At 50.1% G+C, this 55850-nt stretch carries 51 protein-coding genes and 5 pseudogenes; 17 read left to right on the plus strand and 39 right to left on the minus strand.

Annotated features, from left to right (window positions below; translation table 11 throughout):
• Positions 1-98: 98 nt before the first annotated feature.
• The 4 genes and pseudogenes from ACESZP_RS16105 to cls form a co-directional block, all read right to left on the minus strand.
• A pseudogene (locus tag ACESZP_RS16105) lies at positions 99-906 on the minus strand (MFS transporter).
• Between the two features lie 47 nt (positions 907-953).
• Complete coding sequence (gene feoB, locus ACESZP_RS16110) at positions 954-3293, minus strand: ferrous iron transport protein B (protein ID WP_499709720.1); 2340 nt, start codon at positions 3291-3293, stop codon at positions 954-956.
• A gap of 178 nt (positions 3294-3471) precedes the next feature.
• Positions 3472-4539, minus strand: a complete 1068-nt coding sequence (tig, locus tag ACESZP_RS16115; RefSeq protein WP_499709722.1) for a trigger factor — start codon at positions 4537-4539, stop codon at positions 3472-3474.
• A gap of 140 nt (positions 4540-4679) precedes the next feature.
• Positions 4680-6161, minus strand: coding sequence for a cardiolipin synthase (gene cls, locus ACESZP_RS16120; RefSeq protein ID WP_499709724.1), 1482 nt, complete (start codon positions 6159-6161; stop codon positions 4680-4682).
• Between the two features lie 137 nt (positions 6162-6298).
• On the opposite strand from cls, the gene ACESZP_RS16125 reads away from it, so the two are divergent.
• Positions 6299-6742: a hypothetical protein gene (locus ACESZP_RS16125; protein ID WP_178038249.1), complete on the plus strand. Its 444-nt coding sequence runs from the start codon at positions 6299-6301 to the stop codon at positions 6740-6742.
• 47 nt (positions 6743-6789) lie between these two features.
• Here the strand turns inward: ACESZP_RS16125 and ACESZP_RS16130 are convergent, their stop codons facing one another.
• The 7 genes from ACESZP_RS16130 to ACESZP_RS16160 form a co-directional block, all read right to left on the minus strand.
• The gene (locus ACESZP_RS16130) at positions 6790-7245 is read right to left on the minus strand and encodes a DUF1934 family protein (protein ID WP_178038250.1); all 456 of its coding nucleotides are present in this window, start codon (positions 7243-7245) and stop codon (positions 6790-6792) included.
• Positions 7246-7264: 19 nt separating this feature from the next.
• Complete coding sequence (gene murI, locus ACESZP_RS16135) at positions 7265-8089, minus strand: glutamate racemase (protein WP_349163866.1); 825 nt, start codon at positions 8087-8089, stop codon at positions 7265-7267.
• Positions 8082-8390: a hypothetical protein gene (locus ACESZP_RS16140; protein WP_178038252.1), complete on the minus strand. Its 309-nt coding sequence runs from the start codon at positions 8388-8390 to the stop codon at positions 8082-8084. Before ACESZP_RS16140 ends, murI begins: the two co-directional genes overlap by 8 nt.
• A gap of 61 nt (positions 8391-8451) precedes the next feature.
• A complete protein-coding gene (locus ACESZP_RS16145) occupies positions 8452-9147 on the minus strand; it encodes an FCD domain-containing protein (protein ID WP_178038253.1) in 696 nt (231 codons plus the stop codon).
• Complete coding sequence (gene ispE, locus ACESZP_RS16150; protein WP_349163869.1) at positions 9147-10040, minus strand: 4-(cytidine 5'-diphospho)-2-C-methyl-D-erythritol kinase; 894 nt, start codon at positions 10038-10040, stop codon at positions 9147-9149. Before ispE ends, ACESZP_RS16145 begins: the two co-directional genes overlap by 1 nt.
• Before the next feature lie 240 nt (positions 10041-10280).
• On the minus strand, positions 10281-11840 hold the full coding sequence (locus ACESZP_RS16155; RefSeq protein WP_499709725.1) for a DUF3794 and LysM peptidoglycan-binding domain-containing protein: 1560 nt from the start codon (positions 11838-11840) through the stop codon (positions 10281-10283).
• 46 nt (positions 11841-11886) lie between these two features.
• The gene (locus ACESZP_RS16160; protein WP_349163871.1) at positions 11887-12300 is read right to left on the minus strand and encodes a protease complex subunit PrcB family protein; all 414 of its coding nucleotides are present in this window, start codon (positions 12298-12300) and stop codon (positions 11887-11889) included.
• 187 nt (positions 12301-12487) lie between these two features.
• Here ACESZP_RS16160 and malQ point away from each other — a divergent pair, with 187 nt between their 5' ends.
• From malQ to ACESZP_RS16180, 4 genes are read left to right on the plus strand one after another with little or no spacing between them, the layout of a single operon-like run.
• Positions 12488-14011 carry a 4-alpha-glucanotransferase gene (gene malQ / locus ACESZP_RS16165; protein WP_499709726.1) on the plus strand — a complete coding sequence of 508 codons (1524 nt, stop codon included), beginning with the start codon at positions 12488-12490 and terminating at the stop codon, positions 14009-14011.
• Positions 14012-14020: 9 nt separating this feature from the next.
• On the plus strand, positions 14021-14752 hold the full coding sequence (locus tag ACESZP_RS16170; protein WP_499709728.1) for a lysophospholipid acyltransferase family protein: 732 nt from the start codon (positions 14021-14023) through the stop codon (positions 14750-14752).
• A 13-nt stretch (positions 14753-14765) separates the two neighbouring features.
• Positions 14766-15815, plus strand: a complete 1050-nt coding sequence (locus ACESZP_RS16175; RefSeq protein WP_178038258.1) for a D-alanine--D-alanine ligase — start codon at positions 14766-14768, stop codon at positions 15813-15815.
• Between the two features lie 3 nt (positions 15816-15818).
• The gene (locus ACESZP_RS16180; protein ID WP_499709763.1) at positions 15819-17198 is read left to right on the plus strand and encodes a UDP-N-acetylmuramoyl-tripeptide--D-alanyl-D-alanine ligase; all 1380 of its coding nucleotides are present in this window, start codon (positions 15819-15821) and stop codon (positions 17196-17198) included.
• A gap of 279 nt (positions 17199-17477) precedes the next feature.
• On the opposite strand, the gene ACESZP_RS16185 is transcribed toward ACESZP_RS16180, so the two are convergent.
• Complete coding sequence (locus tag ACESZP_RS16185) at positions 17478-18479, minus strand: asparaginase (protein WP_499709729.1); 1002 nt, start codon at positions 18477-18479, stop codon at positions 17478-17480.
• A gap of 211 nt (positions 18480-18690) precedes the next feature.
• Between ACESZP_RS16185 and ACESZP_RS16190 the strand changes: the two genes are divergently transcribed.
• Positions 18691-19332 (plus strand): GntR family transcriptional regulator, encoded by a 642-nt coding sequence (locus ACESZP_RS16190; RefSeq protein WP_178038260.1) that lies wholly within the window; start codon positions 18691-18693, stop codon positions 19330-19332.
• 112 nt (positions 19333-19444) lie between these two features.
• Here the strand turns inward: ACESZP_RS16190 and rsiV are convergent, their stop codons facing one another.
• The 4 genes from rsiV to ACESZP_RS16210 all read right to left on the minus strand — a co-directional run bounded on the left by rsiV (position 19445) and on the right by ACESZP_RS16210 (position 23569).
• Positions 19445-20395, minus strand: coding sequence for an anti-sigma-V factor RsiV (rsiV, locus tag ACESZP_RS16195; RefSeq protein ID WP_178038261.1), 951 nt, complete (start codon positions 20393-20395; stop codon positions 19445-19447).
• The gene (locus ACESZP_RS16200; protein WP_499709730.1) at positions 20385-20852 is read right to left on the minus strand and encodes a sigma-70 family RNA polymerase sigma factor; all 468 of its coding nucleotides are present in this window, start codon (positions 20850-20852) and stop codon (positions 20385-20387) included. Before ACESZP_RS16200 ends, rsiV begins: the two co-directional genes overlap by 11 nt.
• 202 nt (positions 20853-21054) lie before the next feature.
• Positions 21055-21984, minus strand: coding sequence for a hypothetical protein (locus tag ACESZP_RS16205; protein WP_499709731.1), 930 nt, complete (start codon positions 21982-21984; stop codon positions 21055-21057).
• On the minus strand, positions 21977-23569 hold the full coding sequence (locus ACESZP_RS16210) for a TFIIB-type zinc ribbon-containing protein (RefSeq protein ID WP_499709733.1): 1593 nt from the start codon (positions 23567-23569) through the stop codon (positions 21977-21979). The genes ACESZP_RS16205 and ACESZP_RS16210 overlap by 8 nt, the downstream gene beginning before the upstream one ends.
• Before the next feature lie 168 nt (positions 23570-23737).
• Here ACESZP_RS16210 and ACESZP_RS16215 point away from each other — a divergent pair, with 168 nt between their 5' ends.
• On the plus strand, positions 23738-25093 hold the full coding sequence (locus ACESZP_RS16215; protein WP_499709735.1) for an alanine/glycine:cation symporter family protein: 1356 nt from the start codon (positions 23738-23740) through the stop codon (positions 25091-25093).
• 514 nt (positions 25094-25607) lie between these two features.
• Entirely contained in the window at positions 25608-26519 is a 912-nt protein-coding gene (locus tag ACESZP_RS16220; RefSeq protein WP_499709737.1) for a LysR family transcriptional regulator, read from the plus strand.
• On the opposite strand, the gene ACESZP_RS16225 is transcribed toward ACESZP_RS16220, so the two are convergent.
• The 4 genes and pseudogenes from ACESZP_RS16225 to ACESZP_RS16240 form a co-directional block, all read right to left on the minus strand.
• Complete coding sequence (locus ACESZP_RS16225) at positions 26464-27843, minus strand: MATE family efflux transporter (protein ID WP_440322128.1); 1380 nt, start codon at positions 27841-27843, stop codon at positions 26464-26466. The two genes, ACESZP_RS16220 and ACESZP_RS16225, sit on opposite strands and share 56 nt — an antisense overlap.
• Before the next feature lie 49 nt (positions 27844-27892).
• Positions 27893-29707 (minus strand): PEP/pyruvate-binding domain-containing protein, encoded by a 1815-nt coding sequence (locus ACESZP_RS16230; protein WP_499709739.1) that lies wholly within the window; start codon positions 29705-29707, stop codon positions 27893-27895.
• Between the two features lie 67 nt (positions 29708-29774).
• Positions 29775-31037, minus strand: a complete 1263-nt coding sequence (locus tag ACESZP_RS16235) for a Glu/Leu/Phe/Val family dehydrogenase (protein ID WP_349165411.1) — start codon at positions 31035-31037, stop codon at positions 29775-29777.
• Positions 31038-31052: 15 nt separating this feature from the next.
• Positions 31053-31459: pseudogene (locus ACESZP_RS16240) on the minus strand (aminotransferase); the annotation flags it as partial.
• A gap of 230 nt (positions 31460-31689) precedes the next feature.
• Here ACESZP_RS16240 and ACESZP_RS16245 point away from each other — a divergent pair.
• Positions 31690-32631: a LysR family transcriptional regulator gene (locus ACESZP_RS16245; protein ID WP_499709740.1), complete on the plus strand. Its 942-nt coding sequence runs from the start codon at positions 31690-31692 to the stop codon at positions 32629-32631.
• Between the two features lie 4 nt (positions 32632-32635).
• Here the strand turns inward: ACESZP_RS16245 and ACESZP_RS16250 are convergent, their stop codons facing one another.
• Entirely contained in the window at positions 32636-33349 is a 714-nt protein-coding gene (locus tag ACESZP_RS16250) for a DUF554 domain-containing protein (protein WP_499709742.1), read from the minus strand.
• Between the two features lie 114 nt (positions 33350-33463).
• Complete coding sequence (locus ACESZP_RS16255; protein ID WP_499709744.1) at positions 33464-34165, minus strand: HAD family hydrolase; 702 nt, start codon at positions 34163-34165, stop codon at positions 33464-33466.
• Positions 34166-34426: 261 nt separating this feature from the next.
• Between ACESZP_RS16255 and ACESZP_RS16260 the strand changes: the two genes are divergently transcribed.
• Positions 34427-34801 carry a hypothetical protein gene (locus ACESZP_RS16260; RefSeq protein ID WP_499709746.1) on the plus strand — a complete coding sequence of 125 codons (375 nt, stop codon included), beginning with the start codon at positions 34427-34429 and terminating at the stop codon, positions 34799-34801.
• A 99-nt stretch (positions 34802-34900) separates the two neighbouring features.
• Here the strand turns inward: ACESZP_RS16260 and ACESZP_RS16265 are convergent, their stop codons facing one another.
• Both ACESZP_RS16265 and ACESZP_RS16270 read right to left on the minus strand, forming a co-directional pair.
• Positions 34901-36076: a pyridoxal phosphate-dependent aminotransferase gene (locus tag ACESZP_RS16265; RefSeq protein ID WP_349165397.1), complete on the minus strand. Its 1176-nt coding sequence runs from the start codon at positions 36074-36076 to the stop codon at positions 34901-34903.
• Between the two features lie 52 nt (positions 36077-36128).
• Positions 36129-36380: a winged helix-turn-helix transcriptional regulator gene (locus tag ACESZP_RS16270; RefSeq protein WP_499709764.1), complete on the minus strand. Its 252-nt coding sequence runs from the start codon at positions 36378-36380 to the stop codon at positions 36129-36131.
• A 174-nt stretch (positions 36381-36554) separates the two neighbouring features.
• On the opposite strand from ACESZP_RS16270, the gene ACESZP_RS16275 reads away from it, so the two are divergent.
• Genes ACESZP_RS16275 through ACESZP_RS16300 form a run of 6 tightly spaced genes read left to right on the plus strand, consistent with a single transcriptional unit; the run spans position 36555 to position 40119 of the window.
• Positions 36555-37259 (plus strand): lantibiotic protection ABC transporter ATP-binding protein, encoded by a 705-nt coding sequence (locus ACESZP_RS16275; protein ID WP_025580190.1) that lies wholly within the window; start codon positions 36555-36557, stop codon positions 37257-37259.
• Positions 37260-38006, plus strand: coding sequence for a lantibiotic immunity ABC transporter MutE/EpiE family permease subunit (locus ACESZP_RS16280; RefSeq protein ID WP_008705323.1), 747 nt, complete (start codon positions 37260-37262; stop codon positions 38004-38006).
• Positions 38007-38008: 2 nt separating this feature from the next.
• Positions 38009-38752 carry a lantibiotic immunity ABC transporter MutG family permease subunit gene (locus ACESZP_RS16285; protein WP_025580193.1) on the plus strand — a complete coding sequence of 248 codons (744 nt, stop codon included), beginning with the start codon at positions 38009-38011 and terminating at the stop codon, positions 38750-38752.
• Positions 38745-39122, plus strand: coding sequence for a NisI/SpaI family lantibiotic immunity lipoprotein (locus ACESZP_RS16290; protein ID WP_499709749.1), 378 nt, complete (start codon positions 38745-38747; stop codon positions 39120-39122). The genes ACESZP_RS16285 and ACESZP_RS16290 overlap by 8 nt, the downstream gene beginning before the upstream one ends.
• Before the next feature lie 38 nt (positions 39123-39160).
• Positions 39161-39823, plus strand: coding sequence for a response regulator transcription factor (locus ACESZP_RS16295; protein WP_173701353.1), 663 nt, complete (start codon positions 39161-39163; stop codon positions 39821-39823).
• Positions 39814-40119, plus strand: a complete 306-nt coding sequence (locus ACESZP_RS16300) for a hypothetical protein (RefSeq protein WP_499709750.1) — start codon at positions 39814-39816, stop codon at positions 40117-40119. Before ACESZP_RS16295 ends, ACESZP_RS16300 begins: the two co-directional genes overlap by 10 nt.
• 65 nt (positions 40120-40184) lie before the next feature.
• Here the strand turns inward: ACESZP_RS16300 and ACESZP_RS16305 are convergent, their stop codons facing one another.
• The 4 genes from ACESZP_RS16305 to ACESZP_RS16320 all read right to left on the minus strand — a co-directional run bounded on the left by ACESZP_RS16305 (position 40185) and on the right by ACESZP_RS16320 (position 42901).
• The gene (locus ACESZP_RS16305) at positions 40185-40790 is read right to left on the minus strand and encodes a SipW-dependent-type signal peptide-containing protein (protein ID WP_499709751.1); all 606 of its coding nucleotides are present in this window, start codon (positions 40788-40790) and stop codon (positions 40185-40187) included.
• A gap of 54 nt (positions 40791-40844) precedes the next feature.
• Positions 40845-41411, minus strand: a complete 567-nt coding sequence (locus tag ACESZP_RS16310; protein WP_147632138.1) for a signal peptidase I — start codon at positions 41409-41411, stop codon at positions 40845-40847.
• Positions 41412-41458: 47 nt separating this feature from the next.
• The gene (locus ACESZP_RS16315; RefSeq protein WP_499709752.1) at positions 41459-42172 is read right to left on the minus strand and encodes a TetR/AcrR family transcriptional regulator; all 714 of its coding nucleotides are present in this window, start codon (positions 42170-42172) and stop codon (positions 41459-41461) included.
• An 87-nt stretch (positions 42173-42259) separates the two neighbouring features.
• Positions 42260-42901, minus strand: coding sequence for a site-specific integrase (locus ACESZP_RS16320; RefSeq protein WP_499709753.1), 642 nt, complete (start codon positions 42899-42901; stop codon positions 42260-42262).
• Positions 42902-42978: 77 nt separating this feature from the next.
• Between ACESZP_RS16320 and ACESZP_RS16325 the strand changes: the two are divergent.
• Positions 42979-44067 (plus strand): annotated as a pseudogene (locus tag ACESZP_RS16325) (winged helix domain-containing protein); the annotation flags it as partial.
• Here the strand turns inward: ACESZP_RS16325 and ACESZP_RS16330 are convergent.
• The 11 genes and pseudogenes from ACESZP_RS16330 to ACESZP_RS16380 form a co-directional block, all read right to left on the minus strand.
• Positions 44023-47802 (minus strand): MutS N-terminal domain-containing protein, encoded by a 3780-nt coding sequence (locus ACESZP_RS16330; protein ID WP_499709754.1) that lies wholly within the window; start codon positions 47800-47802, stop codon positions 44023-44025. The pseudogene ACESZP_RS16325 and the gene ACESZP_RS16330 sit on opposite strands and share 45 nt — an antisense overlap.
• A gap of 81 nt (positions 47803-47883) precedes the next feature.
• Positions 47884-48642: a hypothetical protein gene (locus tag ACESZP_RS16335; protein WP_499709756.1), complete on the minus strand. Its 759-nt coding sequence runs from the start codon at positions 48640-48642 to the stop codon at positions 47884-47886.
• A 47-nt stretch (positions 48643-48689) separates the two neighbouring features.
• Entirely contained in the window at positions 48690-49913 is a 1224-nt protein-coding gene (locus ACESZP_RS16340; RefSeq protein ID WP_147632130.1) for an ATP-binding protein, read from the minus strand.
• Between the two features lie 140 nt (positions 49914-50053).
• Positions 50054-50269 (minus strand): transposon-transfer assisting family protein, encoded by a 216-nt coding sequence (locus tag ACESZP_RS16345; RefSeq protein WP_499709757.1) that lies wholly within the window; start codon positions 50267-50269, stop codon positions 50054-50056.
• Positions 50266-51330, minus strand: a complete 1065-nt coding sequence (locus ACESZP_RS16350; RefSeq protein ID WP_499709765.1) for a YodL domain-containing protein — start codon at positions 51328-51330, stop codon at positions 50266-50268. The genes ACESZP_RS16345 and ACESZP_RS16350 overlap by 4 nt, the downstream gene beginning before the upstream one ends.
• Positions 51307-52551, minus strand: a pseudogene (locus ACESZP_RS16355) (LPD28 domain-containing protein); the annotation flags it as partial. The pseudogene ACESZP_RS16355 and the gene ACESZP_RS16350, both read right to left, overlap by 24 nt.
• An 87-nt stretch (positions 52552-52638) precedes the next feature.
• Complete coding sequence (locus ACESZP_RS16360) at positions 52639-53037, minus strand: topoisomerase C-terminal repeat-containing protein (protein ID WP_499709759.1); 399 nt, start codon at positions 53035-53037, stop codon at positions 52639-52641.
• Complete coding sequence (locus tag ACESZP_RS16365) at positions 52985-53389, minus strand: PrgI family protein (protein WP_499709760.1); 405 nt, start codon at positions 53387-53389, stop codon at positions 52985-52987. The genes ACESZP_RS16360 and ACESZP_RS16365 overlap by 53 nt, the downstream gene beginning before the upstream one ends.
• 18 nt (positions 53390-53407) lie before the next feature.
• The gene (locus ACESZP_RS16370) at positions 53408-54280 is read right to left on the minus strand and encodes a VirB6/TrbL-like conjugal transfer protein, CD1112 family (protein ID WP_147632122.1); all 873 of its coding nucleotides are present in this window, start codon (positions 54278-54280) and stop codon (positions 53408-53410) included.
• A gap of 88 nt (positions 54281-54368) precedes the next feature.
• Positions 54369-54452, minus strand: a pseudogene (locus ACESZP_RS16375) (Maff2 family mobile element protein); the annotation flags it as partial.
• A 90-nt stretch (positions 54453-54542) separates the two neighbouring features.
• Positions 54543-55850: recombinase family protein (locus ACESZP_RS16380; protein WP_499709761.1), on the minus strand; the 1308-nt coding region annotated here is incomplete at its 5' end.

Below are 55850 nucleotides of genomic sequence, written 5' to 3' on the forward strand. Positions count from 1 at the left end.
AAAATACAGGAAAGCATCCATGTGTTGCTGTGCCTAATTCATAAATCAATGTGTCCAGGATTCTGGGTACATATCAGTTTCGTGCGGCAGCCTCTTTCTTATTTCTTATTCAACAATTCATACATTATTCCCATAATTACAAGAAAAAGCAGCAAGTATAGAGGAAGTATCCGGATCGATATGTGATTTGCAAGCAGACCAAAGAAGGGTGGCATCAGACATATGCCGACATAGGCGCTTGCCATCTGGACTCCTATCATGGCCTGCGAACGTTCTGCTCCAAAACATTCCGGCAAAGGAAGCAGCTGTTTTGGCGTCAATTCCTTTTGCAAGATTCAAGTAGCTGCTTGCCCAAAGCATCGTTGTCTGTTCGACAGCGCAATAGCAGAAGAAACAAAGCATGATTGCCTTTGCCCCCGGAATGGAAATAATTTCCCTGAAGGTAAGCGGTTTCCCACCCTTTGTTTCCTCTCCCGCAGGATTCTCTTCCTTCCACTTGGGGAGACTGATGATCAAAACTGCCGTAAGTACAATCTGCAAAAGCGATATAACCCGATATCCCTTATTCCACGCGGCTCCGCCGGTAAGTACCGCTCCCAGTCCATAGGGACTCGCCCATAAACACAGCTGGAGAAAGCTGTGGCTGACGGAAAAGCCCCACAGCGCCAGTGCGGTAATCCCCACACTCGCCGCCGTCACCTTACCCGTTCCAAAGCGTCTGGTGAGGCGATCACTTTGCAGGCTGGACAAAATCGTTCCAAACGCAATGATCATGGAAATCATACCTGCGTAGGACACCGGAACCTGAAACTCCGGATACATATTCGGCCATGCCGAACCTAACAGGGCGTCCGGCAGTCCCAGGCTGATAAAAGAAAGATAAATAATACCCAACAAAAAACTCATATTTTATTTTTCTCTCCCAGGGGAATGATAGTACATTGTATACAACATTACAGCAGCATCCCCACCGTGTGTACCGCAAACGCCGCTATCCATGCAATTACGCACTGGAGAATCACAACTGCCACGGCCCATTTTCCGCCAAGCTCCCGCTTAATGGAAGCAATGGCTGCCACACAGGGCGTATAAAGCAGGCAGAAGGTCAAAAGGCTTACTGCTGCCAGCGGAGTCAGGACATTCAGTAACGCTCCGGTTCCGCCAAACAGGATGGACAGGGTAGATACCACGCTCTCCTTGGCCAGGAAGCCCGTAATCAGTGCTGTGGAGATCCGCCAGTCGCCGAAGCCCATGGGCTTGAAGATCGGCGCAATCACACCGGCTACATGGGCCAGGATACTGTTTTGGGAATCCGTTACCTGGGTCAGATGCAGATCGAAGGTCTGTAGAAACCAGATTACCAGCGTCGCCATGAAGATAACGGTAAATGCGCGCTGCAGGAAATCCTTTGCCTTATCCCATAAAAGATGTCCCACGTTCTTTGCGCCCGGAAGCCGGTAGTTGGGCAGCTCCATAACAAAGGGGACCGCCTCGCCGCTGAACATGGTGTGACGCAGCAGCAGCGCCATCAGGATTCCCATCACGATTCCGCCAAAATACAGGGCAATCATCACCAGAGCCGCTTTTCCCGGGAAAAAGGCCGCCGCAAAGAAGCCATAGATTGGAAGCTTCGCCGAGCAGCTCATAAAGGGCGTCAACAGAATGGTCATTTTCCGGTCACGCTCAGAGGGCAGGGTACGGCTGGCCATGACGCCCGGCACCGTACAGCCGAAGCCCACCAGCATAGGCACGATGCTTCGTCCGGACAGACCGATTTTACGCAGCAGCTTGTCCATAACGAAGGCTACGCGGGCCATATAACCGCTGTCCTCCAGCAGGGACAGGAAGAAAAACAGGGTGACAATGATCGGCAGAAAGCTCAACACACTTCCCACGCCGTTAAAGATACCATCGCTCACAAGAGAATGGATGACGTCGCTGGCACCGCCTACCGTCAGCCAGTGATCTACAGCGGTTCCAAGCGCAGTAATGCCCTGATCCAGCAGATCCGACAAAAATGCGCCGATGACACCGAAGGTCAGATAAAAGACCAGGCCCATAATTCCCACAAAGCAGGGAATGGCTGTATATTTGCCCGTCAGAATCCGGTCAATTTTGACGCTGCGCAGATGCTCCTTACTCTCGTGAGGCTTTACCACCGTCTCATCGCAGACACTCTCGATAAAATCAAAACGCATGTGGGCAATGGCCGCCGCCCGATCCAGACCACGTTCGGTCTCCATCTGGGTTACGATATGCTCCAGCATCTCTTTTTCATTCTGATCCAGATGCAGCGCTTCCAGAATCAGCTTGTCGCCCTCTGCCAGCTTGGACGCCGCGAACCGCACCGGAATCTGCGCTTCCCTGGCGTGATCCTCGATCAGATGCATAATGGCGTGCAGGCAGCGGTGTACCGCGCCGCCGTCCTCATTGGCGTCGCAATAGTCGATTTCCTGGGGGCGCTCCTGATATTTTGCCACATGGAGGGCATGAGACACCAGCTCGTCAATACCCTCATTTTTCGCGGCTGAAATGGGAACCACCGGGATACCCAGCATCTCCTCCATGCGGTTGATGAGAATGGAGCCTCCGTTTTCCCGGACCTCATCCATCATATTTAAAGCCAGAACCATGGGAATATCCAGCTCCATGAGCTGCATGGTCAGATACAGATTCCGCTCAATATTCGTGGCGTCCACGATATTGATGATTCCCTTCGGATGCTCATTCAGCACGAAATTTCGGGTTACAATCTCCTCACTGGAATAGGGGGACATGGAATAGATACCCGGTAAATCCGTCACCAGGGTATTTTCTTTTCCGCGGATAGCGCCATCCTTTCGGTCTACGGTAACGCCGGGGAAGTTACCCACATGTTGATTGGAACCGGTCAGCTGGTTGAACAGGGTGGTCTTTCCGCAGTTCTGATTGCCTGCCAGCGCAAAGGTCAGCAGCGTTCCCTCCGGAAGGGGATTTTCTGTCTCTTTAAAATGATACTTTCCACCTTCGCCGAGACCCGGATGATCGATAGCTTCCCGTTTTACTTTGGGCTTCTGTTCTTTCGCGTCCCGGATATTTTCAATCTCGATTTTCTCCGCGTCCGCCAGACGCAGGGTCAGCTCATAGCTGTGAATCCGAAGCTCCATGGGATCTCCCATGGGGGCCAGCTTCACCATGGTCACCTCGCCCTGGGGAATCAATCCCATATCCAGAAAATGCTGCCGCAGCTCTCCCTCTCCGCCTACTGAAACGACGGTGGCGGTCTTCCCGATCGGTAATTCTCTTAATGTCATACTCTGCCTCTTTTACTTTTGTCTTATTGAGAAATATTATCATTTATCTTCTCCTGTAAAGGTATGACAGATGGGCGCATTTGTCAAGTTATTTATGACAAACTTCTGCATTTCCTGACACAAAAATAAGACGCCCCCGATATTCGGAAGCGCCTTACATTCTCTGACATTTTCTGCTTTATTTTACGACTGCCTGGTCTACCACATAATCCATGATCTTATCATACAGAATACTGTTTTCGACGTCCTCTTTGCCGTACTGCTCCTCAAAGGCCTCGCCGGACTCTGCGCCGTACTGGCTTGCCAGTTCCTCCAGGCCGCTCTGGTACTCCTCGTCGGATACGGTCATGTTCTCAGCCTTACCGATGGCGTCGATGGCCAGGGTGCAGCCGATCTGGAACCTTGCGTTCTCCTCCAGCTTCTCATCGGTCATGCCGCTGTTGCTCAGAAAATCATCCAGGCTCATACCAAAATAGGATGCGTACTGCTCATACTGCTGCTTCTGGGTATCCACCAGCGCCTGTACATCTGAATCCGCATATTCAAACTCGGAATCATTTACAATGGCTTCCATCACGTAGTAAGCCTTATCGGAATCCTTCTGCTGCTGCAGGCTCTCCTTCGTGGCTGCCACATACTCGTCCACAGTCTCATAATCAGTGTTCTTCTGCACGAAGGCATCGTTCCACTCCGCATCCACCTGCTCCTCGATGGCATTGATCGTCACATCAAATACCACGTCCTGACCGGCCAGATCCGGGTTCGGCGTGTAAGTATCCGGGAAGGTCAGCGGAAGCTCGAAGCTGTCACCCACATTTTTACCAATCAGACCGTCCTCAAAGCCGTCGATGAAGGAGCCGGAACCAATCAGAAGATCATATCCGCCCTCACTGGAGGAACCGCCTTCGAAAGCCTCGCCGTCCTTCTTACCCACGAAATCGATATTGACCCAGTCGCCGTCCTCTACCGTTGTCTTGTCCAGCTTCTGATATTCCGGATAGGAAGCCAGCAGGTTATCGATCTCAGACTGCACCTCATCGTCGCTTACCTCCACGTTCTCCTTCGCAATCTCCACGCCCTTATAATTGCCAAGCTTTGTAATCTTACTGTCCGGATACTGTCCCGCAATGCCGGAAGCCGTACTATCTGTACTGCTATTGTCTGCTTCTGCGTTCTTGCTTTTTCCACAGCCGCCGGTCAGTACCAGGGTACACACCAGTGCAGCCGTAATCCATTTCTTTCTCATTGTATATTCTCCTCTTATTCTTTGTCCGAATCCGAAGTCAAACTCCCCTCTGTCTATCTGAACACGGATACCGTTTTTCCTACCATATCATATTTTCTGCCCACGGGCAAGAAAAGGTTTCTTAAGCCTTTCTTAAATCCTTATAAAACCGGCGAAAACAGTCTGGAAAACTGTTCCTTGATCCGCACCAGACAAGAACGCTTTCCGTAGAGATATTCTGTCACCTGCGTGCAGACCTTCAGATCTTCCCGAAAAATCTCCTCCATCCGGCGGGCTATTCTGATACTGTAAATGACTGCGTTGACTTCGAAATTCAGCTTGAAGCTTCGGATATCCATATTAGCGGTGCCGTAACAGCTGACCAGGCCGTCCACCACCATGCCCTTGGCGTGCAGAAAGCCGTTATCATACGTATAGCATTTGACCCCGGCTGCCAGCAGATCACCGATATAGGAGTAGGTCGCCCAGTACACAAAGGGATGATCAGGCTTACAGGGAATCATCACCCGCACATCCACGCCCGACATGGCCGCGATCCGCAGGGCGTCCAGCACTGCGTTATCCGGAATGAAATATGGAGTCTGAATGTAGATACTCTTTCGGGCCTTGCTGATCATTTTCAGGTAGACGTTGCGGATATTCTGCCACTTGGAGTCTGGTCCGCTGGAAATAATCTGGATGGCTTCGCTGCCCGGCTTTTCCTCTGGCCGGTAAGTGAAATAGCTGTCACGGGCAAACAGATTCTGCTTTGTCGCGTAATTCCAGTCCAGAATGAACCGGATATGCAAAGCCAGCACCGCGCTTCCACGGATGCGCAGATGGGTGTCGCGCCAGTATCCGAATTTCGGCGACAGTCCGATATATTCCCGTCCGATATTGAAGCCCCCAACAAAGGCCGTTTTCCCATCAATTACTACGATTTTCCGATGATTTCGATAGTTTACACGAAGCTGCAGGCTTCCGAGAATAGCCGGAAAAAACTCGCCCACATGAATACCCAGAGATCGAATCCGCTTCCAGTCCGAGTGCTTCATACTCCGACAGCCCATGCTGTCATAGAGGATGCGGACTTCTACGCCTTCTTTTACTTTTCGCGCCAACAGTTCCTCAAAAGGCTTCCAGAGCTCGTCATTTCGGATAATATAGTACTGAATATGAATAAATTTCTCTGCCTTTTCAATCTCTTCATAGAGCGCCCGGAACTTCTCTTTGCCGTCGGTGTATATCTCCACATCGTTGTCCGCTGTGTAGACCGCGTCCGCCGCCTCCAGATTCATCAGTACTGTGTCCGAGAACTTCCGAAGACGCGGATCGCTGGGCGCGAACTCGTCCCGAAAGATGCTTTCCTCCTGCCCCCTTACCGCCGAACACATGGCGTCCTCGATTTCCTTTGTCCGGAACATCTGTCTCTTATGAAAATCATAACCGATAATAAAATACAGGAAGATGCCCAGAATCGGGATAAAATACAGCACCAGCAGCCAGGTCCACACGGTCTTCGGATCTCGGCGCTCGAAAAATACAATGACAATCGACAGTATAATATTAATAAAAATCAGATGCTCCATCCAGAAATTTGCCATCCGGATGAGAAAATGTCCCAGCCAAATCAGAATTTCCATACACTCATCTCCTGTTACGACTTTCCTGTCTTCAGGCTGTATTGAACTGTTACCTGCATTCTACCATTTTTCCTTGCACTTTACCATAAAAACTGCTATAATATCACTCATGTGAATGACCCAGGAGGAATAAGTTTATGTCAAAGCTTACCATCGCATTAATCGTGATTCTGCTGGTGCTGGTTGTGGCGCTGGTGGTTCTCTATTTTGTAGGAAGAAAAGCGCAGCGCCGTCAGATCGCCCAGAAGGAGCAGATGGACGCAGTAGCACAGACCGTCAGCATGCTGATCATCGACAAGAAAAAGCTGAGGCTGTCCCAGTCAGGCCTGCCGGAGCAGGTCATTGAGCAGACCCCGAAGCTTCTTCGCCGGAACAAGATGCCCATCGTCAAAGCCAAGGTTGGTCCCAGGATCATGACCCTTGCCTGCGACGCGCAGGTATTTGAACTGCTTCCGGTTAAAAAGGAAGTCAAGGTCGTAGTCAGCGGTATCTACATCACCGAGATTAAGAGCGCCCGCGGCGGACTGGAAGTGCCGGAGAAGAAGAAAAAAGGCTTCTTCAAGCGTCTGTTTAACAAGTAAATAATGCGAAAAGCAAAGCAGGAGTTCCGATTCAGAACTCCTGTTTTTTATGCTTCCGGCGTCTGGAGACTTAAGTTTCCCGCCTCCCGGGGCCGGATATTCATTTTAATATTGCATTCAGCCAGATGCTCCTCATTGACCTCCAGCACATAATCCACCGCCACGTCAATGGCATCCTCCGTCTCTTCCACCTTTACATCTCTGGCCAGAATGCTAAGATCCAGAATTCCATAAGGCGTCTGATAACGGGTTAAAGTCTTCTTTCCCTTTTCAAATATCATCCGGGTATTCGTCAGTCCCCGCTTCATAACCTCCAGGGAATTGTCCCCAATTTTAATGGTGTTGCTGATATGACCGCTTAAGCCTTCCACAACCTCATCGTAGACCACGTAATGCTTGCCGTTCCGGTTATAATAATCCCCGGCTGTAACGACCTCCACATTACCGTCCTCTTCCTCTATCATATGAAGACCTGCAATACTCAGCAGAATCTCTTTTTTCACCTCTGATACACCTCTGTTTCTAATATTCCTCGATCGGAACCTGCTTCGCCGTTGTAATATCAATGGGCAGAATGGAATCCGCGAAGGTCCGGAACTTTTCCGCCTGATCACTGACAAAGAATTCATAGGGATTCTCCTCGATCTTACTGCCGCCGCAATTCTCTATATTCTCCCGTCTAAGAAGCTGCTTCAGCTCCATCGCCGTCTCATAGGCCGGGTTCACCAGCACCACATCCGGTCCCATAATGTCTGCCACCATGGAACGCAGAAGCGGATAATGGGTGCAGCCTAAAATCAGCGTATCAACCTTTCGTTCCTTCATTTCCTGCAGATAGCGCTCCGCCACTATACGGGTCACCGGATCCTTGCGCCAGCCCTCTTCCACCAGGGGTACAAACAGGGGACAGGCCTTTTCAAACACCTGTGCCTCAGGACGCAGGCTCTGTATGTATTTCTGATAAATATGACTTCCCACGGTAGCCGCCGTACCGATGACGCCGATATTACCGCCGATGCTCTCTCTGGCTGCCACGCGGGCTCCCGGACGCACCACGCCGATCACCGGGATATCCATCTCCTGCTGCAGTGCCTCCAGCGCGTAGGCGCTGGCTGTATTGCAGGCCACCACGATGACCTTCACGCCTCTGGTCTTTAGAAAGCGGGCAATCTGACAGGAATAGCGGATAATCGTCTTACCGCTTTTACTTCCATAGGGAACCCGCGCCGTATCTCCGAAGTACACGATCCGCTCCTCCGGAATCTGACGCATAATCTCCCGCGCCACCGTCAGGCCGCCGATTCCGGAATCGAAGACGCCGATGGGGGCCTCTCTTAAATCATTCATCTGTTTCTCCTATATAAGCCTCCGGCTCTTTCTGGTTCAAAAATGTGAGATATCGAAACCGGATCCGCACTTCTTTTTCCGCCGCCCCCGGCATACAGTAATCCGGGTACAGGCCGCCCCACCAGGCTGTCTGCTCTACGCGGACAGGCTTCGATTTCTGTACATATCCAGCGTACAGGCAGGTTCCCGCCGCTCCCAGAAGCAGCGATAAGATAAGCAATGCAAGCTCCCCATGCCTTCTGACATAAGTTTCGATATCTTTTTTCCATTTATTTTCAAGTATTTGTTTTATTATATTCATGGCTCCTCCTGAAAATCATTTTCCAGAGGATACCCTGTTTTTTGCTTTTTATGCGAAGCTTTTATGCCTTCTCCGCTTTCTTTTTCTCATTTTCCCGGATGGCGGCCAGAATTGCTTCTTTCTGGTTATCGATATGCTGTCCTACCATGGTACACACGGCTTCCTTATCACCATTCCTGATGTTCTCAAAGATGGCCTGATGCTCGCCGTCCAGCTTCTCATGGCTGTGCGTATCCTTTAAGTACTCCAGACGGTAACGGTACATCTGCTCCCGCAGATTGTTTAGAATACTGATCAGGCGTTGATTGTCCGTAGCCGCGTAAATGATATCGTGGAACTTCACGTCCGCCGCCGCCAGGCTGGTGTAATCGTCGGAATCCTTCAGCTTGCGGAACTCCTCACCGGCCTCGGCAAGCTCATCAAGAAGCTCCGGCGTAATCCGGTCGCAGGCGATCTCCGCCGCCATTACTTCCAGTGTGCGCCGCACCTCCAGCACATCCTTCAAATCCTTTTCCGTAATGCTGGCCACGATGGCTCCCCGTCTCGGAATCATCACAACCAGACCTTCCAGCTCCAGTTTCCTTATGGCCTCACGGATCGGCGTACGGCTTACGCCCAGACGGTCTGCCAGATGAATCTCCATCAGACGTTCGCCCGGTTCCAGCTCGCCTCTTAAAATCGCCTGCCGCAGGGTCTGAAATACCACGTCCCGCAGCGGAAGATATTCATTCATAGTTGCGTTAATTTCCTGACTCATCAGCCATTCCTCCTGTTGTTATTATACGGTGTGGTCAGAAACAGCTGCTTCGCCAGGCGGCTTTTGCGAATGGCCGCCATCGCTCTGCGGGCCTGCATCCGATCTTCATAAATACCGAATACGGTGGGACCGCTGCCGCTCATCAGGGCTACAGCCGCTCCGTTCTCTTCCATAGTCTCTTTCAGCTTTCCGATGACCGGGTAGGCACTCGCGGTCACTGTTTCCAGTACATTGCCGTCCCGTAAGGCCTCTGCCATACCCCGGAGATCCTGCTTTTTCAGGGCGTCCAGAATGCCGTCGATATCCGGATGCTGCTCCGGTCTTAAATCATTGGCATGCAGGTTCTCATAGACATATTTGGTCGATACGCTGATACCTGGCTTGGCCACCAGAATGTTGCAGGGCGGCATGGGCGGTAAGGAAGTCAGCCTCTCTCCGATACCCTCAGCCAGGGCGGTTCCGCGCATGATACAATAGGGCACGTCGGCACCGATCTTCACACCGCGCTCCATGAGTTGCTCCTGGGACAGGCCCAGACCGTACATGCGGTTCAGGCCGTAGAGAACAGCCGCCGCGTCGGAGCTTCCGCCTGCCATACCTGCTGCTACCGGGATATATTTCTTCAAATCAATGGAAAGTCCGCCCGGAATGTCAAACTCCTCAAATAGCAGATTCGCAGCCTTATATACCAGATTATTTTCATTGGCGGGCAGATAGTAGAGATTCGTTCTGACCCGGATTCCTTCTTTGTCCTGCTTCACCAGCGCAAGACGATCAAAAATACGCACTGTCTGCATAATCATCCGTACGTCGTGATATCCGTCTTCCCTTTTCCGGAGCACGTCCAGGCCCAGATTGATCTTTGCCAGTGCTTTTAACTGCATCTTATCCATAGTATTGTACTTCCTGTGTTTTTTGTATACACAGTATAGCAAAAATGGGGGTAAAATGCAAGAAATCTTTACCCCCATCTCTTTCCATTTTCCTGTCTCTTATTGTATTTCGTAACTGTTCAGTACCTGACCAGTTACGAATGCAAAATCCATGAAAATCGTCTTCGCCGATGGGATTTTGCACTCCCAAATCATGTTCATACGCCCTCAGCAGCTAGTGCTTCGGGCTGTTCTGAATAGTTACCGCACTTCTTTTATCAGAATCAGCTTCTTTCCGGGCCGGATCTCCTCCGGCGCGCAGCCGTTGATTTCACAGATGCGCTCTCCCGTGCTGCGACAGCTTTTCGCGATCTCCCATAGCGTATCGCCGGGCTGTACCGCATAAAGCACAAAAGCAGGCAGCGCTTTCAGAGCCGTCAGATCCAGCGGCTCCTCTGTCACGGACACCACATGCTCCGCCCGCTCCTTTGCCAGCACCAGGATCTGCAGCAGTACCACACCCTTCACATCCATCTCCGTCCCGCTGACCATATCCACCGCAAGCTGGTCGAGGATAGCATCCAGATACCAGACGCTGTCCTTTGTCATGCCCGGCACCTCGATAAGCTGCTCAAATGGAATTGCTTCTTTCCGACATAGAATCGGATGGCTGTCATCCGAGGTGATGTAAAGCACTTCCACCTGTACGGCGCCTTCTACCCGAAGTCCCTGCTCCACAGCCGTACAGTCATCCAGCTTCACCTCTCCGCTGCTGTGACAAATCTGCAGAATCTGCATATCCGTCTGCTCCGTGGTCATCCGGCCCGATATCCGGCACCTGGAAGCACTGTTAATCAGAAGGCGCTCGTAGTCCGTCTCCGCCTTTTCCGGAATCAGCTCTTTTTTCAGGCTGTATACATCAGCCACCAGATCGACGCCTTCCTCCTCATACATGCGGATATCCAGGTTCAATACCGCGTCCACATGAAGCACCCGCAGCTCACCGTCGTAATCCGGCTTCACCTCCAGCTCCGCCCCTGCCAGCACAGCTCCCAGACTGGCCGCAATGCCCTCCCTGCTGCCATGAACATCAATATGGCTGTTAAAGGGAACGCTCTGCTCCAGCCATCCGGTTTTCTGCTCCGTTTCCTCGCTCTCATAGAGTACGAATACCCCCAGCTCACCCTTGATCAGGATTTCATCCTCACCGGGTCGAAGCTCCATGCCGCGTAAGGCCACGTCCTGCCAGATGAGTTCCCGGATATTGGGCTTATTGGCCGGAAGAATGATTTCATCCTTAATGCGGCAGGTATCTTTCTTCTGCACCGTCAGAGCCGCGGCCGTCCGGTGCTCGGTCCGGATTTCCGCCTGTTCCCCGCCCTCCAGGGCTGTGGTCAGGGCTTCCTCCGCCAGCTCCTCCACAGTCAGCTCCAGGGTTCCCACAGCCTTAATTCCCATTTTCCGGGAATTGATGAGAACTGCAAAGAGATCCTCCAGGATGCCGTTCAGCTTCAGGCTGTCGCCGTCTTTCGCCCCCTCTACATTCATATTTTCCTCAAATGGAATCTGTCCTTTGACGCTATGTAGACCGCCCTCATCTGAATCGTCAAGATAAAGGACATAAAAACGCAGATTTCCGCGTATCAGCGCCCGGCCATTTTCTACCCGGACTTCCCCGATCTCCAGATCGCCTTTCTCCTGTACAATCATACTCACATCCGGCATGGTCTCCGGAATATTATAATCATCGTCCAGCGTCATCTGACTGACCGCTTTTCCCTTCTGTCTGGTCATACGGATGGTTCTGCGGACAAGCTCCATAAATTTCTGCCTCCTTATTTTCCTTTTATCTAATCTATGCCCGGTTTTACTGAAATACCACCGGTTTATCCAGATAAGCGATTCGCACCGTAAGATACGGAAAGCTTTTCTCCTTCCCGGCTCCTTCCTCCGGTCCCGGACCGATGAGACTGGTGTCGAAATAGATGGCATTTTCCGTCAGGTACAGGTCATTTACTGCGATGCTGTAGCCGCCGGTCTCCTGCTGTCCGTATCCCACGCACAGATACAGCCCGTCGTTTTCCTCATAAGTCAGTTTGAAGCTTTCGGTTTTCTTTTCCTCCAGAATATCGTAAAGTTCATCCGGCAGCTCCCGTCCCGATACGATGGTGTAATCCAGATCGGAAAGCTTTTTTGTGGCATTGGTCTGCATTTTACAGCCGATAAAGTTTAAGGAAAGCAACAGCATAAAAATTGCCGCTATCATCCGTTTTCCTGTCATTTTCTTTTTACCGCCTCCCTGTCTTTATCTATATCTATGGCGCCCGGGCACGTCCCATTCCCTTTTCTGTCCCGCCTGTGCCTTCCCGGCGACTGATATTTTAGGGAAATCCCCCGTAATCCTTGTTTTTTCATGGCTTTTTTATTATAATAGCGGAAGGTGAAGCTTCACCCCAAGGAGGAGAATTATGCGTTTAAAAATGACTACCGCCGAGGATCCGACCAATTACCGGTACAGCGGCGTTCTGGCACACCCAACTTCCTTCCCGTCCCCCTACGGAATCGGTGATTTTGGAAAGGGCGCCTATGATTTCATAGATTTTCTGGCCGAGAGCGGGCAACATCTGTGGCAGATTCTGCCCATGGTACCCATCACCTCATTCGGCAACTCACCCTATCAGGGCTATTCCGTGTTTGCGGGCGAACCGCTTCTCATCAGCCCTGAGCTGCTTCTGAAGGCCGGACTACTGGATCAGGGCGACCTGCAGAATATTCCGAATTTCGACCCGGGTCGGGTGGATTATGACCGGGTACGCGAATACAAGTATCCCCTTTATAAGAAGGCCTTTGAGTGCTTCGAAAAGTCTGAGGATTCGGATCTTCAGAAAAACTACGATGAATTCTGCCAGAAAAATGAGGACTGGCTCGCCGATTACTGCCTCTACATGGCCCTGAAGGAGGAGCAGGACAATCTCCCCTGGACCAAATGGCCCGAGGCCCTGCGGAATCTGGATAAGCAGAACCGGGCATTCTGGGAGGAGAAACTGAAAATGGGCATCCATTATCAGGCTTTCCTGCAGTTTATGTTCGATACCCAGTGGTATGCGCTGAAAAAATATGCCAACGACAAAGGCATTGCCATCGTAGGCGATATTCCCATCTTCGTATCCCCCGACGGCGCCGACGTATGGGCCAACCGGAAGCTGTTCCAGGTGGATACCAAGGGTTATCCGTCCGCAGTGGCAGGCGTTCCGCCCGACTATTTCAGCGCTACCGGCCAGAAGTGGGGCAATCCGCTCTACGACTGGAAGGAACATAAAAAAGAGGGCTACCGTTGGTGGATCGACCGGGTAAAGCATCAGCTTGACCAGGTGGATTATGTGCGCATCGACCATTTCCGGGGCTTCGAGGCCCATTGGGAGGTTCCGGTGGACGCTGAGACAGCCATGACCGGCGAGTGGAAAAAGGGACCGGGCGTGGATCTGTTTCTGGCCATCCAGAAAGAGCTGGGCGACGACCTTCCCATTTTCGCAGAGGATCTGGGCCTGATTACGCCCGAAGTGGTAGCGCTTCGCGACCAGTTCAACTTCCCCGGAATGCGGATTCTGCAGTTCGCCTTTGAGGGCGGCGAGAGTACTTTCCTGCCCCACCAGTTCGATACCCGCAACTGCATCTGCTACACCGGAACCCATGATAATGACACCACCGTGGGCTGGTATCAGCACACATCCGAATATGCCCGTGACAAGGTACGCCGCTATATGAACACCGACGCTTCCAGCGTCAGCTGGGATTTCATCCGGATCTGCCTGGGCACCGTTGCCCGCTACGCCATTTTCCCGGTACAGGATCTTCTAAAGGTGGGCAGCGACTGTCGCATGAACACGCCGGGAACTGCAGAACACAACTGGGAATGGCGTTTCCGCGAAGGCGAACTGAACCCCGGCATGGCCGGCGGACTGCGCCAGATGACGGAATTGTTCGGACGATAGGAGGCTGCCATGATACGTTTAATACTTGTAGCAATTGTGCTTTTTGGCTTTCTGATTCTTGGAATTCCGCTTCTGCTCATTGAGTGGGTAATTGGAAAATTTAGCCAAAAATGGAAGGACTACAGTTCTCTTCGCCTGGTGCAGGGCGCGTTTAAGCTAATCATGTTCATGACCGGCGTAAAGCTCACAGTCATCGGCGAAGAAAATGTGCCAAAGGACAAAGCGGTGCTCTATGTGGGCAACCACCGCAGCTATTTCGACGTGGTGATGACCTACGCCCGCTGTCCGAGGCTTACCGGCTATGTGGCCAAAATCGAAATGCTGCGCTATCCGCTCTTACGGGACTGGATGAAGAATCTCTACTGCCTGTTCCTGGATCGGGATGACATTAAGGCCGGACTGAAAACGATTCTCAAGGGAATAGAATATATTAAAAATGGAATCTCCATCTGCATTTTCCCGGAGGGAACAAGAAATCACCACGATGAGCTGCTTCCCTTTAAGGAAGGCAGCATGAAGATGGCTGAGAAGACCGGCTGTCCGATTATTCCCATGGCCATTACCAATTCCGCGGAGATTTTCGAGGATCACATCCCGTTTATCCACCGTTGTCATGTGATTCTGGAGTACGGCGAGCCGATTCTGGTCTCCGAGCTCTCCAAAGAAGAGAAAAAATTCCTGGGTGCTTATACCCAGCAGAAGATTCAGACAATGTTGGATAAGAATAAGGCATTGTTATAATTAGGAGGATATTATGAAAATCGTAGTTTTAGCCGGAGGAACCAGCACCGAGCGTGATGTATCCCTGATTTCCGGAAGCAATATTTACCGCGCACTGAAAAAGAAAGGCCATGATGCCATTCTGGTTGATCTGTATCTGGGCTATGAAGGTGACCTGGCTATCAATGAAGATATTTTTAAGGCAAATGTGGAATGGGATAAGGATGTAACCGCCATCTCTGCAGAACAGCCGGATCTGTCTCATCTGAAGGAGCTCCGCAAGGACGGCGGCAAGAGCCTGTTCGGTCCCAATGTGCTGGCGCTCTGCGATATGGCTGACATTGTATTTCTGGGACTTCACGGAGCCAACGGCGAAGATGGCCGCGTACAAGCCACCTTCGATCTGATGGGCATTCCCTATACCGGAACCGATTATCTGAGCAGCGCTATCGCCATGGATAAGAGCCTGTCCAAGCAGATGTTCCGTGCGGCAGGAATCCCGACCCCGAAGGGAATCACCGCTAAGAACGGTCAGAAGATTGACCCGTCCACTGTCCCCTATCCCTGCATGGTAAAGACCACCTGCGGTGGATCCAGCGTGGGAACCTACCGGGTGGAGAAGCCCGAGGAGCTGCAGAAGGCTCTTGACGATGCTTATTCCTTCGGCGACGACGTCATCATTGAACAGTTCGTCTCCGGCCGCGAGTTCTCTGTGGGTGTAGTAGACGGCAAGGCTTACCCGATTATCGAGATTGCGCCGATTCACGGCTTCTATGATTATAAAAACAAATACCAGGCCGGAAGTACCATCGAGACCTGCCCGGCAGATCTGCCCAAAGAGCTGACTCAGAAAATGCAGCACTACGCAGAGATGGTATTTGAAGCACTTGGCATGCGCTCCTATGCCCGCATGGACTTCATGCTGGATACAGAAACCCTGGAAATGTACTGCCTGGAAGCCAACACGCTGCCGGGTATGACGCCCACCAGCCTGCTGCCCCAGGAGGCTGCTGCTTTGGGCATGTCCTTCGAGGATCTGTGCGAAAAGCTGATTCAGGTTTCCCTGAAAAATCAAGAGGTATAAATGATGAAGCATATGTCTTTAGCAGAAATTGCAACAGCCTGCGGCGGTACCTATGTGGGCGATGACAGCTTAAAAACTGTCGAGGTAAACGGCGTGGTCATTGACAGCCGCAAAGTAGAGCCCGGCTATCTCTTCGTGGCCGTAAAAGGCGAGCGGGTTGACGGCCATACCTTCATTCCGTCCGTCTTCGCCAAGGGCGCAGCCTGCGTCCTCTGTGAGGACGCGCCGGAGCAGCCTGCCGGACCCTATATCCAGGTTTCTTCCACACTGGAAGCCATCAAGGCCATCGCAGCCTGCTACCGCAGCACTCTGACCATTCCGGTGGTGGGGATCTCCGGCAGCGTAGGCAAGACCAGCACAAAAGAAATGATTGCCTCGATTCTCGGACAGCATTTTCACGTACTGAAGACCGAAGGCAATTTCAATAACGAAATCGGCCTGCCGCTGACCATCTTCCGCATCCGAGAAGAACACGAAGCGGCAGTCCTGGAAATGGGAATCAGCGACTTTGGAGAAATGACCACGCTTGCCAGCATGGCAAAGCCGACTGTCTGCGTTCTCACCAATATCGGTCTCTGCCACCTGGAAAACCTGAAAACCCGGGACGGAATCCTGAAGGCTAAAACCGAAATGTTCGACCAGGCCATGCCAGGCGCGCAGATCATTGTAAATGGCGACGACGATAAACTCATCACACTAAAAAGCCGAACCCCGCAGCCGACCTTCTTCGGCCTGGATCCTTCTCTGGATCTCTACGCCGAAAACGTGGAAAACTTAGGGCTGGCCGGTAGCCGCTGCGACTTCGTGACCAAAGCAGGCCGCTTCACCGCCACCATTCCGATACCCGGCCACCACATGGTCTACAACGCCCTGGCCGGCACAGCCGTAGGCCTGGCACTGGGTCTGACCCTGGACGAGATCCGGGCCGGAATCGAGACTCTGAAGCCCGTCAGCGGTCGAAACCATCTGATCCATACGGACAAATGGGATATCCTCGACGACTGTTATAACGCCAACCCAGTCTCCATGGCCGCGTCCCTGGACGTGCTGACCAATGCACTGGGTCGTAAAGTAGCAATCCTCGGCGATATGGGCGAGCTGGGTGAAAACGAAAAGCTACTCCATTACAACGTAGGCTGCCACGCCGCCGACAACCAGATCGACGCCATCTTCGCCGTAGGCGAGCTGTCCAAAGAGCTAGTAAAAGGCGTACATGCAAAAGATCCGGACGGTAATCTTATCTGTAAACACTTTGATACAAAAGAGGCTCTCTTCGAGGCGCTGCCGCTGCTGCTGATGCAGGGTGACTCCATTCTGGTAAAAGCTTCCCATTTCATGGAGTTCCCGGAGATCGTAAAGTGGCTCGAAGATCACGGCAACTAAGACAGCCGGAGACCAAGCGAAAATTTTCCCCACACTAATGGTAATGAAACATACTATCGACAAAACAGGGCAGGGACTTTGTAGTTCTCCAATGTACAGCGTTTTATCGGACACTGTATGCCACCTGCGGACCTCGCGTCCGTGGGTGGCATACTGCGTCCGATAAACGATGAACACGGAAAACAACAAAGCCCCTGCCCGTCCGTCCTAACTAACATAATCAAACAGGGAGTGCTGCCCACTGCAGCCACTCCCCCTCTTTCTCATAGCATTATCCTATTATTGCCCCCGCAACAGATCATTCGCCACCGGCGCATAAAACTCCCTCTGAAAGGTATCAAAATCATACCCCTTCCCCAGCAGCCACATCAGCTTCGCCACCAGCGCCTCCGTCGTCATATCATAAGCCTGCAATAGATGATAGCGCGACATCGCCTTAAAGCCCACCTCGTAGAGCTCCACATCACTGCCCTCCAGCATAACCTGCGTCGCAATCACCACAATACAATTTTTCCGTGTCAGGCTTTCCAGCTTATCCAGAAAATTCCGCTCATCCGCAAAGGGAATGCCGCCTACGCCGTAACTCTCAATGATAACCGCGTCATAATTATCCCCAATGTAATCCAGAATATCCGGTTTGATACCCGGTACCAGCTTCAATAAGAAAACCTTCGGTGCCAGCTTCTGTGAGAAGCTGACCGGCTTATCTTCGCCCTTCAGCTCCACGTAACGCACCACCCGGTCATTGTCCACGAAAGCCGCTATCGGGTAGTTGATGCTGTCAAAGGCATTGAAGCTCTTAGACCGGACCTTACGGGCCCTGGTTCCCAGAATCACTTCGCCGTTAAATACCAGATAGACACCATTGACATTTTCCTCGCAGGCAAAGCGGAAGCTGTCTCTCAAATTCTTGCGCGCATCGGTGATGGTTTTCACCAGCGGTTTTTGAGAACCTGTGATCACGATGGGCTTATGCGGATTCTGAATCATGTAGGACAGAGCCGCAGCCGTATATGCCATGGTATCCGTCCCGTGTGTGATTACAAAACCATCATAATTGTCAAAGTTTTCTTCTACAGCCTTTTCAATCATCTGCCAGTGCTCCGGCTGAATATTGGTGCTGTCCACGTTCAGCAACGGAAGAATCTCAATCTCGCAGAAATCCGTGATCTCCGCAAGACTTTTCCGGAGATCTTCCGGGGTAATCCCCGGGCGGAGACCCTCGTCCGTATCTACCGACGCAATAGTTCCGCCTGTCAGAATCAGTAATATTCGTTTCATTAAAATTATCCCTTTCTTCTACTATAAAAAACCCTCTACATAAGCCTGTGATTTCGTTTGTATATATGTATATCACATGTATATCGCAGAAATACATAATGGTCAATAGGTTTTCTGAAATTTTCCGTTCTCCCATTGATACTTGTCTGAAATACCTTTATAATAAATTTAAATTCATCTGTTTATTAAAGAATTTAGGAGAAGTAGAGCTATGGCATTGACTTTGAATCAGAAAAATCTTTCCGCCACGGAGACGATTCTGGAACAGCTTCGAAATGACATTAATAATTTTGTTTATGACGAGCATTTTATTACAGAAGCAGAAGTTTCCGCACACTTTCAGGTAAGTCGGACCCCTGCAAGGGAAGCATTAAATACCCTGTGCCAGGAAGGAATCCTCGATAAGATTCCAAGAAAGGGCTATCTCATCCGCAAGCTTTCGTTCTCCGAGCTGCAGCAGCTCTGCCAGTACCGCTCCATTCTGGAATGCGGGGCCGTGGAATACGCGATACGATTTGCTTCCGACTCTGAACTGGACAAAATCTCTGAACTGGCCAATCAGAAAATCGATCCGGACGATCCGGATTTCTATAACCAATATCATGCGCTGAACCTGACTTTTCATCTTTCTATCGCCAGGCTCACAAAAAATGTATATCTCATCTCCGCCCTTGAAAATGTATTTAACCGGCTTCGCAGAGATCTCCTGATAGACGGACGTTCTAATCTGGAGAATTCTCTCGATATGCATATTCAGCTTGCGGCTGCCATGAAGAAACGGGATCTGGAACAGGCGCATCGTATCACCGCCGACCAGATCGATTTTGTAGAAAAACGACTTTATCTGCATTGAGCCCCCATTCTGTCATCTCATCTCTAAAATGTAATTATTTTATATTTTCGAAAGTGCATGAGTATAAAAAAATATCCCCTGCATCGCTACAGGAGATATTTTTTATACTCTTTTACTGCACGAACCCATCCTGCACAATATCCTGAATCACCTCGGTGGGAATCACAAATTCCACGCTGCCCATGCTCATGGGAGCCACTTCTCCTTCGTCAAATACGATAACCAGCCTGCCCTCCTCGTTGATGTAGAAGGTGGTGTCCGCTGTAATAGACTTGAAATCCCATTCCGGAATATCGCTGTCCAGCCAGTAAGTGACATTCTCATCGGCAGCCATCTGCTCCTTCATCTGCTCCTTAATATTCGCTGTAATCGGATCGATGAAGTTCGTGCCTTTTTTGAAGATACCGCTTAAGTTAATCATCTTACCGGTCTGCTTGTCGATATGGTATATTTTTACTGTTTCTTCGCCGCTGGCCATGACTACCAGCTTGTCAAAGCGGATAGAGAAAAGGCGGTCCGAATCGGTAATCACCTGATAATCCAGATCCACTGCCTGATATCCCTGGCCATCTGCGGCCTCCACGTCTGCCTGATACTGGGCAATGATCTCGTCGGTGTATTCCTGGATGCTCTGGTTGATGGCGTTGGTGCTTTCCTGATTGACGGTGCCGTCTTCATTTTTCACCTCTACCTCCGGCACCTTAACGTCGGCGTACATCTGATTGGTGCTGTCCTGATATTCCCGGAAGGTGACAACCTCCGCGATAGCTCCGATGACCGGTATTTTCGCCATGGCGTGGGCGATGCTTGCTCCGGAATTGGCCATAACTGTGATGGCGATCAGTGCGGCTGCGACCGCTCCTCCGACGGTTTTTGCAAAGGTAATCATTTTATTATTTTTCTTTTTCATGGGCTTCTTCTTCCTTTCTATGGTGGTCTGTCGTTCCGTTTCCATATCTTTTTTTGCTTCCCGGATGCCTGTCTCTACGCGCTGTCTCAGCTCTGCGGGAATGAAAATCTCATGGTATTCCTGATTCATTTTATCTAACCTCTCATCCTTCATAGCGCAGCTCTCCTTCCGTTAATTGAACCCGGAGCTTCTTCAGGCTCCGATACAATATGGTTTTGACGGTATTCGTATTTTCGTGCAGAATACGGGCGATGTCGTCCAGCTTCTGATCTTCGAAAAACCTTAAGATCACCACTGCTTTTTCCCGCTCATCCAGAATTTTCAAGGCCTCCAGGGTATCGAAGTCCTGATAGGTATCCTCTTTGCCGGTCTCGCCTGCCGCATCAAGTTCTGTCTCATTTTTCCGGCTGCGGATGTAATCCACGGCTGTATTCATCACAATGCGCCAGAGCCAGGTGCGGATGTAGCTCTCCTGCTGTACCTTGGACGCATTTTTTATGGCTTTATATACACTTTCCTGTACGATGTCCAGGGCGTCTTCTTCGTTTCTTACGTAAGTGTAGGCCAGCCGGTACATGGCTTCGTAGCTGTCCAGGATCTGGTCTTCCACTTTTTGCTGTAAAGACGGTGTGTTCATCTTTCGTTACGCTCTCCTTCCTATTTCTTCACTTCTATCTATTAGACGGCACGCTTTTATAAAAAGTTTTGAGAATTTTATCTTTTTCATTTTCTGCTATAAAAATTACCCTGAAGAAAAGCCTGTGTAAACCGGCATTTTCTGTCAAGGTAATTTCAAATTCTCTCTATCGCTTTTAGAAGCTGTGTCCGCCTCCGGAGCTGCCTCCGGAATCGCCTCCTCCGGAACTGCCTCCGCCGCCGCTGAAGCCGCCACCGCCGCCGGAGCTGGAGCTTTCGGATTCGGTATAGGTGTAGGTGCGTATACACTCTTTCGTGGTCTTCAGGGTGAATTTATTGGTTTCGAAGGGCTTCACGTTCCATTTTTCTTTGCTCGCCGTCATGCTCCGCGATATGCGCAGGTACAGATAATTGATCAGAAAGCCCAGGATAATCGCCAGGAACAGGTTGTTGATACGCTGCATGGGCCGCCGGATACTGCTGCCGGTGAGAAGACGCTGACACTGCTCGAAGGCTCCGATGGCGCAGTCATCGTAGCGTCTGGCACTGGCCAGGCGGTAGATATTATCCGTAATGGAGTTGGCGTCCCGGTTGCGAATAATGTGGCGGGTGGGGCCGGTACAATACAGATAGATTTCCCGGTTATACATGTCGATGGCGAACATGACCACCGGCGCTTTCTTGGAGCTGCCATAGTAACCCGCGCAGATCTTCTCGCAGACCGTCGCCGTGTCGGAAGCTTCATATTCGTCCGTGGTATAGAAAATGACGTTAGCGTACTCGGAGATAGGCTCCATGCTGGCCAGAACCGCCTCCTTTTCGTCGTCTCCCACCAATTCTGCCTTGTCCCGGTAAATGACGTCGTAACCCAGGCCGTCATAATATTCCGGCTCGTCGGGATTACGGGTGGAGCCGGTACCGTCTGTAGCTGTTAAGGATGGGAGCTGCTTTTCTGTCACCTCTGCCTTAGACGTCTGCGCCTGTTTCACAGCTGTTTCCGCCGAAATTCTTTCCACGAAAAAACTGCCCAGACCGACGCCCAAAATCACCGCGCACACAATCCCTGTTTTACAAAGAAGGCGCTTTTTCTCTCTCATTCTACTCACGGTTATGCCCTCCTTTATAAAGCTCGAACTGCGGCATAGGCCGGGAACAGCTCAGGTTGTAGTCTCGGATGATTTCCAATAGCATCAGGATATCTACGCCGAAAGCCGCCATAATCGCTCCGTAATACCACAGGTCCTCCACCGGGTTTACATAAGCTGTCACCCCAAGCAGCAGCGTCACAAACAGGCAAATCCAGTCTGCCGGAAGGGTCCGGGTCCGATTTTTCCAGAGCTTCGTCCGCTTCGGCATATCCTTCAGCAAAATTATCAGCTGAAACGCCGCCGATACCAGCGCCAAAAATATCTTCAGTGACTTGCTGCTCTCTATGTAGGCGGTATCGCTGAAAATGACTATGATAAAGGCAAGCAGGAAAATTGCGATGGGCGCTCCGATAATGCAGGCCACCACAATCAGAGCTATCCGCCATTTATCGTTGTTCAGATGCTTTTTCCGATGCTTCTTCTTTACTTTATATTCCCGCTCAATCTCACGCCGGTACAGCTTTTGAATATTGGAATGCCAGAGCAGGCACAGCACCATGTTAAACAGCGCCGTAATACCCAGCATGGTCTTCGCCGTAAACATCAGATCCTGAAACAGGCTGAACACCACGAACAGTACGGCTGCAATAATCAGAGATACTTTCGTAAATTTCTTCTGATCTACCGGCACGTCGCAGCTGATATTTTTATTCCGGCCCTCGATGGCTGCGTAAGCCACACGTCCACCGTTCCGGTAGGACATGAACCAGACCGGCTTCAACACGTCGCCTGCATGCCGGATATGAAGAATCGGCTCACAGGTGGCACGGGTAGCTTCCATACCGGCCAGATTATCATTGAGCTGATTTTCCAACTGCTGGCCCGCCACCGCCCGGGCGTAGGGCTCGTAGACCTCCGGCGGCACATCGGCGGTATCCGCGTAGAAACCGCAGAGAAAGCCCGGCGCGAAAAGCCGCCCGCCACCCCGGTCTATTCCGTCCTGAATCCACTCGCTCTGCTCATCCGGGAAGGATGAGGACGCCGCATGGGTGATATCGCTCACTTTACCCGAGGCTTCGACGTTCATATTCCATTCCTTTACTGTATAGTGCCGCTTTCCTTTTTTCTTACCGGTATAGGTGGTGGTCTTTCCCTTCAGCTGATACGCGCCCCCGGCCTCCGCCTCGTAGGAATGACTGGGCACATAGATACCGCGAAATTCATGTTCGGCCTCCGGATTCTTGTATTCCTCCGGCACATAAGAGCACTTGGCGATAAATTCCCGGAACCGTTTCCGGCAGTCCTTCTTATCCACAGTAAATGGGAAAATGCGGAACGGAACCTTGATCTGCTCCGTCCTCTGCTGCAACACCGCAGACGCGCCGCAATAGCTGCAAAAGCCCGCGATGGTATGATCATTGGTGTAGATTTCACCGCCGCACTGGGGGCAGCGAAAGGCCTGGATCTCGTACAGATCTTGTTCTGCGTCCTTCTCGCGCTTGATTGAGTCCACGTCAAAGCTGCTGCGACAGCTTCCGCATTTCAGCCTGCCAAGCTTAATATCATACAGCAGCTCGCTGCCGCAGTTTGGGCATCCGTACATGGGGTTCACCTCCGTATTTTCGAAACTGGAATTTTACAAATTACCTCGAACTTATCCCTATTGTATCAAATTTCGCAGCATGATGTATAGGATAAGTTGCCACATTTTCGCATAATTTTTCCGGCTATTCATATAATACATCAGATTTTTTCTTCGGGTATCTATCTTATGTCAACTTTCTATGCGATTGTGGAGGCTTTGAACAACTGCCTCTGGGGGATCCCTATGCTTCTGCTTTTATTCGGGACGCACCTTTTTCTGACCTGGAAAACGGGACTGATTCAGCGGAAGCTTCCGCTGGCTATCCGGCTGTCGCTGACGCCGGACGCCGCAGTGGGCGCGGAGACGGGAAATGGCGACGGCGGGCTTTCGCCCTTTGCTTCCCTGACCACGGCTCTGGCCTCCAGTCTGGGCGTCGGAAATATCGTCGGCATGGGGACGGCTGTGGCGCTCGGCGGACCCGGGGCGGTGTTCTGGTGCTGGATCACCGGTTTCTTTGGGATAGCAACCACCTACGGGGAGGCGCTGCTCTCTCTTAAGTTCCGGGTGTACACTCCGGACGGGCAGCCTGCGGGCGGGCCCATGTATGTTCTGGAGTACGGGCTACGCCGGAAATTTGCCGCCGTCCTGTTCGCGGTCTGCGGCGTGCTGGCTTCCTTTGGTATCGGCTGCGCGGTGCAGGTGCACGCCATGGCAGATACGCTTCCGGTTCCGCCCATTATCACAGGATTGGCGGTCGGACTTCTCACCTGCTTTGTGATCTTTGGCGGCAACCAGGCTATTTCCAGGGTCTGCGAGAAGCTGGTGCCCTTTATGACCCTGTTTTATCTGCTGGGCTGCCTTATGATTCTTGTGGCAAATCGGGCTTTCCTGCTGCCAGCCTGCCGCCTGATTCTGAAATGTGCCTTCGCGCCCCGGGCTGTCTCAGGCGGCATGGCAGGCTCCGGCCTGTTGTTGGCAGCCCGCTACGGGGTAGCCCGGGGTCTTTTCACCAACGAGGCCGGAATGGGAAGCGCGCCCCTGGCCGCTGCAGCCGCCCGCTGTTCCGTTCCGGTGCGGCAGGCCCTGGTGGCCTCCACGGCCACCTTCTGGGACACGTTGGTGGTCTGCCTGATCACGGGACTAGTCATTGTAAGCCATCTGCTGGCCCGGGAGCCTGCCCTTTTGGCTTCCGACGTGGCCCTGTCCGGCAGCAACTTTACCTGGCGGGCCTTTTCTGCCATTCCCTGTCTTGGGCAGCCAGTGCTCTTATTCAGTATCGTGACCTTCGCCTATGCTACGATTCTCGGATGGTCCTTTTACGGGGAGCGTTGTCTTACATATCTGTTCGGGCCGAAAGCATTGTTCCCGTATCGGCTCTGCTGGATTTTTACGCTGGTGTTTGCACCGATGCTGGAGCTTACGATGATTTTCGAGATTTCAGATCTGCTGAATGCGTTGATGGCGCTGCCGAATCTGCTGGGGCTTCTGCTGCTGGCGGATGTAATCCGGGACGAGACCAGAATCTATTTTTCCGGGAAATAAAGTTTCGCACGGGCAGACAGAAGAAATACCCTAAGGGTATCCCTGGATGCCCGTAGAACATGGGCAAATATAGGAAACACCCTAAGGGTGTCCCTGGATGCCCGTAGAACATAGGCAAATATAGGAAAAGGGACTGTCATCTTCTTCCATGTGCTTCGCGCTCACCTCAGAAGGACAGTCCCTTTTGATTATTGTCTATACTGTTCGTTTCCATATTCAATTTTCCTCGGCCTCTTTATAATACCGGCTCCTCTGCAAAGCTTGCGTAATACTCCTTAAAAAACTCATTTACCAGCGCTAAAATCTTCTTCATAAGTCATTCCATCCTTTCTTTAAAATGCCCATGTTCTAAGGGCATCCAGGGATACCCTTAGGGTATTTCTGTGCTGAATGTCTTCGGGATTTTTAATCCCTTGTTTCTTGTTGTCTTTACTATAACACCTTGCAATTCACTTGTGAAATACATATAATAAAAGCATCTTGATACTCAAAAAGTATAACGCAGGAGGCACCCATGGAACTCAGACACATTCGATATTTTAAGGCCGTCGCAGACGAAAAGAACTTTACCCGGGCAGCGGAGAAGCTGAATATTGCCCAGCCTCCCTTAAGCCGTCAGATTCAGGATCTGGAAAAGGAGCTGGATACGAAACTGTTTTTGCGCAGCCCCCACAGTATTTCCCTCACCGAAGAGGGCGAACTGTTTCTTCAGTACGCCAACCAGATTCTCGACCTGGTCAATAAATCTGCAGAGGAAGTCCGGGAAGTGAAGGAAGGCCTGCAGGGTATGCTCTACATTGCCTCCGTCGAGGGCTGCTGCCCCCACCTCTTTTCCGCGTGGATTGCGTCCTTCCAGAAACGCTATCCCCATGTACAGTACAATCTCTGGAACGGCAATTCCGACGACGTTAATACCCGCATCTCCAAAGGTCTCTGTGAGGTCGCTATGATTACCGCCCCCTACAATAAAGAAGGCTTTGAGGTTCTTCCTGTCTGCCGGGAGCCCTGGGTGGCTCTGCTTCCCCATGATCACCCGCTGGCCGCCCTGCCCGGAGATTCTATTACACCGGAACAGCTTCTACCCTACGACCTTCTGATTCCTTCCCGGGAATCCCGTAAGCAGGAGATCGATCAGTGGTTTCTCGGAACTGGCCGGAAGCCCGTCATCCGCGGACGTATCGCCCATATGGTCAATGCCTATGAGCTCAGTCTCCACGGCGTCGGCGTCTCCATTTACCCGGCCTCCATTTCTTCCCTGATTCGAAGCGACGAACTCTGCGTAAAAAAAATCGACCACCCGGACGCCTATGCTTCCTATGCTCTCATCTGGAGTAAGAATCATCAGCTGTCACACGTGGCCGAAGAATTTATTATGCATGTAGAGAATCAGCTTGCGCAGGAGTCTCCGACTGAATCAATTTTGTAACTTTTTTCATACAGTACAGACAGGTCGGGAAAATATAACAACAGGCAGATACCCAGGCCGTCTGATCCGCAAAACAGATGGCCGTATAGCCAAAGGTCCCCACAAAGCCCACGCTGACGATGATCCGGGCAATCATTTCCGTCACGCCAGAGAAAAAGGCACGTCCGGAAAAGCCCAGTCCCTGGGTCACCATGCGGGACACGTTCAGGATACCCAGGCTCCAGTAGAAGAATCCCATGCACCGCAGGTATTTAGCGGAAGCGTCCAACACCTCCACGTTATCCCTGCTCAGGAACATCATGGACAAGGAGCGCCCAAACACAATCAGTACCAAACCTGCAAATATACCGTAGCCCACGGCCACAGCCATTCCCTGGAATAACCCCTGGCGGATACGCTTCGCCTGACCCGCGCCCAGATTCTGACTGCAAAATACAGAAACCGCAGTCGCCATGGCGTCAAAGGGACACAACGCAAACTGTTTGATCTTTACCGCCGCTGTAAAGCCCGACACATAGATGCTTCCCAGACTGTTATTGGCAGACTGCATGACCATACTGCCAATGGCGGTAATAGAAAACTGCAGACCGGTAGGCAGCCCCATCATCAGCAATTCCTTCACAGCTTCTCCATCCATCTTTTGGTTTTCCCGGCTCATCCGCATCAGTTTCACCCGGCGGATGATAAATCCCAGACATAAAAGTCCGCTGACAGCCTGTGCAGTAATCGTCGCAATGGCCGCTCCGGCGCAGCCCCATTTCAGAACTATGATACAAAACAGATCCAGAAAGATATTTAAGATAGCCGAAAATGCCAGGAACAGAAACGGCGTCCGGCTGTCTCCTACCGCACGCAGAATACTGGAAAGATAATTATACAGAAGTGTAAATGGCAGGCCGATAAAGATCACCAGCAGATATGCATACGCATTTGCGAAAATGTCCCCCGGCACGGACAGAATCTGTAAAATCCAGTTACACAGAGACATACAGAGCACTGTCACGATCGCCGCAATCATCGCCGTCAGAACGCCGCCATTGAAGATATAGCGCCGCATGGTATCATACTTTTCCGCGCCGAAATACTTCGCAATCGGAATGCCGAAGCCCGCGCAGCTTCCCATACAAAAGCCCAGTACCAGAAATTGTACACTGCTGCTGGATCCCACTGCCGCCAACGCCTCCGCGCCCAGGGTCTGGCCTACGATGGCTGCGTCGATGATATTATAGGTCTGCTGCAGAAGATTACCCACCAGAAGGGGCAGGGCGAACTGCAGCATGGATTTTAAGGGATTGTCTTTGATCATGGATGCTGCTGATGACATACTTTTACCTCTTAACTAAAAAACACAATTCAGATACTCTAATGGTTTACTACTTCTCGGTCTTTCTGTCAACATTTTTCTTTATCCTGCATACCGCACGCCCTTCTTTGGCGTCCAGCAAAAGCCTTGCATGGTTCTCCGATACGTCAAACACCCGTATCATATTTCCAAACTCCGCCTTATCCGGCCAGTTTTCCCCGAACACATCCTGGAAGGTATTCAGATAGTCCGGGCGGTAAATCTTTGTCTTACTGTTCTCATTGATGGCTCCGTAGTAGATGTCCGCCTCCACCAGCTCCTGGAACATGTGGCTGCCATAGGACAGGGACGGATTGTAACCGGCCTTGCTGTAGGCCACCTCGCAGATGGCAGAAAAGCAGCTCACATCGGAATACTTCACCGGCACGCCAAGCTCCGGGGACGACGTACCGCAGCGTCCCGGCACCAGCAGCATCATATGCCTGCCCTGCTGGCTGAAATACTGGTTGATGACGCCGATCATATGGGCCACGTCCGGCTTTTTCGCATATGGATACTCGTAATATTTCTGGGGATCCACCCAGACGATGATATCCAGCTTCTCCTCCTTGGAGCGCCACATGGAGGTCCTTCTGACGTCAAATAAAACCTCCTCCTCGTTGCCCTCCGGCATCACGAATTTCTGCTCGGTCACCTGGCGGAGCGGCCTGCACTGGAACAGATTCAGGTGAATCTTTCCGTCTCCGCCCTCCTCCATGGCAAACTCAATATCCACAGGGCGGCCATATTCACTCTCCAGCATTTTCAGAATCCGCTGCATCATGTTCATAAAATCACTGTCATGGGCGATACCCTGACAGTCCGCGAACAGCACCGGGCGGTACCGGCCCATCTCCTGGAGCCGCTGTTCCGCATCGGTGTCATGGCTTAATACCAGCTTCTTCCCACGCTCCGGCAAAAGGGGTATCAGCTCCTCCAGCCAGATTGTCTTATGCACGGCATTTTCCAGATCCAGCACGTCCACCTGACGCTGGGAGTACTTGTGACGCTCGCCCGCGGAAGCATACAAACTGCCCCGCGCGCGATCCAGATCAATCAGTCTCGGATAGTCGCCGGGGGTACGTTCCACCGCTCTGGTTCCCAAACCCAGTACGATACGCAGCATACCGGCCTCGGGATTCATCTGCTCCATCCATTTGTAAGGATTATAGGAGCAGCCCATACCGGCCGCCAGCGGAAGGTAATAGCTGCCCATGCGCATTCCTTCCACCCGCTGAACCAGTAAAGCCATTCGTTCATCTGTATGAGTCAGGCCGCGGGTTCTGCGGTATTCTACCGCAGATTCATTCCAGACACTTTTGTATACACGGAACACCGCCGCCTTTAATTCTTCGATTCGCTCATCTTCCTTTCCCTGATTGGTGCAGAAGACAGATTCGTATTTTCCGGTAAATGCGTGGTCAAAGCCATCCTCCAGGGTGCTGCTGGAACGAACCACATAAGGATCGCCGCCCAGATGGGCCAGCAGTTCCCCGAATTCCCGTTTCGTCCGCTCGGAGAAGGTCTCCTCCCAGAGATATTCCGCAAATACGTCAGATCCGATAAACCAGGAATGGTGCGGGAGCAGCAGTGACTCATATTCGGGAAGCTTCTCTTTTATCAGCTTTCTGGCAAGCAGTACGCCGCAGGCCTTTCCTCCGATGACTCCGTCGCCGACCTTGTGGCGCAGGACCGTCCGGTAGTCTTCCTCGTCAAACCATTTCACAATCAGCTTCTCCATCCGCGGCTCACGGGTCATCAGCTCATTGCAAAGCAGTCTCCTTTCCTGAAATTCCAGCGTCTGCCCGCTTTCCAGCTTTTCCCTTACTTTTTTCAATTCACTCACTCTGCTCTCCAAGCTACTCACTCCATTCGCAGCCGCTCCGCGATGCGCAGTGGCTGCTATATTTTTTCTACGGCCAGATCGCTCTCGCTTTCTTAGCCTTTACTACACGGTCCACCGCGATCAGATACGCGCCTGTACGCAGGGGAACCTTCTTTTCCTGTGCAATATTGTATACAGCTTCGAAGGAGTTGTTCATAATACGCTCCAGCTTCGCGTTGACCTCTTCCTCGGTCCAGCTGACAGACTGGATATTCTGTACCCACTCAAAATAAGATACGACCACGCCGCCCGCGTTGGACAGGATATCCGGTACGATGACGACGCCCTTTTCGTTCAGAATCGGGTCTGCCTCTGCGGCGGTCGGACCATTGGCTGCCTCTACGATAAGCTTCGCCTGAATCTTATCCGCGTTGGTTCCGTTGATCTGATTCTCCAGCGCAGCCGGTACCAGAACAGTGACAGGCAGCTCCAGCAGCTCCTCGTTGGTGATGCGGGTCATACCATCTTCCTCATAGCCGGACAGCAGGTTCTTACGATCCTTGCCCAGATATGCCAGGATAGCCGGAATATCCAGACCCTCTTTCTTATAGATGCCGCCGGATACATCGCTGACAGCGACTACCTTCATGCCTTCCTGATGGAGTAGCTTGGCTGTAATGCTTCCCACGTTACCCATACCCTGTACGGCTACGTCGGTGCCCTTCATCTCCATGCCCATTTTCTTCATGATATTTCTTGTGGTGAACATAACGCCGCGTCCGGTGGCCTCATTTCGTCCCAGCGCTCCGCCCAGCTCGATGGGCTTTCCTGTAACGACGCCGTGTACGCAGTGTCCCTTCAGCATACTGTAGGTATCCATCATCCAACCCATAACAGCTGCATTGCTTCCTACGTCCGGAGCCGGGATGTCCTGATCCGGTCCGATCAGAGGCATGATGGCTGCGGTAAATCTTCTGGTGATGGCCCGAAGCTCACGCTCGGAAAGCTCATGCGGATCGCAGACCACGCCGCCCTTGCCGCCGCCGTAAGGAATATTTACAACTGCGCACTTGAAGGTCATCCATGCTGCCAGCGCCTTGACTTCGTCGTTATTTACCGCTGGATGGAAACGGATACCGCCCTTGGCCGGTCCGCGGGATGTGGAATGCTGGATGCGGTAGCCCTCAAATACGCGGGTGCTTCCGTCGTCCATCACCACCGGAACCGATACCTTCAGCTCGCGCTCCGGATACTTCAGCGGCTCGATATCACTCTCACTGTAGCCCAGGATCTGTGCCGCCTCATCCATAACCTTCAATACGTTTTCATAGGGATTGTATGCCATAATGATTTCTCCTTCTCTATTTTACCCCAAAATTTTCTCAATTGCAGCTATTTTTACACATAAAACAAAAATATCCATGGCCTTGGAAAGCTCGTCCTCCGTCGGATAGGACGGCGCGATTCGGATGTTGCTGTCGGCCTCATCCTTCTTGTACGGCCAGATAGCCCCCGCTCCTGTCAGTACCACGCCTGCTTCCTTCGCCAGGCTGACCACCCGTTTTGCGCAGCCTCGCAGGCTTTGATGATATTTTTCAGCTTCACATCCTCATAAATATGGTGTACGCCGTAGGCATTGTCCCAGAAGATACGGAAATCATCCGCCGCCGTCTCCATGGACGCCAGAGCGTCTACCACCGCGTCGCTGTAGCATACGCCGCTGGGATTGGAATGAAGCGGTACGCACCACATACCCTTTACCAGGGGATCCTGCACCAGCTTCTTTGACCGCTCGTCTACCTTTCTCATAAGTGCCTCCTTTTTTCTTTTTTGGTAGTCTTTTCTCCTTGTATTTATTATAAAATCGCGGTATGATATTAGCAAATATCTATATTTATATGTTATATATAATTATTCATCTATGACTATACCGTATTTTCTGCTTAAAAAGCGCATTTTATCTGTCATTTTCATCATCGTTATATAATTAACTGTGGGATTTTATGTTTAGTGGTATCAATTATGTCTATGAGGTATATAGGACGCAGAGTTTTTCCAAAGCGGCGAAGAATCTCTACATTTCTCAGCCGTCTCTGAGCGCCATGATTAAGAAAATAGAATCGAAGGTGGGTGCGCCGCTTTTCGACCGCAGCACCAATCCCATCCAACTGACCGAGTACGGAGAACAGTATATCCGGATTGCGGAAAAGATTATGGATTTGGAAGATGAATTTGCCTATTATACGGATAATCTGAATGAATTGAAGACGGGGCATCTGTCCATCGGGACCACATCCTTCTTTGCCTCCTATATTCTGCCGAAATATATCTCGCAGTTTTCGGCGGCTTATCCCCATGTGAAGGTAAATCTTTACGAGGCCGATTCCCAGACCCTGGCACAGAAGGCCTCCGTCAATGAGGTGGACATGGTCATCGACAATTTTCACACCAGCGACGACATCTACTGTCACCGGGTTCTGATGAAGGAATACCTGCTGCTGGCAGTCCCGGCTTCCTTCCCGTCCAACCGGCGGGCCACCCGCTATCAGCTGACCTGGGAAGACGTAAACCAGGATACGCACCTGAATCCTTCTTTCCCGGGGGTCCCGCTGGAGAAGTTCGCCGAAGAACCCTTCGTGACCCTGCGGCTGCCCAACGATACCCGCAAGCGCATGGAAAATATCTGCCAGAACGCAGGCGTAAAGCTGAATACCATCCTGAAGCTGGATCAGCTGCTGACCACCTATCACCTGACGGAAAATGGCATGGGCGCTTCCTTTGTCAGCGACACCGTGGTGAAGAAATTATCGCCAAACCAGAATATTATCTACTATAAGTTAGACGATCCGAACGCGGTACGAAATGTGACGCTGTATTATCGGAATCATAAATATCTGACACGAAGCATGTCGGAGTTTATCAAGATCGTACTGGCTAATCAGTAAAGCTTTATGCCATCAGCACTGCCACAATCAGCGCCGGCAAAAGATTCGCCACCTTAATGGTCTTCGGCCAGATCAGATTGACGCCCACACAGAAAATCAGGATATTCCCCACCATGGACAGGCTGTTCAGCACCGGATCGGTCATATACCCGGACAGCACCACGGCCAGGGCGGTAATCAGTCCCTGCCAGACTGCCACCGGAATAAAGGAAAAGATACAGCCCTTTCCCATGGAAGAAGCCATAATCAACACAATGACAAAGTCCAGTATGGCCTTCGCCACCAGCGTAGTGTGGTCGCCGTAGATACCGTCCTGAATGGCTCCCATGATACCCATGGCGCCAATGCTGACCGTCAGGGATGCCGTCACAAAGCCGTTGATAAACTGATTATCACCGTCGCTTCCTGTCTTGTGTTTCAGCCAGCTTCCGAATCGCTCAAACTGATGATCCAGATCGATAATTTCTCCTGCAAACGCTCCGATCACCATGGAAAGCACAATGGACATGGAGCCTGTCGTATCCAACGGCAGCCCGCTCTTCGTCGTCACCAGCATTTTTGAAAATGTACCGCCTGCACCGAGAAACATCACGGAAAACCCGGTCGCTTTCATAATCGTTTCCTGATATCTCTCTTTGATCAGCTTTTTACAGCAGATGCCGACAATGCCGCCAGCGATAATCGCCAGGGCGTTGATTAGTGTTCCCAAACCACTCATTTTATGTCATTCTCCTTCGTATGTCATTTTCTGCAATACCTGTTCTAACAGCTCTTTCAGCTTCTCCAGCTCTATGGGCATCCTTTTATAATCAAGTGTTTCATTGAAAATTTATCAATCTGCACACTGTTTTTCCAGTAATGCAATCAGCTCCTGTTCTGAACGTACCTCATAATCCGGCATCACCTCTCCCGTGGTCTGACGCCCTCTGTGATTAAACCAGACGGCTTTCCAGCCCGCGCCCTTGGCTCCCAGAATATCATGTCCGTAAGCGTCTCCCACAAAGCAAAGCTCCTCCGGCTTCAGTCCGAGCTTTTCCCGGGCTGCCTCAAAAATCTCTTTATGGGGCTTTCCCACGCCCAGATCCCCGGAAATCCAGATCCGCTCCATGGGAATCCACCGCTCCACACCCAATGCGCGCACCTTATCGCGTTGATGCTCCGACGGGCCGTTAGTAATAATTCCCAGTGTTATTTTTCTCGACAGCTCCTCCAGCATCCGTTCCATCTCTCCTGTCATCCGGATCTCATGCTGACGCTTCTCATATACACTCTGAAACTGCAGCGCCGTGGGCCCGTCGATGATTTTCCCATAATCCCGGAACGCATTTCCCAGGCGGTAGATGTACATCTCCGCCATGGAAATCTCCCCGCTTAAAGACCGATCGTAGATCAGATCGCTATACTTTCGGCTGGCCAGAAAAGCTCCCTCCAGATCCATCTTTTCCCCGGGAAAGAGCTCCCGGAAAGCCTCCTTAAATGGGATGGATAAATCGTATAACGTATCATCGATATCAAATAAAATTGCCTTAAGCATATGCGCTCCGCCTTTCCGGAATTGGATTTTTGTTCTAAAGGCAGTTTAGCATAAATAGGAGATTTTGACCAGTTGCTTAATTAAATTCCCAAGGATAAGCCAGGCACGATCTTATCCCCTGAAAATGAATCATTTTTCTGTTCTACCGGTTCAAAACCGGAGAAATCACCGGCAGCCCTGCGCATAGGTTTTTCCGCTTGCCAAGCCCATTACCACCGGTGTATAGTGAAGGTAATCAATTCGTGAAATTGGGGGATTACTATGAACTACGCATTTACAAACGGAAAGCTCCTGGACGGAAACCGGGACATGCAGGTGCAGACCGGGCTCTGTATTTTGGTGAAGGATGGGTTGATCGCGGATATCGTGCCGGATACGGCGGATGTGACGGGATATCGGAGGGTGGCTCTGCATGGGCATTACATTCTGCCGGGCCTTATTAACATGCACGTGCATCTGGCCGGCTCCATTGAGAAAGGCAAGGCAGCGGATCTTATCGTTACTGCGGAGAATCCGCTGGAAGATCTGCGGGCATTGCGGAATCTGGAGCTGGTAGTCGCACGAGGCAATGTAATCGAACATCCTGTGATTAAAAAGAGGAAACAGGTTGAAGCTGAGCTGGATAAGTTCTTATAATCTGAAACATATTGTGCCAACTTATCTATGTAATATTATATAGACACGTTTTAAAGTGAAAGGCTTCCTGACTCTCCGTGCGGTCCCATGTCAGGATTTTTATTTCAGTTCTTTCAGCTTTTCCAGCCGTCCAAGCGCTTCGTCCAGAGTCTCCTTTTCCCGGGCGAAATGCAGGCGGATCAGGTTGTTGACCTCTTCCCTGAAAAAGCTGGATCCAGGAACGGCGGCCACGCCAATCTCTTTGATCATCCACTCGCAGAATTCCAGATCCGTAAAGCCCCGGAACTGCGGCAGCTCCAGAAACTCGGAGATATCAATCAGTACAAAATAGGTCCCCTGGGGCACGTTATGTTTCAGCCCGATCCGATCCAGTCCCGCCAGAAAATAATTCCGTTTTTCCGTGTAAGTCTCCAGCAGCTTTTCGTAATAATCCTCCGAATACTTAAGGCCCACTGTCGCCGCCTCCTGTAAGGGCGCGGCCGCTCCCACGGTCAGGAAATCATGCACCTTCTTGGCCGCCTCAATCACATAAGCCGGTCCAATCAGATAGCCCAGTCTCCAGCCTGTAATGGAGTAGGTCTTTGACAGAGAATTGCAGGTGATCGTATGCCCGTACATGCCCGGCAGGGAAGCCATACAAATATGCCGGTTTGGCGCGTACACCATATGCTCGTACACCTCGTCGGTCACCACAAAGGCGTCATATTGGACAGCCAGCTTCCCGATGGCCACAAGCTCCTCCTCACGGAACACCTTTCCGCAGGGGTTGGATGGATTGCAGACAATGATAGCCTTCGCTCCGTCCCGGAAGCCCTGCTCCACCAGCCGGATATCAAACTCATATTCCGGCGGAACCAGCGGAATGTAGATGGGCTCCGCCCCGGACAGAATGGCGTCGGCACCGTAATTCTCGTAAAACGGGGAAAATACCATCACCTTATCCCCGGGATTACAGATGGTCATCATGGCACACATCATCGCCTCGGTTCCGCCGCAGGTCACCACGATCTCTGTGTTTGGATCGATGATTCTGTGGATAGCCTTTCCCTGCTTTGCAGCCAGCGCTTCCCGGAAATTCTGGGCTCCGTAGGTTATAGAATACTGATGCGGCCCCTCATAGGCGGCCTTCGCCAATGCGTCCATGATTTCCTTTGGCGGGTCAAAATCAGGAAAGCCCTGTGACAGATTGATGGCTCCATATTGATTGCTGATACGTGTCATTCTGCGGATAACAGAATCCGTAAAGTTTCCAACCCGTTGGCTTAATTCCGGCATATTTTTGTCTCCTTTACAAATATCAATTTCTATGAAATCATCTGCGATGATCTCACTTCTGGCACTGCGTCATGGTGTTTTCGCTGTCTTCTTTATAAAAAAAGTCTGACCACTCACAGATGCCCTGCAGGATGGGCACGACGGATTTTCCTTTCTCCGTCAGGGAATATTCCACCCGGGGCGGAATTTCATCGTAAGATTTCCGATCAATAATACCATCTTCAATCAAATCTTTAAAGGTTGCCGCCAGCACTGCGTCGGTAATATTATACAATTCCTTGCGCAGCTCACTGTAACTGGATATTGGCTTGCATTTCTATCGTTGCGATCTAAAAGCTGAAATACCTCTCCAAATACAGCTGCAACATATGCTCCACGGTTACGGTGTATTGTTCATATTCTGTTTTCGGGAATCTTTATGAAATCTTCAAAATTGCCCGGTATGCTATCCGTAAAATCAAAGAAAGGACTTGATTATATGGATATGATTTTGAAAACGACTGACCTCTGCAAAAATTTCAAGGGGCAAATGGCGGTAAACAATGTGTCACTGAACATCCGGCGCAACTCGGTTTATGGTCTGCTGGGGCCGAATGGGGCTGGCAAATCCACGATCTTAAAAATGCTCACCGGCATTTTGCGCCCCACATCGGGAAGCATCGAGTTTGACGGCCACCCGTGGAAGCGGAATGATCTGGAGCATATCGGTGCTTTGATTGAGATGCCCCCGCTTTACGAAAATCTGACTGCATACGAAAATCTCAAAGTCAGAACTACATTGCTCGGCCTGGACGATGCACGAATTAACGAGGTATTGCAAATTGTCCAGCTCACGAATACCGGCAAGAAACGGGCCGGGCAGTTTTCTCTTGGTATGAAGCAGCGGCTTGGTATTGCTATTGCATTGCTGAACAGTCCTCAGCTTTTGATTCTGGATGAACCGACTAACGGCCTTGACCCTTTAGGGATTGAGGAACTTCGAGAGTTAATTCGCTCTTTTCCCTGCAAAGGGATTACAGTTATTTTGTCCAGCCATATTCTGTCAGAAGTCCAGCAGATTGCAGATCATGTGGGTATCATTGCTGGCGGCGTCCTTGGATATGAGGGAGAGCTTCGCGCCGGTGAAGATTTGGAACAACTCTTTATGGATGTTATTCGCAGAAATGGTAAGGAGGGATATTAAATGGAGATGGCATATATTCAGGCAGAGAACCTAAAGCATAAGAGAACTTTCACAAAAACGCTGATCGTTCTGGCCCCGTTTGTAACTGCGCTTATGAACTTTTTTGCCCCTCTTTGGTTCCAGCTCAATTCTTATAATTGGTGGTATATCCTGCTTTATCCTGGATTCCTTACGCTCACCTGTGCCTTGATTGAACAGCGGGATAATGGCAAACTAAAATATCGTGCCGTTGCTTCATTGCCTGTTTCGCAGAACAAAGTCTGGAAAGCAAAAATTGGAGTGGCCGGTATTTACTCCTGTGTGGGGAATTTCATTTTCCTGGCGCTAAATCTGTTGGGCGGTTTTGCAATATTAGTTATCAACGAAATTCCCCTGACAATCGGAATTTGGCAGGCTGCGGCCGGAACAGCTTGTATTGTCATTGCAAGCCTATGGGAAGTTCCGCTGTGCTTATGGTTATCAAAAAAAGTTGGTATCTTTGTCACGGTTATTCTTAATGCCGGACTTGGAAGCGTTTTAGGGATTTTCACGGCTACAACCTCTTTGTGGATGATCTGCCCGTATAGCTGGGTGCCGCATCTTATGATTTCCGTGTTAGGTATTTTGCCTAATGGTGAGCCGGTTGCAGATCAGAGTACGGCAATGGCATTTTGGATGATTATACTTGTATTGGTCATTTCGCTGGCTTGGTTTGCGGCGCTGTCATTTTTAACTGCAAGATGGTTTGAGAAAAAGGAGGTGGGGTAACTATGGTATCTGTGGTTCGCTGCTGGAAAGCAGAATATCAGAAGTGTAAACATAGCATTTTGCTCTATATGCACAGCATGATTCCGATTATATGTGCGGCGATTTTTGCGGGTTACTATCATATATCCAGATGGGAACTGGCAACCAAAATCAGTGCCTATCTGGAAGTGCTGGCCGTTGCGTTCCCGTTTCTGATCGGCATTATTGTGGGCCTGGTTGTTCAGATCGAAAATCAGGCCGGGCATTATCAGCTTTTGTTGGGAACAATCCCATCTCGCATGGCAACGTATATTGGTAAACTTGGTTTTCTGATGATCTGTGCTTTTGGCGCAACATTTTTAGCGTTAGGAACATTCGCTGCACTATATAGGGATGCTCCGGCAAGCCTTTACCTGAAAGCAGGGATTCTATTGTTGATTACCATGCTTCCCATTTACCTGATTCATTTGTTTGTGGGAATGAGCTTCGGAAAAGGTGCATCTATGGGATTGGGAATTGCAGGGAGTTTAATAGCTGCCCTTATGATAACAGGGCTTGGTGACGCTACATGGAAATATATTCCCTGGGCCTGGGGCGTTCGTGCTATGGATTACACTGTGCTTGCATGGGATAGCCCCCAACTGTATGCACAGGTAAAAACCGATTTTTTCAGCGGTATGATTATTTCTGTATGCTGCACTGTTTGTCTGCTGATTGCCAGTTTGGTTTGGTTTCATGGTTGGGAGGGAGGTAAAAACAGTGAATAAAAAGTGCCTGTTTGCCGTGGTAATTGTGCTTGTAAGTCTTATATGCTTATCGGCCTGCGGTACGCTCCGCGATACCGCCGATAAAAATAAGGCGTTAAATGAATCTCTGCCGTATTATGAGCTGAACGCCGCAAACTATGATGAAATTTCATATAACGGCCTGACATATACCATAACGGATGAATGTCTTGAAATGTCAGAACTGCAAGAAGAAATCGGGCAGGTATCGAAACGCTTCAAAAATGTGGCGGGGGAAGATTTCAGTTTCGGCTACGTTTACAGTATTGTGGATGTGGATATAAGCAATACCGTAGCTGTAAATATCAACAATGAATATCGGAAAGCTGACATTAAAAATAATGATGAGTAACCTCGACAATGTGGTATAATGGGGCGGGAGGTGATTTTTTGACCCACTTACTTGTAGTTGACGATGAAGTTTCTATCTTGGAATTGATTAAGAACAGTTTGGGGAAAGATGGATATTTGATAACAGTCTGTCAAAATGCGGATGATGTAGACATCAAAAAGCTGCATTTCTATGACCTCATTCTTTTGGATGTGATGATGCCTGGCACAGACGGGTTTGAGTTTTGCAAACAGATCAGGAATATGGTAGACTGCCCGATTCTCTTTCTGACCGCAAAGACATTAGAGGAAGATATATTGTTTGGATTGGGCATCGGTGCGGATGATTATATTACGAAACCTTTTCGTATTCAGGAGCTTCGCGCCCGTGTCGCGGCACATTTACGCAGAGAAAAAAGGGAGCATCACAGCACACTTTCATTTGAGCCTGATATAAGATTTGACCTTTCCGCAAAGGTACTGTATGTTTCAGAACAGCCGGTTCCCCTTACCAAAAGCGAGTATTCAATCTGTGAATACCTTGCGAAAAACCGGGGACAGGTTTTTACAAAAGAACAAATCTATGAAGCCGTTTTCGGGTTTGATGGAATAGGCGATAACTCTACGATCTCAACGCATATAAAAAATATTCGTGCGAAATTGGAGCATTTCAAAATAAGTCCGATCAGCACCCTATGGGGGATAGGATATAAATGGGAGTGAAAAAGAAACCTACATTGAAAATATTGTTTCGCCAGTTTGCTATCTCCCTCATTGTCATGCTGGTAGCGGCAATTATTGTCCCTTCTGGTTTGGAGGGACTTGCTGTAAATGCTGGATTAGCTACAAGAGCAAATCTAAGTGAATTGCAGGTAAAAGAGATCATTCCAACGCTGACGATTGCCCCGGATATTACAAAGGTTGTGATTCCACAGGGATGCGGCTACTTAATTCTGGACAAGAACTTTAATGAGCTTTATCCGTATTGTTCTTATACAGCTGAGAAGCATAGGCGGTGATGGTCAGGGTTGTATCTCTATCAGAGGTGCGGTCATACCGAAACCTCTCAATAGACGATTCCTATTCAGTTGTTAAATCCAGCCGCAGTCCAAATATCGGAAGCGCTCTTGCCGTCAAAGCCGTCAGCCTGAATTGCGTAAGCGGTGACATTGATTTCCTTGCCAGCGTAGCTTGCCAAAATCTCGTTGTTCACATCGCCCTTAATGGTAAAGCTCTCGAATACGGTCACATTGTCGCCGCCCTTAACAACTGCAGGATTGGTGTTGTCAGTGGTGTACACATAGATGCCATTGGCTTCATCCACAGCAACCCAGCCCTTGTCTTTCATCTGCTCAGCGACGGTCTTGGTATCTTCGATGTCAGCAATCCCGTTTGCAACCTTGACAAACAGGTAGCAATCTTCGCTGTCAGCATCCACATGGACGATAGGGTCCTTCACATACTCCTTACCAGGCATCAGCTTGTATTCGTTCGCCTGGTCACGATCATTCTCGCCTGGGGTGCTGTTGTCCACGTCGGTTTCGTCCAGGGTTATGGCGACATTTCCCACAGTGAATGTGTTGACAACCTCGTCAGTGGAAGTCAGGTAGGCCATGGTTCCCAGCACAGAGGCGGTGACAAGCATTACCGCACAGAGGCTCAGAAGCAGTGCTTTTTTTGTTTTCTTCATTTGAGAAAACCTCCTTCAATAAATTTTTATATAGGGAGCCTTGCGGCATTGCCCTCATTGTTTCGGGATATGATCCCGTTCATATCTGCCTTTTGTTTTCTTTTTCTCCTTGTCTTTATCGTCAGAAGAAAACAGGTCTGGCAGAAAGACCAACAGCAGCAGAACTGCGCCAACGGAAATGGCTACATAGGTTCCCGGAGGATTCTGAATGTAGTCAGCGAAATATCCCAAATAGGGAATTGTGAACACCGGAGAGCCGATCACATTCTTATAATGAACCAACTTGCCGTCCTCAGCATCGTTGGCGTCGCCCTTGGTGCGGTAGCGCAGCGTGTCTGGCTCTTCCTCATCAGGAACGACTTCTGTAATGCGGTGAGTTGCCACGGTATCCTCATCCAGCATGAAAGTGATGACATCGCCCGCTTCCAGTTCTTTGTAGTCCACATCTTTAACATAGATGAGGGAACCGACATGATAGGTCGGCTCCATAGAACCGGAAAGCACCGTGAATACCTGAAGCCCAACCAGCCGAACGCCTACCAGCGCAACGGCGAGTATCACAGCAAGAACCACGATGATGTTCGTGATGATATTCCAAATTTTTTTAATTGTTTTTCCCATACCCTTTTCCTGTTCTGCGGCAGATCAGTGCCGCCCTTTCTCTCGTTCTATTGCCGGTCGGCTTTCTCCGGCAGTTCCTTTTTCATCTCCGCTTCGATTACGTAGAATGCCGTATTGAACGCTCGATTTTCTGCATCAGCCTCATCCGGCGTTTCCTGGTTTACCACCAGAATTGCAAAAGAGTTCAGCAGAACAAATAGTGCGTACAGACAATGCTTGGCATCTTCCATGGTGTCAAACCGAGGAAGAATTGTCTCTGCCAGTTCATCCAACTGTATCTGATACTCCTTCTGTGCATACTTTTCAAAATTAGGGGAATGGTAGTAGTACGTGAAAAAGCGGCAGACATCCGGAGTATCAATCAGGTAACGCCATGCCGCATGAAAAACTAACCTGCACCGTTCCGGCAGAGGACAGGCAGACATTTGTTTTCTTACAAGATCAATCTGCCGAATCACATGGTGCATAAACTTGTGGTTTTCAAGAAGATATGCTTGTACCAGCAAATCTTCCTTATTCTCAAAGTAACGATAGATATAAGCGTCATTTACACCTGCATCGCTGCTGATGTTACGGGTACTTATATCTTTCATTCCATATTTTGCAACTGCCCTAACTGTGCTTTCCAAAAGAGCCGTTCGCTTGTCATCTATCAATATTTGCACCTCGCTTACTGATTGTGGGCATTTGCTACACAAACTGAAAAAATTAAGCCGATTACGGCCATTTTTTCGCTGTCCTTTCTTCGCAGAGTAAGGCACTCTGTCAAATCACAGTTTCAAAACCTGAATAGCCTTGTACTTTTGCCGTCCTTGAGGGGGAAAGACACAAAACTGTGACTGCGGAAATTAAAGCCCGACGGCCGCCAGTTTGTTCATATTGTCCCGTTTCAGCTCCATTGAAGAATGCACATAACGGTCAAGGGTAATGGTTGTATTGGCGTGTCCTAAAATCTCGCTGAGAGATTTGATTTCAAAGCCAACTTCAACACAACGGGTGGCGAAGGTATGCCGAAGCGTATGAAAATGCACGCCGTCCAAACCGCAGATTTCGGTATAACGCTCCATGCGGTATTGCAATGTTCTTGGCTCCATATAATTAGAGGTTCCGGTCAAAACAAAAGCCGCAGGACTTTGCGGATTCATCTTCCGGCAAAGCTCGGCGGCAGTTTCGCTTATGGGAATTGTCCGGGTAGAAGTATCGCTTTTAGGAGAGCCGATCACAATTTTTGTTTTGCTTTCCTGATCGGGATTCATGTCTTTCAGCCTCTGCATGGTCGAGCAGATTTTGATGGTATTATCTTTCAAAGAAATGTTCTCCCACCGTAAAGCACACAACTCACCAATCCGAATTCCCGTGAGAAGTGCAAGAAGCACACCGAACTTACACGAATCCATATCATCCAGAAGAAATCTGGAAAACCGGGTTTGCTCCTCTCTGCTCAGTACACGCATTTCCTTTTTGCTTTCCTTTGGATAGTTGATGTTCAACGTAGGGAATGTTCCGGGAAATCGTTTCGCTGTATAATCGAGAATGGACCGCACGACCACCAGAATATCTTTGACAGTCTTTCAAGGCAAATGCAGGCACGGAAGTTGTGTCCGATATTATCTTCCTGCAGAAGCGGGATCGTCCTATTGAGATTGAACCCGATTGGATACACCTTGGAAAGAACGATGACGGTTTTGCCATCAACAGTTATTTCATCGACCATCCCGAAATGATACTCGGACGGCAGACTTCTGAAAGCACCCAATACGGCAAGCAGGACTTTACGGTTGAACCCATTGAGGGACTGGAACTTGCCGATCAGCTTCACGATGCTGTGAAATATATCCGTGGCACTTATACGGAGGCAGAGCTGCCCGAACTCGGTGCGGGGGAAGCAATCGACACCTCTATCCCCGCTGACCCAAATGTCAAAAATTACAGTTACACCGTGGTAGACGGCAATGTCTACTACAGAGAAAACAGCCGCATGGTAAAGCCCGATTTGAACGCTGCGGCAATGGAGCGTGTCAAGGGCATGGTGGAACTCCGTGATTGTGTGCAGAAACTCATTGGTCAGCAGATGGACGGATATACCCCGGACGAGGTTATCCGGCAGACACAAAGAGAATTAAATGAACTCTACGATAATTTTACCGCAAAGCACGGTCTCATCAACAGCCGTGGCAATGCTCTTGCTTTTGCGGACGATAGCTCCTATTATCTGCTCTGCTCGCTGGAAGTTCTCGATGAGGACAACAATCTGAAACGCAAGGCGGATATGTTTACCAAGCGTACCATTAAGCCCAGCGAAGTTGTCACATCGGTCGATACCGCTTCGGAAGCATTGGCAGTCTCTATTGCAGAAAAAGCAATGGTTGATATGGCATATATGTCTCAGCTTACCGGCAAGACCGAGGAAGAACTGGCGAGCGATCTGCGTGGCGTGATCTATATGGATTTTAACCGAAAGCCGGACGGCTCCTATACTTGGAGAACCGCCGATGATTTTCTGTCCGGGAATGTCCGTGAAAAGCTCGCTTACTATCAAAAAGCTCTGGATATGCTGCCGGAAGGTGCGGAGCACCGCAGCGAGATTGCAGACAATGTGGCGGCTCTGAAATCAGCACAGCCGAAAGACCTGGATGCTTGTATAGTGGGCATTCAGCGTAGAACTTCTTGCGGCGGCGTATTCTTCGGGAGAAAGTGCTGTGTACAGCTCCGCAAATTCACTTTTCCAGTTGTCTTTTGTTTCATCAAAGGCGTCCGCCAGCCCGCCCCAGCCCACATACCTGGAGAGAATAACCTGTTCTTCGGGTGTTGCCTGTCTGCCGTCAAACTCCAATTCTTTCAGAAGGTTGATGGCGTCCATATTCATACGGAACTTTGCTTTTGCACCACCTTCACCCAGATGGTCATCGGTGATGCGGAAATTGTGAAGTTCGGGCTTCGGTATCGGCGGCTCTGGGGTTTTGATGGTTCGGATTTCCACATCGAACGGAAGATTGTTTTCTTCCGCAGAGTAAAACGCTGCGGTTTCTGACTCCAACTGAGGCTCGGCAGGCGGTTCCGCTGTACGCTGTGCTTCGCTGATCTCCATGAGCCCACGCATAAACGCAATGGATTCGCTTCTGAAAATCGGGAACCCTGCTGCGTTCTGGAATGTAACATCCTGCAAGCTCACCTTGCCAAAATCGAGATTTACGCTGTCCACAACAAATCTGCGTCCGTCAATCTCAAAGGTGGATTCATGGGGGATCAGATACTCATTTGCGAAAGCCTCATCAGCTTCCCGAATAGCGGCCTGCTCACGGCTGATCCGATCCACATCTCCCATTACCTGCTGAATGAACGGGTCTGCATCCAGCTTTTCGGAGTCAACGACTTCGCCGTTTACGATGCCATGCTGGGCAAGGGTTTCACGAATGGCAATCGGGTCAATATCGTCCAGACGGTCATATTCTGCCTGGGTGTAAAATCTGTCCTCCTTGATGAGCTGTGCGATACGCCTCTGTACCTTTGCCCAGGACATTTCATAATCAATGTCCGTTCCGGTAACGGTGATATGCAGAGGTTTCGATACCTCAGTACCGTATTCTCCGGCGAGCCACGCCGCCGTGTCCCGTTCACGGGCATGGTCTGCCATATAACGGACAACTGCCTGCTTACTTTCAATACTGCCGTTCCAGCTTTGGAGAGCTTCATCAATCTCTGCCTGTGTGATTTCACGGGAGATAAGCGGTGTTTCAACTGCTGCGGTTGAGGTGCCTTTTGGAGTTTCTGTAACGCTTACAGGTTCGTTTTCGACCTCCGGGGATAATTCCCTGTCTGCTCCTAAAACGCCCAGAGAATAGGTCGTATGCTCGTTTATAATGCTGTTATGACGGGCAACCGTAACGCCGCGGGTCTGGCGGATTTTCTCAACAGACTGCTCCAGAATGTGAGAGGGAATCCCGCACATTTCCACCCGTCCCGCACCGGACACGGCTCTTGTAGTAAGATTTAAGCCAAGCAGCTCCGATGCGGTTCTGGCATCCACGCCGTACATTTCAAAGAAATCTCCGACCTGGAACAGCACCACATCATTGGGATGGTCATGTTTGATGTCGTTATAGGCGTCCATGTGTTTGCGGAACTGCCACTCACGGGTCTGCATTTCCTCATATCTGGCTTTTTCTTCGGGAGTAAAATATCTGCCGTTCCGAATGATGTTTTCAAAGCGGGAGAGCACCTTGTTCCAGTTCAGCTCTACATCAGTACAGCCGGGCTTCTGCAAACGGATACCCTTGCCGCTGCTGTCAATCCAGCCCTGTCCCGATACAGCATGAGAACGACCGCCTGTGCCGTACTCATTCTTTAGAAATTCCGTTTTTTCTTTGGCATTGTGAGCGCCTGTGAGATAGCTGTAGATGCGACCCCTGCCGCCCTCAACATTACTGCCACGATTCAGCGTGGCGTCAATCTCATCATCGGTAATAAACATTCCCACCGTGGGAACCTCCGGCATATCGGAAGTATACTCACGCCTCAGCAGGTCAAGGTCTTTCAGCCTGTTCCAGATCTCGTGCGTCTTGTGAAAGTGAAAACGCATGACGTCCCGATTTTCCTTATATGCTTCAAGAAAAACGGTATACTCTGCGGCAAGGCGTTCCCGAAACGTAGGGTCTTTCAAATCCTCCGCCAGACGAGCCGTACTATCGGGGAAATTGTTATTGCGATAGTCAGCCAGGGCAGAGAGGATGTTTTGTTCCTTTGCCGCATCGCTCAAATCCCCACGAAGATACCAGAGCATTTGGGAGAGCTTCATTCGCTCGTGTCCCTCGGCTTCCGCAAGCTCCACATTAGAGGCATATCTGCCGTCCTGCATGAGCTGACCAATACGCTCAGCGGCATCCTCCCAGGAAATTATCTGTGCTGTTTTTGTATATCTTGCGGAACGACCTTTTGCAAGATGAATCCCGTCCTCTCCATACCAAACGGAGAACTCGCCACCCTCTGACTTGATACCGGCTCCGCCGTGATATTCCTGTTTGAGCAGCTCTGCGATTTCTTCTGTGGACTTCTGCTTCTGGAAGGCAGCGGCAACCGTCATTCTTGTATCCTCGGTGTTGCTTGCCAGACGGAGCACATCGTCAATGTCATTTTGGGCAAAAGAAAAAGCGAAGGGTGTAGGTTTTACACTCTCCGCTTCGTCTATGACAGCGATCTGCTCCTGTTCTGTTGGGAACAGCCCAACATCAAAGAGGGTGAGCTGTCCGCTTATGCGTGAATCAGTTCTGCGAGAATTACTTCCTCGGCTTGGTTTTTGAGGTTGTTCATAAGCCCTGTCCACTTCATCGGATCGCTGGCTTTCAGGTTCTCCGTCACGCCGTTCTGCTTCATCAGCTCCGGCATCATCAGTTCCAGCCTCCGGTTCGCTGCCTCGTCGATCTCCCTCAGATGCGGATACAGGCTCTCTGACAGGATCATGCTGTTCCACAGCACCGGCCTGTGCTCCTGCAGGTACTTTTTCCTCATCCGACCGTACTTGCCCAAGGGCTTCGTTTCGGTCTCGGAGAGCGTCAGATTGGGAATCAGATAATCCCCGTTCTGCGTATAATTCAGATTGTTCTCCATCATTCTGCGTCCTTTCCGCCTGTCTTTGCAGGCTTGCTTCTCGCTCGTAGTTTTTTACGGTGATTGCGATTTGCCTTAAAATCTGCTCGCTGCTGTTGGAAACAGCCGAGCCGAGAACGGCAATCGTATCACGGGTGTTAAAATCGAATACGCTTAAAAAATCCTCATGCTCAAAGTAGTCGCCGGGATTGAGACCGCAGCGGGACATGAGCGTGTAGGTGGTGCTGACCGCAGCGGCGTTTCGGAACGCCATCTCTACGTTGTAATCATCATACTCCTCAAGGAAAGAATCTTCAAGGATGCCGAGGATGTCCCGCCTGTTGTCGTTCCAGTATTCGGTTACGAGCTTCCCGGCAATCTGTTCCAGTTGATCGGCAAGACCTTTTTCACCGGATACGCCGAAACGGTTCTCCAGAGACGCCGTAACAGCGTCCTGATGTTCGTCCCGATATTCCCAAAGGTTCAGACGGCGGGAATTTGCCCTGGTGCCTGTATCCGAAACATCAAACACATATTTGAGTTTCGGATTATCGCCGCTGGTATCAATCAAGGCGATGCCCTTGGTGCCACGGCGGACATAACGCCCCATCTGCTTGTTCCAGAGGTCATAGTCGGCACAGGCTGTTGCGTTTGGCTTTTGAGCGAAAATCATAAGCTGCTCATGGAACGGATATTTGTAGAGCCGCCCCATCGTTTCGAGGAACGCCGTCCATTCTCCGAAGCTGCCCGTAACCTGCTTGGCGGTTTGGTCTGCCATTTGCTCATACATTTGCAGTTTGCTTGGCATGAATTGTCTGCCCTCCTTTATTCCATAAAATTAGAGCACCCGAAAATCGGGTGCCCTGCACATAACACTTTGTTATTCTGTTCAAAAATAGATTTCATCATCGTCTGCGTCATCTTCAAAGTATTGAAGCAGATCCAGCGCCAGCTCATTGACACGGATTGGGATGTCAAACCCTTTCATCTGCTGTTCTTCACCATTTGAGTAACTGATTGAGACTGACCATGAGGGTTGTTCTGTATCATCGGCATTTTCGTTCTCGGCAAAATCGCTCCCGCCCTCATCGTCATCATCAAAGGAGTCAAAATCAGATTGAGAAAAATCTTCTTCCCAGCAAAAAACCTCGTACTCGCTGACGATCCGGTTCAGCAGTTTTTTCATTTCCTTCTCCGGCAGTTCCACCGTATCGGTGGTTTCAGCCTGGATACAGGAAATTTGCCGTGATTTGCGGTCAAGCGTAAATGTGATTTGTGCGTCAAAGGGATCTCCATATTCATCCCATAATTCATCCTGAATATGGAATGTCATTTCTTTGATATGGAGCTGCTTTTTGCGTTCGTTTCTCTCAGCATAAGGGAAGTACTCTGCATAAACTGCTTTGGCGGTCTCTGCAATTTCATGGCAGTCATTCTTTTGCAGCCCCTTGAGCCACGCTTTCTGCTCCGCAGATAACCGGTACGGGAGGTTCATCAGCCGTGTCAAAGTCATTTCTTTGGAACGCTCTGCAGGGGACAGCGCCGCACATTTCTTGCAGATATGTGCGCTGTGACCCTTCCCGGAAAAACTCTCATTGGATCGATACGTTCCGCAGACTTTGCAATAATGACCCTGCTTCTTTGCCATTTGTCAGAATCACCGCCTTTCTTCCATTTTTGTGTTTACGCCGTTCCTTAGATGAGATTGCTGGGGATAAAGCAGTTATCTGCATCGATCGGAATTGGCTCCTCGCACATACAGATGATACCGCCGTTGCCACGGTTCAAGGACGCCTTATCAATCACGCTGTATTTCTTAACTTCACGGCGGTCGGGTGCGGCGCTCTTTTTAATCTCCAATGGATGAATGACATTGTTTTCCTCCACAAAGACATCAATCTCTTTTGCGTTGGAATCCCGAAAATACGTGATATTCACCTTGGATTTTGCGTAGGCGTAATTCTTTACAAGCTCCATCACAACATAGTTCTCGTAGTAATGGCCGCTTGCAGCACCATTCCGCAGCGTATCTGGCGTCAGCCACATGGAAAGATACGCACACAGCCCGGTATCGCAGAAATACAGTTTCGGGGTCTTACTGAGCCGTTTTAGCTCATTGTTGGAATACGGTGCGAGCAGATAAATGATATGAAGTCCTACCAGCACTTTCAGCCATTCCTTCGCCGTGCTCGGCGCAATATCAGCGGATTCTGCCAGCGTTGCGTAATTGACCTGTTCCGACACAAGGGAAGCACAGCCAACAAGGAATTTACGGAAACGCACCGTATCCGTAATTCCTCCTGCCTCAGCTACATCCCGCATCAGGTAAGTGTCGATGTAGGAATTGAAATACTCCTGACGAAGTTCATCGTCCACACCCTGTACCTGCGGCATACCGCCCTGCCAAATGTGGTTGAATACTTGAATCACATCGTTTTTGGGAAGTCTACGCTGTCTTGCCTGTAAAGTGGCAAGGGAGAAATCCAAATCGGTATCAAATACCATTCCTGCTTTTTCTCTCGCAGACAGGCTGTATAGTTCCAGTATTCCAATTCTTCCGGCAAGGGTTTCACGTACTCGCTCCATCATTTTGTACTGCTGGGAGCCTGTCAGCCAAATAAGACCTTTCTCGTCGCTTTCATCGCAAATCACCTTGATCTGCTCAAAAAGCTCAGGGGCTTTCTGCACCTCGTCAATGAGGATCGGCGGCTTATAAGTCTGGAAGAACAGCACCGGGTCGCTTTGCGCCAGCTCCCGTGCCATTGCATTGTCCATCGTGACATAGGTTCTGCCACTGTCTGCTAAATGCTTCAGCATGGTCGTTTTTCCGACCTGTCTTGCGCCAGTCACAAGGATAACTTTGAAAAAATCATTGAGCTTCAGAAATTTTCGTTCCAGCTCTCTTGTAATATATGCCATAACGCACCTCCATTTTGTGACATTTTATGATAATCTGCAGTCAATCATATTTTATCATAATATGCCCGTATGGTCAAGAGATGATACCTGTTATGGGTTTTAACTTTTTGTAAATACTGAAAAAGTTCTGCTCCGACATCTTACTCGTCAAAATCAGGATACAGTTCCAGCTTCGCATAGTCCTCGTCGGACATGGCAGAGAGCTTATTCAGCGTGGAGTCAGTCAGCTCACGAAGATCGGTTTCATCCATGCTCAGCTCTTTCCGCATTTCAGATAAGGCGTTTATCAGCCCTGTCCGGTTTCCGGTATCATAGATACACACGAGATTCATTTCGTCGTTCGTAAAATTCATCACAAATCCCTTTCCGCACTTCTGTGCTGCGTCGCTGATTTTCTGTCCTCCTCCTGGTACTTACGGAGCTTGGCAAGGACAGAGGGCTTCTTTGTTTTGACTTCTTCCTTTTTAGGTGCTGGCTTTACCGACTCTTTGGGACCGTTGTTGATAACACCATCAATCATGCCATAATCATCTTCCAACTGCATTTCTGCATTTTTCAGATGATTGTCGGTATTACGGAAGTTTGTCAGTTCCCGATAGCCAACGCTGTCAACATAGTGATAGGATACCACACCCACCTGTTTGAGTGCCACGATGTCACTGATAGAGAGGCTGTGTCCCGTGAAGTCCTGCGGATGCTCAACATTGAAAATACGGTACAAATTCTCCAGCTTTTCAATCTGGCTTCCTTCTTTGGATAAAGTTCCGGTATAAACCAGCTCATAGTTTTCATACTGCGGCTCAATACCTTTCTTCTGCAGCCATTCGGAGTTCATAAACCGTAAATCCGCAGTCGCATCATCACGTTTCAACTGATAGATGGCATAGGTATCGCCGGCACTTTCGTGAAACGCCTGTTCACGCTTCTTACGAACCATTTCCATATCCATCGGCGGGATTTGATTTTTGATAGCGTCCCAATCTTCACGGGTAATGCCAAAACAGCCGGAGAACAGTACAATATCCTCGGCTTCAAACGCCATCGCCTCGGTGTTGCCGTCATAGAGCATATAGATAGGGACATCTCGCTCGAACAGTTCCAAGGCTCTCTCTTTGGACAGAGGAAGCATATCCGAATCCGTATAGCCGTAGGCGTTCATGGCTTCAATGGACATAGATGGATCGGGCATATCCCCATTGCCGGAAGCCTGTACAGGTGGAACTTCTTCCACAGGCAGCTCAATGACAGGTTCGGAACTCCCTTCAACAGAGACTTGATTTGTTTTCCGTGCCTGCCACTCCGAATTTGCAAGATCGTTAGCCTGTTCCTCTGTCATACCTTGTTCCATGAAATAATCCACCATTTCAAGGATATTCATTTCTTCGAGATTTTTTTCTTCTTCGGGAGCGGCAATCATTTCCGTTTCACGCTCTTTCATAATCTCCGCATAGTGCCGGTCTATATCGGAAATCAGCTCGGAGGAAGTCTTATTGATGGTTTCAAGGCTTGCCCGAAGTTCCGGCAGTTCTTTATCCTTTGACCACGCAGCGATATATCCGAAGCTGTTTTCGCCTGTTGCAATACCGTAATACGCACAGACGGCAAAGGAAATGCTTTCCGCCTCAACTTCCTCCGTATGACGGTCTTTTCGCTGTTCATTCAGGAAACGATAGGCGGAAATCTCACCACCGACAAAATTCAGTCCCTCATCCTCGGTCAGCATGAGCCGCCCGTCCTCCGGCAGTTCCAGGGGCTTTGCGGTAATCAGAGAACCGGCATGATTGACTGCGACACGGTTTTCGACTGTCACAGGCACACCTGGGTCATCATCAGAACCTCGCAGATCATAACAGTACATTCCTTCTGGAACATCCGCAGAAGTTACACGCCCGTTAGAAAACAGGGCGGGCACATCAAAAATTTCAACCTCCTGATATTTCGGAGCATCTTTCGGTTCCTCCATTTTCTTCGTGTTGTGGAGCTTGGAATGGGCAATCTCGTGAACCACAGCGGATACAGTCTGCACTTCGCTCATTCCCTCACGAATGGAGATTTTCTGGTTGTCCAAGGAGAAAAAGCCGTCCGAGCCATCACGGATCGGGATGATTTCAATGGGAACAGGAGCAGAACGCCGCAGGGCTTCCAGAAAAACCTCATAATTCTGCACATTGCCCGACAGGTCGGAGGCGAGCTGCGGCAGCGGTTTTCCTTCTGTCTGCGACACATCAAAGACGGTTACAGGCTTATACATGGGAATTTTGATTTCCTTTTCCTCAATGATAACCTTGCCGTCTGCATCAAGCATGGGTAGATTTGTGTCCGGGTCTCGTTTCTCCTGTTCGATTTTCTTTTTGAATGGTGTAGGAGCGATAATCTTGATTCCTTTTTCGCCCTTCATCACATTGCGTTCAAACTGATCTCTCCACTTGTTGAAGCCGGCGACTAAAGTGGCGTTTGGCTTCTGCATATAGATAAGCATTTGATTGTTTACACTGTATTTATGAAAACGGCTCATCGTGCGGAGATACTCAGCGTACTTGTCCGACTGAAAGAGGTCTTGAATCCCTCGTTCTATGCTGTCGGTAATGTCTTTCAGCCGTTCTTTGTTGGTCTGTTTTTCAGCCATAGATTGCTCCCTTCATCGTTGATAAATTAGATTGCCTCCGCATAGGAGAAAGGTTTGCCGACCCATGAGTTACGATAAACTCACCGGCCGGCACCTGTATTATTCCTTACCGAAGTCCAAGCTGTAAACGCTCTTAGTCCCGTCATCGGACAGAACCAGGGCAGCGTCATAGGACTTGCCGGTTTTCTCAGAGAAAATACCCTTAACTGGGAATTTGCCGTTTTTCAGCAAAGCCGCCGCCATCTTCCTTGTCAGCGTGATTTTCTTGCCGGTGAGGAACTTGTTGTCACGCCACAATCCGAAGCGGCAGCTATTGCTCTCGCAGAAGAATCCTTTTTTACTCTCGGTAACATCGCTGCCACAGCGGGGACATTTGCCAACCACATCCCGACCAGACGGGAACAGCACCTCCGCACCCTTGATAACCGAGTAGGTTTTCACAAGCTCACTTACCATCAGGCTGATTTCCGCCCTTGTGAGCTTTCGTTTTTCGGACAATACGGTATACCTCCTTGTCAAGATTTTCCTGCCGCTCCAGCGCCGCATAGAAATTATTCGTCCTGTACGGTCTCTGTTTTGGGCGCAGGAAGCAGACCTGCACGATGTTTCGGACAATCTTTTCTAGAGGCTGTCCGTTCTTTTCATACATTGCCAAAAGCATAAACGGCAGAAGAACAACAATCATAATGAGCGACGCCACGCTCGTGTTCATCGTCCTCTTGCACAGAAAGAACAGAGGGACAGCGACAGCCGCACCGGAGCCAAAGCAAATGAGCTGGCGTTTTGTCAAATTGAAAAGCACCTTTGTCTTAACAGCATTTAAGTCTTTGGGTACAGGCACATAAGCCATAGGGTATCACCTCCGTTTTTAATGTGCCGAGAAAATGGATTTTGCCATCGAGCCTGTTTTGAACAGGGTAAAACACAGAAGAACCGTGTATCCCATACAAGTCCAGATAGCTTTGCTGACATCGGTATCAATGGCGATGTTCTCGACGAGAGCCGCATAAATCGCCACGCAGACGATAATGAGAAACGCCTGGAATGCCAAAGCAAACAGGGAACGCAGATAGTTCTGTCCCATATTGCCGCCGTCCTTATTAACCATTGTAGCCATCGGTATCGGTGCAATGGAGGTCACGAGATATATTTCTATCATGCGTCCGTAGGTGATGATGAAGATACAGATTGTAAGCGCCCATGTGCAGATGCCGACAAACAGGCTTTGGAACCACAGACCGATGAGCGGCCCGATGTCCATTTCCATAAGCCGCTGTTCCAGATCGACAACAACCGAACTGATGTCAATGGAGGCGTCGCTTGAAATAACGCCCGCAGCGCTGTTTACAACGCTTTGCCCCACATCGAAAACACCCATCACGATGTTCCATGTGTTGGTAACAATCAGAACAGCACAAGCTGTCTTGAAAATCCACTTAAAGAACATCCAGGTATCTACATCGCCGTGCATATTGTTTTTGTCAGAGACCATCTGGATTAGCTCCAGAGTCATGACAAAAGCGAGAATCACACCGGCAATCGGGATGATGACATTTTCAGAAAGTGAACGGATCATGTTGTAGATCGCAGCGTTCCACGCCTGCGGCGTGGCTCCGACTTGCGCTGAAATATCTGCCACCTGCCCGTTCACGCTGTCAAACAGCCCGGAGAGGTTGCCGATAATGCCGCTGACCAATATTTCTTTCAGCCATTCTCCGATTGCATCAATAACCATTCCCATGGAAGCCGAACACCTCCTTTCCGGCTCCCACCCAAGCTATTGGATGGGAGCCAAAAGTGCAAAATTATGGGGATGCCTATTACCGGTATTAACCGAAAAGTCCGGTGAGCAGGGGAACGAGGGTCATGCCGATCAGCGCAACACCGCCGCCAGCCATGAGCTGTTTTATCCCCAATTAGGTGTAAAACTCTGCTCGATGGCGGGCGGCGGCGTACAAAAAATCTATATGGTGTTTTTAAGAGAACCGTCCCGGCGGGACAGGTCAGGCAGTGACCTGTTCCACCTCCGGGATGGGTTTGAGATTAAAATGAATTTCGATAGAAATGTGTCTTGTTTTATCTTCGTCAATGCGTTCATGCACGACAATTTCTTTGATTAAGCGGTTAAGGGTGGCTGCGTCCAGCTCTGTGATGTTGGCATATTCCTGAATGGCTTCCACCCATTGTTTTGCGTCATTGGCAAGCTGGACTTCATCAGACAGCCGCTTTCTGCCCTCGGACACTTTTGCTTTAAGCTCCGTCTGCTCGGTCTGTGTCTTTTCCAGCATGGTGTTGAAATTCTGCTCACTGATACGCCCTGCAATCATATCCTCATAAAGCCGCATGACCATTTTGTCCAGAACCTCAATCCGTTCCTCGTCCCTTGTAAGGGAGCGTTCCATTGCTTCCCGCTGTTCCCGCTGCTCGGCTTCACAGGTATTGGTCAGGCGGTCGGCAACCGCTTCCCCGTCCATCAGGGCAGCTCTGGCACATTCCCGTATTTTCCGCAGCACATGGCTGTAAAGGGTGTCATAATCAATCCGGTGCTGGGTGCAGTGGTTCTTTCCAAAGGCATTGTAGGTCTTGCAGGAGTATATCCGCTGGGGATGTTTTGCGTTTGTGTAGCGTACCGTCAACGACTTCCCACACTCGCCGCATTTTAACAGTCCGGCAAACAGGCTGATTTCATTGGTCTGCCCCGGACGCTGGCGGGATTTCAGCTTGTTCTGCACAATGTCAAAGCTCATGCGGTCAATCAGCGGTTCATGCTGCCCCTCCACCACAATCCAGTCCTCCGGCTTCTTTTCCCCAATCGTGCCGATTTTGAAACGGTAGTCCTTTTTCTGGGAAGCAATCGCCCCGGTGTAGACGGGATTCATCAAAAGGTCTTTGATAACGGAGAAGTCCCACATATACCGCCCGTTTTCCGGGTCTTTCTTTTCCCATTTGGTGCGGGTATTGCGAAGCCCCCGTTCCCGGTTCCACCATGTGGGGCAGGGGATTTTTTCTTCCTCCAGCCGTCTGCGGATATAGTTCGGACCATGACCGTTCAGGGCATATCCGAAAATCAGTCGCACAATCGGGGCGGTTTCCTCGTCAATGAGCAGATGGTTTTTGTCCTCCGGGTCTTTCCGATACCCAAACGGGGCAAGACACCCGGTAAACTGTCCTTTCTGCGCTTTCAGAAGATAAGAGGAATGGACTTTCTTGGAAATATCCTTGCTGTACATCTCGTTCAGGATATTCTTGAACGGGGCAATATCGTTGTTATCCCGCAGGGTGTCGATACCGTCATTCATGGCGATATAGCG

The sequence above is a fragment of the Candidatus Dorea massiliensis AP6 genome (assembly GCF_964245105.1).
Classification (GTDB): domain Bacteria; phylum Bacillota; class Clostridia; order Lachnospirales; family Lachnospiraceae; genus Laedolimicola; species Laedolimicola intestinihominis.

Excerpts from the sequence above, each read along its gene's own strand:
- ACESZP_RS16370 (WP_147632122.1), bottom strand. The coding sequence starts at position 54,280 with ATGGGAATGGTTATTGATGCAATCGGAGAATGGCTGAAAGAAATATTG.
- ACESZP_RS16140 (WP_178038252.1), bottom strand. The coding sequence starts at position 8,390 with ATGAATATAATAAAACAAATACTTGAAAATAAATGGAAAAAAGATATC.
- ACESZP_RS16280 (WP_008705323.1), top strand. The coding sequence starts at position 37,260 with ATGGAGATGGCATATATTCAGGCAGAGAACCTAAAGCATAAGAGAACT.
- cls (WP_499709724.1), bottom strand. The coding sequence starts at position 6,161 with ATGGAAATTCTGATTTGGCTGGGACATTTTCTCATCCGGATGGCAAAT.
- ACESZP_RS16365 (WP_499709760.1), bottom strand. The coding sequence starts at position 53,389 with ATGGCTTATGTGCCTGTACCCAAAGACTTAAATGCTGTTAAGACAAAG.
- ACESZP_RS16215 (WP_499709735.1), top strand. The coding sequence starts at position 23,738 with ATGTCAACTTTCTATGCGATTGTGGAGGCTTTGAACAACTGCCTCTGG.
- ACESZP_RS16185 (WP_499709729.1), bottom strand. The coding sequence starts at position 18,479 with ATGAAACGAATATTACTGATTCTGACAGGCGGAACTATTGCGTCGGTA.
- ACESZP_RS16350 (WP_499709765.1), bottom strand. The coding sequence starts at position 51,330 with ATGATTGCCGCTCCCGAAGAAGAAAAAAATCTCGAAGAAATGAATATC.
- ACESZP_RS16335 (WP_499709756.1), bottom strand. The coding sequence starts at position 48,642 with ATGGCAAAGAAGCAGGGTCATTATTGCAAAGTCTGCGGAACGTATCGA.
- ACESZP_RS16265 (WP_349165397.1), bottom strand. The coding sequence starts at position 36,076 with ATGCCGGAATTAAGCCAACGGGTTGGAAACTTTACGGATTCTGTTATC.
- ACESZP_RS16260 (WP_499709746.1), top strand. The coding sequence starts at position 34,427 with ATGAACTACGCATTTACAAACGGAAAGCTCCTGGACGGAAACCGGGAC.
- ACESZP_RS16170 (WP_499709728.1), top strand. The coding sequence starts at position 14,021 with ATGATACGTTTAATACTTGTAGCAATTGTGCTTTTTGGCTTTCTGATT.
- ACESZP_RS16220 (WP_499709737.1), top strand. The coding sequence starts at position 25,608 with ATGGAACTCAGACACATTCGATATTTTAAGGCCGTCGCAGACGAAAAG.
- ACESZP_RS16275 (WP_025580190.1), top strand. The coding sequence starts at position 36,555 with ATGGATATGATTTTGAAAACGACTGACCTCTGCAAAAATTTCAAGGGG.
- rsiV (WP_178038261.1), bottom strand. The coding sequence starts at position 20,395 with ATGAAGGATGAGAGGTTAGATAAAATGAATCAGGAATACCATGAGATT.
- ACESZP_RS16330 (WP_499709754.1), bottom strand. The coding sequence starts at position 47,802 with ATGCCAAGCAAACTGCAAATGTATGAGCAAATGGCAGACCAAACCGCC.
- ACESZP_RS16310 (WP_147632138.1), bottom strand. The coding sequence starts at position 41,411 with ATGGGAAAAACAATTAAAAAAATTTGGAATATCATCACGAACATCATC.
- ACESZP_RS16175 (WP_178038258.1), top strand. The coding sequence starts at position 14,766 with ATGAAAATCGTAGTTTTAGCCGGAGGAACCAGCACCGAGCGTGATGTA.
- ispE (WP_349163869.1), bottom strand. The coding sequence starts at position 10,040 with ATGGATAAGATGCAGTTAAAAGCACTGGCAAAGATCAATCTGGGCCTG.
- ACESZP_RS16305 (WP_499709751.1), bottom strand. The coding sequence starts at position 40,790 with ATGAAGAAAACAAAAAAAGCACTGCTTCTGAGCCTCTGTGCGGTAATG.
- ACESZP_RS16210 (WP_499709733.1), bottom strand. The coding sequence starts at position 23,569 with ATGTACGGATGCCCAAACTGCGGCAGCGAGCTGCTGTATGATATTAAG.
- tig (WP_499709722.1), bottom strand. The coding sequence starts at position 4,539 with ATGAGAAAGAAATGGATTACGGCTGCACTGGTGTGTACCCTGGTACTG.
- feoB (WP_499709720.1), bottom strand. The coding sequence starts at position 3,293 with ATGACATTAAGAGAATTACCGATCGGGAAGACCGCCACCGTCGTTTCA.
- ACESZP_RS16340 (WP_147632130.1), bottom strand. The coding sequence starts at position 49,913 with ATGGCATATATTACAAGAGAGCTGGAACGAAAATTTCTGAAGCTCAAT.
- ACESZP_RS16155 (WP_499709725.1), bottom strand. The coding sequence starts at position 11,840 with ATGGAGCTTGTCCGCAGAACCATCCGTATGACCAGACAGAAGGGAAAA.
- ACESZP_RS16285 (WP_025580193.1), top strand. The coding sequence starts at position 38,009 with ATGGTATCTGTGGTTCGCTGCTGGAAAGCAGAATATCAGAAGTGTAAA.
- ACESZP_RS16160 (WP_349163871.1), bottom strand. The coding sequence starts at position 12,300 with ATGACAGGAAAACGGATGATAGCGGCAATTTTTATGCTGTTGCTTTCC.
- ACESZP_RS16180 (WP_499709763.1), top strand. The coding sequence starts at position 15,819 with ATGAAGCATATGTCTTTAGCAGAAATTGCAACAGCCTGCGGCGGTACC.
- ACESZP_RS16190 (WP_178038260.1), top strand. The coding sequence starts at position 18,691 with ATGGCATTGACTTTGAATCAGAAAAATCTTTCCGCCACGGAGACGATT.
- ACESZP_RS16255 (WP_499709744.1), bottom strand. The coding sequence starts at position 34,165 with ATGCTTAAGGCAATTTTATTTGATATCGATGATACGTTATACGATTTA.
- ACESZP_RS16225 (WP_440322128.1), bottom strand. The coding sequence starts at position 27,843 with ATGTCATCAGCAGCATCCATGATCAAAGACAATCCCTTAAAATCCATG.
- ACESZP_RS16145 (WP_178038253.1), bottom strand. The coding sequence starts at position 9,147 with ATGAGTCAGGAAATTAACGCAACTATGAATGAATATCTTCCGCTGCGG.
- ACESZP_RS16300 (WP_499709750.1), top strand. The coding sequence starts at position 39,814 with ATGGGAGTGAAAAAGAAACCTACATTGAAAATATTGTTTCGCCAGTTT.
- malQ (WP_499709726.1), top strand. The coding sequence starts at position 12,488 with ATGCGTTTAAAAATGACTACCGCCGAGGATCCGACCAATTACCGGTAC.
- murI (WP_349163866.1), bottom strand. The coding sequence starts at position 8,089 with ATGAATGATTTAAGAGAGGCCCCCATCGGCGTCTTCGATTCCGGAATC.
- ACESZP_RS16245 (WP_499709740.1), top strand. The coding sequence starts at position 31,690 with ATGTTTAGTGGTATCAATTATGTCTATGAGGTATATAGGACGCAGAGT.
- ACESZP_RS16250 (WP_499709742.1), bottom strand. The coding sequence starts at position 33,349 with ATGAGTGGTTTGGGAACACTAATCAACGCCCTGGCGATTATCGCTGGC.
- ACESZP_RS16125 (WP_178038249.1), top strand. The coding sequence starts at position 6,299 with ATGTCAAAGCTTACCATCGCATTAATCGTGATTCTGCTGGTGCTGGTT.